We start from the raw sequence: 57,671 nt of genomic DNA, 5'->3' as shown, positions 1-57,671 counted from the left end.
CGTCTGTGTTTAAAAGTGGCTGAGAAATTTCAGCATCTTTTAAATTTGAAACCTGACTGTATAATGTCGGATCCATTTTAGTCAATTCAAAACGTGTGTCTTGTGTATTAGGATTTACTAAAGTACCACCATTTGCTCTAGTTTCTTTTTCATCAGATTCTGTTCTGGCTGCATCAGCAAAAGAAATTTCTTTACTTTCAATCTTTTTTCTAATATTTATGATTCTTTCTTTAGCTTCTTTCAAAGCATCTTCAGAAACAGTTGGCGCTATTAAAATATGACGTAATTCAACTTCTTGCCCTTTAATTTTATCTACCATAATAATATGATATCCAAAATTGGTTTTAAATGGTTCCGAAATTTCTCCTTCTGCCAAACTAAATGCAACATCTTTAAACTCTTTTACGAAAGGAGTTTTTCTTGTCATTTTATAGAAACCTCCACTAGAAGATGATCCCGGGTCTTGTGAATATAAAACTGCTTTGGTAGCAAAACTAGATCCGTCTAATACATCTTTTCTAATACCATTTAATCGGTCAATAACCTTTTGCTCGTCTTCTTTTGAAACTTTTGGTTCTACAACAATTTGTGCTACTTCCATTTCTGCTCCAAAAGTTGGCAATTCATCTTTTGGTATTTTTTTAAAGAAATTACGAACTTCTTCCGGTGTAATCTCAACTGCATCAATAATTTTTTTCTGCATTTCAGAAGCTAGCTTTTGCTCTTTTAAGATATCAGCAAAGTAAGTTTTGAATTCTTCTACAGAGTTTTTCTTATAATAAGCTACAACCTTGTTTATGTCTCCAACTTGCTGCATCATATAGTTTAGACGCTCTTCCATCATTCCTCTTACTTCAGCATCGCTTACAATAATACTATCCTGAATAGCCTGATGCGCATATAATTTATCCTCTAAAAGTTTACCAAGCATTTGGCATCTTGTAATATCTTTTGTAGAACCTCCCTGACTGGTAATTTCTAAATATCCTTTATCAATATCAGAATCTAAAACAATATAATCTCCAACAGTTGCAATAATACCGTCAATTTTTTGCCTCTGCCCAGAAGGAACTTCAACTGGTTTTTCTGCTACAACATCCGGAATAATTTCCTGTGCTGAAATAAATGAGTTGAAAAAAAGTAAAAAACATATTGTTAACCCAAATTTGTAATCAATTGTTTTTAGCTGAATTTTTTTTAATAACATTATTTTAAATTTAATTTGAATGCTTTAGACTTTATTTAAACTACCAATTCATTTATTTCTCTTTCAAAAATTTATTCTGAAACATTAAATAATTAACTTCTAGTTCTTCTAACTTATAACGAACAAAAATAACAATTCAATTACATAATACAACTATCAGCAATACTATTAACAAAAAATTATGGGATAGCTCGTAAATTCAATTAATAAGAAGTTGTTTATCAGCAGAAATACTTCAAAATACAATCTCCAAATAATAAAGCTCATATCGATATAATTGTGGTTTTATTTATGACGGAATTGTTTAAATTTTTTACTCCTAAAATTAAAAGTTTTCAACACTACAACGTTTTCGTTATATAAAAATTTTCCTATAATTCACAAAATAATAAAATTTACATACTTTAGATGAGTAATTAATATTTTATATGTGATAAAATTGAGAATAATTCACTTTTACCATTAATATCCGATACAATTACAACTTTATTAATCTAACCTTAACCAAATCATTATTATGAAAAAACCTTTTGTGAAATTTTATTGCTTTCTTGCAATTACTGCATTGTTTTGCGCTTGTTCTGACAATGAAACATCTGAAAATGGCGCAAGTGCAGCGAGTAAAGAATTCAAAATCATCAATGTAACACATCATGACGGAAAACCTTTTAGTACCGGCGAAACCAAATCATCCCTAACAGGCAAATATGTTGATAATCCTGGTGGAGGCGTTATGATGCAGGCTTTTTATTGGGATGTTCCTGCGGGCGGAAACTGGTGGAATACTGTTACGACTAAATTAACCGACTGGTCTAATGCCGGAATTGGATCTGTATGGCTTCCTCCTGCCTCAAAAGCGCAAAACGGAGCATTTTCTATGGGATATGATCCAACGGATTATTTCGATTTTGGAGATTATAACCAAAATGGAACTATCGAAACCAGATTTGGTTCTAAAACCGAATTGGTAAGCCTGATTACAAAGGCACATACTGAAAACATGAAAGTATATGCTGATATCGTAATTAATCACAATAGCGGTGGCCAATCTGAAGCAAATCCTTTTACGGGAACAAATACCTGGACAAATTTTACCGGAGTTGCTTCTGGAAAATTTAAACGTACTTATAATGATTTTTATAAAAATAGTTATGGCAATAATGATGAAGGAAGTTTTGGTGGATTTCCGGACTTATGCCACGCAGCTCCTAATGTGAAAGATTGGTTGTGGCTGAGAGCTGATGGAGTTGGTAAATATTACAAAAACACAATGAAATTTGATGGCTGGAGATTTGATTACGTTAAGGGTTTTGGTTCTTGGGTTGTTAGGGACTGGAATGCAAATGTAGGTGGGTTTTCTGTAGGTGAATTATGGGATTCTAATGTAAACATATTAAATGACTGGGCGAATAATGCTAATAGTTCTGTATTTGATTTTGCTTGTTACTACAAAATGAATGATGCTTTTGACGGAAATAATCTGGCTCTTTTAAATGACGATATGATGTGGAAAAGAAATCCATATAAAGCGGTAACTTTTGTAACCAATCATGATACGGATGAAATTTCAAATAAATTATTGGCGTATTCTTATATTTTAACGCATGAAGGATATCCAACAATTTTCTATAGAGATTACGAGGAATGGCTGGATAAGAGCAAATTAAACAATCTAATCTGGATTCATAACAACAAAGCAACTGGTACAACTTCAATTTTATATTCTGATAATGATGAATATGTTGCCAGAAGAAATGGATACAACGGAAATCCGGGATTAGTGGTTTATATCAATAATTCATCTTCCTGGCAAGAAAGATGGGTTGAAACTAATTGGGCAAATACTCAAATTAAAGATTTTACCGGAAACTCAACCTGGTATCCAACTACGCAAGCAGACAAATGGGTAAAAATACAATGTCCTCCAAAAGGATATTCAGTTTGGTCAATTAATCAGTAATTTAAAATGACTAATGTAAGGCTGTTATAATAACAGCCTTATTTTTTTCTTTAAAAGAAAGACTTCCCAAATTAAGAAGTGAATATTTTTATTAAGCGGTAATTAATAGTACTTTTGCAACCTATTTATACAAAATATGAGCTTTTTAAAAGAAATACAACGCAGAAGAACATTTGGAATTATATCGCATCCCGATGCCGGTAAAACAACTTTAACTGAGAAATTATTGTTGTTTGGAGGGGCAATTCAGGAAGCTGGTGCTGTAAAAAATAATAAAATTAAAAAAGGAGCAACTAGTGACTTTATGGAAATCGAACGCCAAAGAGGTATTTCGGTTTCAACATCTGTACTTGCTTTTAATTATAAAGACAAAAAAATCAACATTCTTGATACTCCGGGACACAAGGATTTTGCCGAAGATACTTTTAGAACTTTAACGGCTGTTGATAGTGTTATTGTTGTAATTGACGTTGCAAAAGGAGTCGAGGAACAAACGGAGAAATTAGTTGCCGTTTGTAGAATGCGTAACATTCCGATGATTGTTTTCATCAATAAATTAGACCGTGAAGGAAAAGATGCTTTTGACCTAATGGACGAAGTGGAACAAAAATTGGGATTAAAAGTTACTCCTTTGAGTTTTCCTATCGGAATGGGCTATGACTTTCAGGGGATTTATAATTTATGGGAAGAAAATATCAATCTTTTTAGTGGTGACAGCCGTAAAAATATCGAAGAAACGATCGCTTTCTCTGATGTTCAAAACAATCCTGAATTAGATAAAATCGTTGGTCAAAAAGCAGCTGATAAACTTCGTGAAGAATTAGAATTAATCGATGAAGTTTATCCAAAATTTGAGCGTCAGGATTATTTAGACGGAAAAATTCAGCCAGTATTTTTTGGATCGGCATTAAATAACTTTGGAGTTCGTGAATTGCTAGATTGTTTCGTAACAATCGCTCCTTCTCCAAGACCAAAAGATTCCGAAACACGATTAGTTGATCCTAAAGAAGAAAAAATGACAGGTTTTGTATTTAAAATCCATGCTAATATGGATCCAAAACACAGAGACCGTTTGGCTTTCATTAAAATTGTTTCGGGAACTTTCGAAAGAAACAAGCCTTACTATCACGTTCGTCAAAAGAAAAATTTAAAATTTTCGAGTCCGAATGCTTTCTTTGCTGAGAAAAAAGAAATTGTAGACATTTCATATCCAGGTGATATTGTAGGTTTGCACGACACCGGAAATTTTAAAATTGGAGATACTTTAACCGAAGGCGAAATCATGAGTTTTAAAGGAATTCCTAGTTTTTCTCCGGAACACTTTAGATACATCAACAATGCTGATCCAATGAAAGCCAAGCAATTGGACAAAGGGGTTGATCAGTTAATGGATGAAGGTGTGGCACAGTTATTTACTTTAGAGATGAATAATCGTAAAGTTATTGGTACAGTTGGAGCACTTCAATATGAAGTAATTCAGTATCGTTTGGAGCATGAATACGGTGCAAAATGTACGTATGAAAACTTCCCAGTACATAAAGCTTGTTGGGTAAAACCTGATGATGCTAAAAATGATGAGTTTAAAGAATTTAAACGTATCAAACAAAAATTCTTAGCACATGATAAATACGGTCAATTAGTATTTTTAGCCGATTCTGATTTTACAATTCAAATGACTCAAAATAAATATCCAACTGTAAAATTATTCTTTACTTCAGAGTTTGATTAATTTTCATTTCAAAAAAATAACAAAAAAAGCGCTAATTTAAATATTAGCGCTTTTTTTTAATCTGAATTAAATCAACCTTACTAAGTCATTATATTCTAAAATTACTTTTATCCTAATTACGGAATGTCTAAGTTATTACATTAAAATTGCATAAAGAAATATACTCGATAAAGTGAAATAAAAATCGGACAAACTACAGATTTCTATATTTCAATTTTAACAAAAAAAAGCCCCATTACTGGGGCTTTTATAATTATGCTTGTCCCGCAGGACCAAAATTAAGCGGTATTGGCGCTTGTTCAGTGTCTTTGATCTCGCCGTGAGCTACTTCAAAACGATGAATGTTTTCACCAATTGCTTTTAATAATCTTTTAGCATGTTGTGGTGTCAGGACAATTCTTGACTTTACCTTGGCTTTAGGAATACCCGGCATAATGCTCACAAAATCTAAAACAAACTCTGATGATGAGTGATTTATAATCGCAAGATTAGAATAAATTCCTTCTGCGATAGTTTCATCTAACTCGATATTAATTTGCTCTTGTTGTTGTTTCGGATTACTCATAGTTTCCTAATTAATAAATATATTCTTCTTTATTGGCCATCATTTCATTGTAATCGTCTTTAGATCCTACAATAGTGTTATCGTATTCTCTCATACCAGTTCCCGCAGGAATTCTGTGTCCAACAATTACATTTTCTTTTAATCCTTCTAAATCATCTACTTTACCAGCTACAGCAGCTTCGTTAAGTACTTTTGTTGTTTCTTGGAAAGAAGCAGCAGAAATGAATGATTTAGTTTGAAGCGAAGCTCTTGTAATACCTTGTAAAACTGGCGTTGCAGTTGCAGTAATTACGTCTCTTGCTACAACAAGATTTTTATCAGTACGTTTCAACAATGAATTTTCATCACGTAAATCACGAGGAGAAATAATTTGTCCTGGTTTCAATACAGCTGAATCTCCAGCATCTTCAACTACTTTCATACCATATAATTTATCGTTTTGAACAATAAAATCTTTAGTGTGAATTAATTGATCTTCTAAGAATAATGTATCTCCTGGATCCTGAACTCTTACTTTACGCATCATTTGACGGATAACTACCTCAAAGTGCTTATCATTAATTTTTACCCCTTGTAAACGGTATACCTCTTGAATTTCATTTACCAAATACTGTTGAACAGCAGCCGGTCCTTGAATTCTTAAAATATCATCTGGTGTAATTGCACCGTCAGACAATGGTACTCCTGCTCTTACGAAGTCATTTTCCTGAACTAAGATTTGACTAGAAAGTTTAACTAAATACTTTTTAATCTCACCAAATTTAGATTCAATAACAATCTCACGGTTACCTCTTTTAATTTTTCCAAAAGAAACAACACCGTCAATTTCAGAAACAACCGCTGGGTTTGAAGGGTTACGAGCCTCAAGCAACTCAGTAATTCTTGGTAAACCTCCCGTGATATCGCCTGCTTTAGAAGAACGACGTGGAATTTTTACTAATACTTTACCTGCTTTAATTTTCTCACCGTTCTCAACCATAAGGTGGGCTCCTACTGGTAAGTTATACGAACGAATCAATTCACCTTCTTTACCGTAAACCAATAAAGTTGGAATTAATTTTTTATTTCTTGCTTCAGAAATTACTTTTTCCTGGAATCCTGTTTGCTCATCGATTTCAACCATGAACGATTGTCCTTGCTCTAAATCCTCGTAAGCAATCTTACCAGTAAATTCAGAAACAATTACACCATTATATGGATCCCATTTACAGATCACAGATCCTTTAGTAACAGTTTCTCCATCTTTAACAAAGATACTAGAACCGTAAGGAATGTTATGTGTATTTAAGACGATTCCAGTTTTCTCGTCAACTAATTTTAATTCAGTTGAACGTGATACTACGATATCAACCGCATTACCTTCACTATCTTCACCTTTAACAGTTTTTAAATCTTCAATCTCAAGTCTACCGTTGAATCTTGTAACAATACTAGATTCTTCAGAAATACCTCCGGCAACCCCTCCAACGTGGAACGTACGAAGTGTTAACTGTGTACCTGGCTCACCAATAGACTGAGCAGCAATAACTCCAACAGCTTCACCTCTTTGTGTCATTTTACCGGTAGCTAAGTTTCTACCGTAACATTTAGCACAAATACCTTTTAAAGCCTCACAAGTTAATGGAGATCTAACCTCTACTCTTTCAATCGGAGAAGCTTCGATAGTTCTCATGATTGCCTCAGTAATTTGTTGACCTGATTGAACCATTACTTCATTAGTAAGTGGATTTATAACATCTTGCAATGCAACACGTCCTAAAATTCTTTCTCCTAATGATTCAACGATTTCCTCATTTTTCTTCAAAGCAGAAACTTCAACACCTCTTAAAGTTCCACAATCTTCGATGTTAACAATAACATCTTGCGAAACGTCATGAAGCCTTCTTGTTAAGTATCCGGCATCGGCAGTTTTAAGGGCCGTATCCGCAAGTCCTTTACGAGCACCGTGAGTAGAAATGAAATACTCAAGGATCGAAAGACCTTCCTTAAAGTTAGAAAGAATCGGGTTTTCAATAATTTCTCCACCACCAGCAGTAGATTTTTTAGGCTTAGCCATCAAACCACGCATACCAGTTAACTGACGAATCTGTTCCTTAGAACCCCTCGCTCCAGAGTCAAGCATCATATATACAGAGTTGAAACCTTGTTGGTCTTCTCTAATATTTTTCATTGCTAATTCTGTTAACTGAGCATTTGCTGAAGTCCATACGTCAATAACTTGGTTGTAACGTTCGTTATTGGTAATAAGACCCATGTTATAATTCACAGAAATACCTTCAACTTGCTCTCTGGCGTCTGCAATTAATTTTGTTTTTTGTTCTGGGATTCTAATATCACCAAGAGAGAATGATAAACCTCCTCTAAATGCGAATTTATAACCCATATCTTTCATGTTGTCCAAGAAAGCTGCCGTTGTAGGTACATCAGTCACACTTAAAATGTGTCCGATAATATCTCTAAGGTTTTTCTTAGTCAATACATCATTGATATATCCAGCTGCTTCAGGTACTACTTCATTAAATAATACACGCCCTGCAGTTGTTTGAATAATTTTGTACACTAATTCTCCAGCGTCATTAAAATCTTTCGCTCTGATTCTTACACGAGCATTCAATTCTAATCTTCCTTCGTTTAATGCAATGTTTACTTCTTCAGCAGAATAGAAAGTTAAGTCTTGACCTAAAATTACATGTTCTGGTGTCGAGATACGTTCTTTGGTCATATAATATAGACCCAAGACCATATCCTGAGAAGGTACAGTAATTGGAGCACCATTTGCAGGGTTCAAGATATTGTGAGAAGCCAACATTAATAATTGTGCTTCTAAAATAGCCTCTGGTCCCAATGGCAAGTGAACTGCCATCTGATCCCCATCAAAATCGGCGTTGAAAGCCGTACATACTAATGGGTGCAATTGGATTGCTTTTCCTTCAATTAATTTTGGTTGGAAAGCTTGAATACCAAGTCTGTGTAACGTAGGAGCACGGTTAAGCAATACTGGGTGGCCTTTAATTACATTTTCAAGGATATCCCAAACTACAGGCTCTTTTTTGTCAATAATTTTCTTAGCAGATTTTACTGTTTTAACAATACCTCTTTCAATCAATTTACGGATTACGAAAGGTTTGTATAATTCAGATGCCATATCTTTTGGCAATCCACATTCAAATAATTTTAATTCAGGACCAACAACAATTACCGAACGAGCAGAATAATCCACACGTTTTCCAAGTAAGTTTTGACGGAAACGTCCTTGCTTACCTTTTAAGGAATCAGATAATGATTTTAATGGTCTGTTAGATTCTGTTTTAACAGCAGAAGCTTTACGAGTGTTATCAAATAATGAATCTACAGATTCTTGCAACATACGTTTTTCGTTTCTTAAGATAACTTCAGGAGCTTTAATCTCCATTAATCTTTTCAAACGGTTGTTACGGATGATTACACGACGGTATAAGTCATTTAAATCTGAAGTTGCAAAACGACCTCCATCAAGTGGCACAAGAGGACGTAATTCTGGTGGAATAACAGGAACCACTTTCATAATCATCCACTCAGGACGATTTTCGCGGTTTAAGTTAGACTCACGGAATGACTCAACAACTTGCAATCTTTTTAAAGCTTCAGTTTTACGTTGTTTAGATGTCTCGTTGTTAGCGCTATGTCTTAATTCATAAGATAAAGCATCTAAGTCAATACGAGCCAATAAATCCATAATACATTCTGCTCCCATTTTGGCAACAAATTTATTAGGATCCATATCATCTAAATATTGATTTTCTTGTGGAAGAGTATCTAAAATATTCAAATATTCTTCTTCAGTTAAGAAATCTAATCTTTGTAATGATTCTCCATCTGCATTTTTAGCAATACCAGCCTGGATTACTACGTATCTTTCGTAGTAAATGATCATATCTAATTTCTTAGATGGAAGACCAAGGATATAACCAATTTTGTTTGGAAGAGAACGGAAATACCAAATGTGAGCAATTGGCACAACAAGGTTGATGTGTCCTACTCTGTCACGACGTACTTTTTTCTCTGTAACTTCAACACCACAACGGTCACAGATGATACCTTTGTAACGAATTCTTTTATATTTACCACAAGCACATTCAAAATCCTTAACAGGTCCGAAGATTCTTTCGCAGAAAAGTCCGTCACGCTCTGGTTTGTGAGTTCTGTAGTTGATAGTTTCTGGTTTCAACACCTCTCCTCTTGATTCTTTCAAGATAGATTCTGGTGAAGCCAATCCAATTGAGATTTTATTAAATCTTTTAACTGGATTTTTATCTTTATTATTATTTCTATTATTCATCATAGTTTTTACTATTGATTTATTTGCAATTAAAAAATTGATTTTAGATTTCTGAATTTTTCCACTTTAAGCGAAAGCAAATCAGTAAACTACTACCTCGGGTTACTTCTCTAAACTTCAAACCTTAATTATTTTGAAGTGCTAATTATAAAACTCTTAGGGTTTATATAAAAAATCGGAACGGGTTACGGGTATAAATCCTAAAAACTTCTATAAATGAGTAATCAGCCCCGACAAAAATCGGGACTGAAAACTTCCTAATACTTATTATTCTTCTAAACGAATGTCAAGTCCAAGACCTTTCAATTCATGCATTAATACATTGAATGATTCAGGTAATCCTGGCTCTGGCATAGACTCACCCTTAACGATAGCTTCGTAAGTTTTCGCTCTACCAATAACGTCATCCGATTTAACTGTTAAGATCTCACGTAGTGTACTAGATGCTCCATAAGCCTCAAGTGCCCAAACCTCCATCTCTCCAAAACGCTGACCTCCAAATTGAGCTTTACCTCCAAGTGGTTGTTGAGTGATCAACGAGTATGGTCCGATAGAACGTGCGTGCATCTTATCATCAACCATGTGTCCTAATTTAAGCATGTAAATTACACCCACAGTTGCTGCTTGATGGAAACGCTCTCCAGTACCACCATCATAAAGATGTGTATGTCCGAAACGTGGTACTCCAGCTTCATCAGTTAATTCATTAATTTGATCTAAAGAAGCACCATCAAAAATTGGAGTAGCAAATTTTCTACCTAAATTTTGTCCAGCCCATCCAAGAACAGTTTCATAAATCTGACCAATGTTCATACGTGAAGGTACCCCAAGTGGATTCAATACGATATCTACTGGTGTTCCGTCTTCAAGGAAAGGCATATCTTCATGACGAACGATTCTTGCAACAATACCTTTGTTACCGTGACGTCCTGCCATTTTATCCCCTACTTTCAGTTTACGTTTTTTAGCGATATAAATTTTCGCTAATTTCAAGATTCCAGATGGTAATTCATCTCCAACTGTAATAGTGAATTTTTCTCTTCTTAAAGATCCTTGTAAGTCGTTCAGCTTAATTTTATAGTTATGAATCAAATCATTAACCATTTTATTAGTAGTATCATCAGCAACCCATTGACCTTTGCTTAAGTGAGCAAAATCTTCTACTGCGTAAAGCATTTTTTGAGTATATTTTTTACCTTTTGGTAAAACTTCTTCACCCAAATCATTCATTACACCTTGAGATGTTTTTCCGTTAACGATCAAGAATAATTTCTCAACCAATCTGTCTTTTAATTCAACAAATTTAGTTTCAAACTCCATTTCTAAAGCGCCTAAAGCATCTTTATCCTGAGTACGTTTACGTTTATCTTTTACGGCTCTTGCAAATAATTTTTTGTCAAGAACTACACCGTGTAAAGATGGAGAAGCTTTCAATGAAGCATCTTTTACATCACCTGCTTTATCCCCGAAGATTGCACGAAGCAATTTCTCTTCCGGGGTAGGATCTGATTCTCCTTTTGGTGTAATTTTTCCGATCAAAATATCGCCAGGTTTAACCTCTGCTCCAATTCTGATCATACCGTTTTCATCTAAATCTTTAGTAGCTTCTTCAGAAACGTTAGGAATATCGTTTGTTAACTCTTCATTTCCTAACTTAGTATCTCTAACCTCTAATGAATAATCATCAACGTGGATAGAAGTAAAAATATCATCACGAACTACTTTTTCAGAAATTACAATCGCATCCTCAAAGTTATACCCTTTCCATGGCATGAACGCAACTTTTAAGTTTCTACCTAAAGCTAATTCACCATTTTGAGTAGCATATCCTTCTGATAATACTTGTCCAGGAATAACTCTGTCACCTTTTCTTACGATTGGTTTCAAGTTAATACTTGTACCTTGATTGGTTTTTCTAAATTTAATTAAATTGTATGTTTTCTCATCAGCATCAAAACTAACCATTCTCTCGTCTTCTGTACGATCGTATTTAATAGTAATAATATTAGCATCAACATATTCAACAGTTCCATGCCCTTCAGCATTGATTAATACTCTTGAATCTGAAGCTACCTGACGCTCTAAACCTGTACCTACAATTGGTGCTTCAGGACGGATCAAAGGAACTGCCTGACGCATCATGTTTGATCCCATCAACGCACGGTTCGCATCATCATGTTCCAGGAAAGGAATTAATGAAGCAGAAATCGAAGCAATCTGGTTAGGAGCAACGTCTGTATAATGAACTACAGATGGTTCAACAACCGGGAAGTCACCTTCCTCACGAGCAATAACATTGCTAGCTGTAATTTTACCATTTTCATCCATTTCAATGTTTGCCTGAGCAATCATTTTACCTTCTTCTTCTTCAGCACTTAAGTAAATTGGAGTACTTTCTAAATCAACTACACCATTAGTTACTTTACGGTATGGAGTTTCGATGAATCCCATTCCATTAACTTTTGCATAAACACCAAGAGATGAAATCAAACCAATGTTTGGTCCCTCAGGAGTTTCAATCGGACATAAACGACCATAGTGTGTATAGTGAACGTCACGAACCTCGAAACCAGCTCTTTCTCTCGAAAGTCCACCTGGTCCAAGTGCAGAAAGTCTTCTCTTGTGCGTAATCTCAGCTAATGGATTCGTTTGATCCATAAATTGAGATAACTGGTTAGTACCAAAGAAAGAGTTGATAACTGATGATAATGTTTTAGCATTAATCAAATCAATTGGTGTAAACACCTCGTTATCTCTAACGTTCATTCTCTCACGAATAGTTCTAGCCATACGTGCTAAACCAACACCGAATTGTTGAGACAATTGTTCTCCAACTGTTCTAACACGACGGTTTGATAAGTGATCAATATCATCAATCTCTGCTTTAGAGTTGATCAATTCGATCAAATATTTTACAATGGTAATGATATCTTCCTTGGTAAGCACTTGCTTTTCCATTGGGATATCCAAACCAAGTTTTTTGTTCATTCTGTAACGACCAACTTCACCTAAGTTATAACGTTGATCAGAGAAGAACAATTTATCTATAATACCACGAGCAGTTTCCTCATCAGGCGGTTCAGCGTTACGCAACTGACGGTAAATGTGCTCTACAGCTTCTTTTTCAGAGTTTGTTGGATCTTTTTGTAACGTATTGTGGATAATAGCATAATCTGCCTGATTATTATCCTCTTTGTGTAACAAAATAGATTTAACGTTAGAATCGATGATTTCTTCAACATTATCTTTGTCGATAATAGTATCTCTATCAAGGATGATTTCGTTACGTTCGATAGAAACTACCTCACCGGTATCTTCATCAACGAAATCCTCATGCCAAGTGTTCAATACACGCGCAGCAAGTCTTCTTCCAATATATTTCTTAATACCAGTTTTAGAAACTTTAATTTCTTCAGCAAGGTCGAAAATTTCAAGGATATCCTTGTCTCTTTCAAACCCAATTGCACGGAATAAAGTTGTTACCGGTAATTTTTTCTTTCTATCGATATAAGCATACATTACGCTGTTGATATCTGTAGAAAATTCTATCCAAGATCCTTTAAAAGGAATTACTCTGGCAGAATATAGTTTTGTTCCATTTGCATGGAATGACTGTCCAAAGAAAACCCCAGGAGAACGGTGTAATTGTGACACTACTACACGCTCGGCACCATTAATAACAAAGGTACCACTTGGAGTCATATAAGGTATTGTTCCAAGATAAACATCTTGTACAATTGTTTCAAAATCTTCGTGTTCTGGATCAGTACAGTATAGTTTCAACCTTGCTTTTAAAGGCACACTATACGTAAGACCTCTCTCTATACATTCTTGAATTGTATAACGTGGCGGATCAACAAAATAATCTAGGAATTCCAATACAAAGTTGTTTCTTGTATCTGTGATTGGAAAGTTTTCCATGAAGGTGTTGTATAACCCTTCGTTGCCTCTTTCGTCAGATTTAGTTTCTAATTGAAAGAAATCTTTAAAAGATTTAACCTGAACATCTAGGAAATCCGGATAGTCAGGGATATTTTTTGTAGAGGCAAAATTCAATCTTTCAGTCTGATTTGTTATCATCAATGGACAAAATTTTGATTAAAAAAAAGTAATTTTTTGTGTAAACACACACTGTTTAATCTATACTTTCTTATTATAATCAATACATCTTTAAAAATAATCCGGTAAAATTTCGGGCTAATTTTTTTCTTCGTATTGATCAAAAACTTTTTCGTATTTTAAACTATTTGATAATAAAACTTGATCTATTTTATTATACGAAAAATGGTTTAGGCCATTGAGCGTTGACTCAAGACCTAAACCTAGTTCTTAAAACCGAGTGAACTTATTTAAGTTCAACTACAGCTCCAGCTTCTTCTAATGATTTTTTAAGACCTTCAGCCTCTTCTTTAGAAACACCTTCTTTAACGTTACTTGGAGCACCGTCAACTACATCTTTAGCTTCTTTAAGACCTAAACCTGTAAGTTCTTTAACTAATTTTACAACAGCTAATTTAGAAGCACCAGCTTCTTTTAATACAACTGTAAACTCAGTTTGTGCTTCTTCAGCAGCACCTTCTCCACCACCAGCAGCAACTACTACAGCTGCAGCAGCAGGCTCGATACCATACTCGTCTTTTAATATTGTTGCTAATTCGTTAACTTCTTTAACTGTTAAGTTAACTAATTGTTCTGCGAATTGTTTCAAATCTGCCATTTTTTCTATCGTTTAAAATGATTTGTAAAATATAATTTATTTATTGTGCGCTTATTTAAGCTGCAAGGAAATTAAATTCCTTACAATAATTATTATGCTTCCGCTTCTTCTTCGCTACCAGCGAATTTGTTTTGTAAAGCAGAGATAATTCTTTGTGCTGGTGATTGCAATAATCCAATAAGTTCTCCAAGAAGTTCTTCTTTAGATTTAATAGTTGCTAATGCATCTAATTGATTATCTCCAATATAAATTTCATTATTAATGAAAGCACCTTTTAAAACTGGTTTATCAGATTTCTTACGGAAATCTTTGATAATTTTTCCAGGAGCATTAGCTACATCAGAAATAAATATAGCACTATTACCAGTCAATACTGAAGGTAAATCACCATAATCATTAGCAGAAGCTTCCATTGCTTTTGCAAGCAAAGTGTTCTTTACAACTTCTAATTTGATACCAGCTTTAAAGCAAGCTCTACGTAAGTTTGAAGTTGTCTCTGCGTTTAATCCAGAAATATCAGATACATAAATGATATTTGTACCAGCTAACTGCGCAGTTAAATTTTCAATCGCGATTGATTTTTCTTCTCTAGTCATACTAAAAATTTTTAACTACCAATTATACTGCTTTTGGATCCAATGCAATTGCAGGACTCATAGTGCTTGTAAGGTGAATACCTTTAATGTAGGTACCTTTAGCAGCAGTTGGCTTAAGTTTTATTAATGTTTGAATAATTTCGTGTGCGTTGTCAACAATTTGCTCAGCTCCAAAAGAAACTTTACCAATTCCTGCGTGAACGATACCAGTTTTATCAACTTTAAAGTCAATTTTACCAGCTTTAACCTCTGCAACAGCTTTTGCAACATCCATAGTTACAGTACCTGTTTTAGGGTTTGGCATTAAACCTCTAGGTCCTAAAATACGACCTAATGGACCTAATTTACCCATAACAGCCGGCATAGTGATGATAACATCAACATCTGTCCAACCATCTTTAATTTTTTGTAAATAATCATCAAGACCAACATAATCAGCCCCAGCTTCTTTAGCTTCCGCTTCTTTATCTGGAGTAACTAATGCTAATACTTTAACGTCTTTACCTGTTCCGTGAGGTAATGTAACTACACCTCTAACCATTTGATTCGCTTTTCTTGGATCTACACCCAAACGAACTGCGATATCAACAGACTCATCAAATTTTGCAGAAGCAACTACTTTTAATAATGCCGCAGCATCTTTAAGAGAATATAGTTTGTTCTTTTCAATCTTTGAAGCAGCCTCTTTTTGCTTTTTTGTTAATTTTGCCATGTCTTTTTCTTAATTAAAAAGGAGCTTCTCCTGATACAGTTATACCCATAGATCTAGCTGTTCCAGCAACCATACTCATTGCAGCCTCAATAGTGAATGCATTTAAGTCAGGCATTTTGTCATCAGCAATTGCTCTAATTTGTTCCCAAGTAACACTAGCTACTTTTTTACGATTAGGCTCACCAGAACCAGATTTTAGCTTTGCAGCTTCCATTAACTGAACTGCTGCTGGAGGAGTCTTAACAACAAAATCGAATGATTTGTCTTTATACACAGTGATTTGCACTGGGCATATTTTGCCAGGTTTATCCTGAGTTCTAGCATTAAATTGCTTACAAAACTCCATGATGTTTACCCCAGCAGCTCCTAAAGCAGGTCCAACCGGTGGCGACGGATTCGCAGCACCTCCCTTAACTTGTAGTTTAACTACCTTACTAATTTCTTTAGCCATTTTTAAAAAATTTAACACTGCAATCAATGGAAGCGATTACAATGGTTATTATATATGTAACAAAAAATTATACTTTTTCAACTTGCATAAAACTTAATTCTAATGGTGTTTTTCTTCCGAAAATTTTAACCATAACTTCAAGTTTACGCTTTTCTTCATTGATTTTTTCAACTGTTCCGTTAAATCCGTTAAATGGACCGTCGATCACTTTAACAGTTTCTCCTAAGTTGAAAGGAATAGCACGAGTATCTGTATTAACAGCCAACTCATCTACTTTACCTAACATTCTATTTACTTCAGAAAGTCTCAAAGGAACAGGTTCTCCTCCTTTGATCTCACCTAAAAATCCAATAACACTAGTAATAGACTTGATAATATGAGGTATCTCACCAACTAAATTGGCTTCGATCATAACATATCCAGGAAAATAAACTTTATCCTTAGACATTTTCTTTCCCTCTTTTACAGTAACTACTTTTTCTGTAGGCACTAAAACTTGGGAAACATAATCACCCATACCTAATCTGGCAATCTCAGTTTCGATGTAAGCTTTGACTTTGTTTTCCTGTCCGCTTACAGCTCTAACCACATACCATTTTTTTACATTATTATCTGCCATCACAAAAAAATTATCCTTTTAACCAGTTAAAAAATCCAGCCAAAGCTTTTGCAAAAAATTCATCTACTCCCCATGTTGCCAAAGCGAATAGAACTGAAAATACAGCCACAACAATTGTCAATTTCTGAACCTCAGCCCAAGCAGGCCAAGTAACATTTGACTTTAACTCTTCGAAAGCCTCTGATAAATAATTAGTAACTTTTGTCATTTGATATATTTTATATTGCACGGGCGGAGGGATTCGAACCCCCATCAACGGTTTTGGAGACCGCTATTCTACCCTTGAACTACGCCCGTAATTAAAAGCCAGTGATTTCAGTTAAGAAAACAACTGGCTTTTTATAATTTTTATAGGATTATCCTACGATTTCAGTAACCTGACCAGCTCCTACTGTTCTACCACCTTCACGGATAGCGAAACGTAAACCTACGCTCATTGCGATTGGGCTTAATAAAGAAACATTGATAGTTAAGTTATCTCCTGGCATTACCATCTCTACTCCTTCTGGTAAAGTAATAACTCCTGTTACGTCAGTTGTACGTACGTAGAACTGTGGACGGTAGTTATTATGGAATGGAGTATGACGTCCACCTTCTTCTTTTTTCAAGATATAAACCTCAGCTTTGAAAGTAGCGTGTGGTTTTACTGATCCTGGCTTAATGATAACCATTCCTCTTTTGATAGATTCTTTATCAATACCTCTTAACAATAAACCTACGTTATCTCCAGCTTCACCTCTATCAAGGATTTTACGGAACATCTCAACTCCTGTAATAGTAGAAGTTAATTTATCAGCTCCCATACCAATGATTTCAACTGGATCTCCTGTATTAGCAATACCTGTTTCGATACGACCTGTAGCAACAGTTCCACGACCAGTAATTGTAAATACATCTTCAACCGGCATCAAGAATGGTTTAGCTACGTCACGCACTGGCTCTTCGATCCAAGCATCAACAGCTGCCATTAATTCAATGATTTTTGGTACCCAAGCAGGATCATTATTCAATCCTCCTAAAGCAGAACCTTGAACTACAGGACCATTATCTCCATCATATTCGTAGAAAGATAATAAATCTCTAATTTCCATTTCAACAAGCTCTAACAATTCAGCATCATCAACCATATCCACTTTGTTCATGAAAACAACGATTCTTGGAATACCAACCTGACGACCTAAAAGGATGTGCTCACGAGTTTGTGGCATTGGACCATCTGTAGCAGCAACTACTAAGATAGCTCCGTCCATTTGAGCAGCACCAGTAACCATGTTCTTTACGTAATCCGCGTGACCTGGACAGTCAACGTGAGCGTAGTGACGATTAGCTGTTTCATACTCTACGTGTGATGTATTAATAGTAATACCTCTTTCTTTCTCCTCTGGAGCGTTATCGATTTGATCAAACGATTTTGCTTGACAGTAACCAGCATCAGACAATACTTTTGTAATTGCTGCAGTTAATGTAGTTTTTCCGTGATCCACGTGTCCAATTGTACCTATGTTTAAGTGCGGTTTGGAACGATTAAAATTCTCCTTTGCCATTTTACTTAATTTTTAATCTTAGTTATATATTAATTTCAATTTCCTACTTACTTGAGCCAATGTCGGGAATTGAACCCGAGACCTCTTCCTTACCAAGGAAGCACTCTACCCCTGAGCTACACCGGCAGAGTTCTGATTTTAGACTGTAGATTTAAGAATTTAGACTTTAACAATCTAAAACCAACAATCTGAATTCTAAACTTTTTTTTGTGGGGAGAGCAGGATTCGAACCTGCGAAGTTCACACAGCAGATTTACAGTCTGCCCTCGTTGGCCGCTTGAGTATCTCCCCTTTTTTTTTATCAATAATTGCATGAACAATTTCAAATCGCATTTGAAATATTTAGAGCCGGCGGAGGGACTCGAACCCACGACCTGCTGATTACAAATCAGCTGCTCTAGCCAACTGAGCTACGCTGGCAATATCAATAAAAAAGTCCGCTATTTCTAACGGACTGCAAATGTAGCTATTTTATCTTTGTATCAAAACATTTTTTGAAAAAAATTTTCAATTATATGTGTGCTCTTATTTTTTCTTTCCTTTTTACCAGCAAACGTTCTAAAGATTCAGCCGAAAGCTCTACTGCTTCTTCGAATGTTTTGCATTGTTTTTTAACCAAAAATTCGTCTCCAGGAACATTAATCTTAATCTCTACCGCCTTATTCTCCTTATCACTTGTTCTTTCCACTTTTAAAAAAACGTCAGCCGAGACAACTCGATCGTAATATTTTTCTAATTTATCCATTCTCTCCTGAATAAAATCAACCAACTTTCTGTCAACAGTAAAGTTAACGGCATGAACATCTACCTTCATAATACTAATTTTAGGGTTAAACATTTAAGAATTACTATTTATTTCTCGGATGCGCATTAGTATACACTTTCTTAAGCTCCGCTAAACTATTATGAGTATAAACTTGCGTAGACGCTAAACTCGAATGTCCTAATAATTCTTTAACTGAATTTAAATCTGCTCCATTATTTAAAAGATGAGTTGCAAAAGTATGCCGAAGCACATGCGGGCTTTTTTTCACCTTCTCAGAGACTTTACTAAAGTAAGAATTTATTAATCGATACACAAAAGATTCGCTCAATTTTAACCCTTTTTTTGAAATAAAAAAATATTCACCATCAACGATGTTCTCAACTAAAGCCCGCTCGTTTAAATACAATTTAAGCTGATCAACAATAACAGGTAAAAGTGGAATAATGCGTTCTTTATTTCTTTTCCCTAAAACCTTAATAACACTGGAAGACAAATCTACATTGCGCAGCATCAAATTTATCAGCTCTGCCCTCCTCATTCCGGTTGTATAAAACATTTCAACAATAAGCCTATCTCTTATTTCTTCAAATCCTACCGGATTACCTACTTCCTGAATTAAATCTGTAAGTTCTTTTTCTGAAAAAGGAATCTGGACAATTTTGGGAGTTTTTAAAGCTTTATGCTTTAGCATCGGATTTATATCTATTTGCTTTGTCTTTAAAAGAAATTTATAAAAAGACTTTAACGAAGCCATTTTTCTATTGACAGAAACATTAGAAACATTCTGATCAACCAAAGAAACAATCCAGCTTCTGATTTGACTGTAATTTACCTGATCAATATTATCCTGCTCAAAATGAGTTTTATTGAAATCTTCAAAAAACGTCACATCATTTAAATAAGCATTAACAGTATGCGGAGAATATTTTTTTTCGAATTGAAGATAATCACGAAACGCTTCTTTATTTGATTTCATAAGAATACATTCTTTTACTTTACACAAAAATCCAATATTACACCTATATATAATATCTTCAAAATCTTATTTACTTCAAAATTAAGCATAAAAAAACCGTTAGTATCAAAATTTGACAACTAACGGTAATTATTTTTGAAAAGCTTAATACTAACTTTCTAAACCATCTCTCATGTTTTGGATGTAAGCAGCTTTTTGAATTTGAGCTCTTTTGATAACAGAAGGCTTAATAAAAGCAGTACGTGCTCTTAGTTGACGAACAGTTCCTGTTTTATCAAATTTTCTTTTATAGCGCTTTAATGCTCTATCGATATTTTCTCCGTCTTTAATTGGTATAATTAACATAATATAGACACCTCCTCTCGTTAAGGTTGCAAAAGTAATTATTAATTATTAATTATGAGTTATAAATTGTAAATTATTTTAAAAGAAAATAGAACATAGAAAAAAGAGAATCGACTTCTCTGAAAACCGATCACTAAAAAGAGCAAATTAAGAATATTCTTTATTCTTAATTCTTTATTCTTTTAGCAAATTCCTTGAAATTACAAGTTTCTGAATTTCAGTAGTTCCTTCGCCTATAGTACACAATTTAGAATCTCTGTAAAATTTCTCTACCGGAAAATCTTTTGTATATCCATATCCGCCGTGAATCTGAACTGCTTCATTTGCAATTTTCACACAGGCTTCAGAAGCATACATTTTTGCCATTGCTCCAAGCGTTGTAACCGGCTTATGTTTTTGTTTTAAAAAAGCAGCTTTATGCAATAACAATTCTGAAGCTTCGATTTCAGTTGCCATATCGGCTAATTTAAATGAAATCCCCTGAAAACTACTGATTGGCTGCCCAAACTGATGTCTTTCTTTTGAGTATTTCAATGCTGCTTCATAAGCTCCTTTTGAAATCCCCAATGATAAGGCTCCAATTGAAATTCGACCCCCATCTAATATTTTCATAGCCTGAACAAACCCTTGCCCAACTTCACCTAATCTATTTGCATCGGGCACACGACAGTTGTCAAAAACTAATTCGGCAGTTTCACTGGCTCGCATTCCTAATTTATTTTCTTTTTTACCTGAAGTAAATCCGGGCATTCCTTTTTCAAAAACAAAAGCAGTCATTCCTTTAGAATCCCCTTTTTCTCCTGTACGAACAATTACAACGGCAATATCTCCCGAAATTGCATGTGTTATAAAGTTTTTTGCACCATTTACAATCCACGAATCACCATCTTTAACCGCAGTTGTATTCATTCCTCCGGCATCAGACCCTGTATTATGTTCTGTTAAGCCCCAAGCACCAATATATTCTGCAGTTGCCAATTTAGGCAGCCATTTTTTCTTTTGTTCTTCATCTCCGAAAGTCAAAATATGATTGGTACATAATGAATTATGGGCCGCAACAGAAAGTCCGATTGAAGGATCTACTTTAGAAATTTCCTCAACTACAGTAATATATTCATGATAACCTAATCCGGACCCTCCATATTCTTCAGGCACCAAAACACCCATAAAACCCATTTCACCTAATTTTTTAAATAAATCGACAGGAAAAATTTGCGCTTCATCCCATTCCATTATATTAGGTCTAATGTTTTTTTCTGCAAACTCTTTTATAGACTGAGCAATCATTGATTGCGTTTCATTATATTCAAAATTCATTTCGATGTTATTTTTAGAACTCCAAATATAAACTAATTATTTTTGCTTTTTCAACAGGAAAATCTTTAATTTTTGCTAAATCCTCAATATTTTTAAAATTTCCATTCATACTGCGATATGTGATTATCTGTTTTGCCAATGCATATCTGAAATACGGAAACTGCGCCAACTCTTTCAAAGAAGCATCATTTACTGCAATTTTCTTAAAATTTGGGACCGTTACAATTTTAAAATGTGTATTTAATTCGAAAAGAACTTCTGGTGAAAGTCCCCAAACATCTTTCATCTGTTCCATGGAAATAAAACCTCCTAAAATTTCTTTTTGCTTTAATATCCGAAGTGACAAAGCTTCTCCAATGCCAAATATTTTCATTAAATCTTCCTGACTTGCTTCATTAATATCCGATAAAATTATCTTTTCCTTTTTAGGATATTCTTTGTGAACATATTCTACTCTATCTGTTTTAAATGATTTTTTATTCTGAATCCAATCCGGAAATTTAAAGAGTGGTGAAATAACATTTAACAATGAATCTGAAATTTTAGTTATTTCCTGAAATTCTTTGGCTGAATTCACATATTTATTTTCTTTCCGAAAGGCCAACAATCTATCTATTTCCTGAACTGACATTCCGAGTTTATACCCTTTATAATCTGAAATGAAATTTGGATTAAAAGTATAAACTTTAGCCACTACATTATATTTTTCCACTTTTAGTGAATCTATTTCCGATTGTAAAGAAAGCCATTGCTCTTCTTCGGGAGAGAAGGTTTTCTCCTGAATAGAAAAATTGACAAAAAAATAAATCATTTGTAGTATTACAATGATGCCTAAAAGCAAAAAAATCCCTAAACGTTGTTGATTTGTAAACTTAAAATGATGCTGCAGAGCTTTAAAATTAATCATTTGATAACTTTTCAATTTTTTAAAAGTCAAAATTAAGTCAAAAAAGAGCTAAATTATAAGAAAAATACTAAATTTTTATAATTTATAAAAAAATGCATAATGTATTTTTTATCAAAGTAAGTTGACAAAATAGAGTTGTTCGAACTGAATTTCGGATGATCCTGTATTAATTTTAAACATTTTATAACTTAAACTTATATAATTGTTTTTATTTTTTATAAAAAACGATACATTTGGAGCTTAATAACAATAAACCACTATTATAATATGTCAATTTGGAGAGTTAAACCGATATCGGCTTTTGAAGCGGATATGAAAAAAAGTGATTTAAAAAGAGTTCTGGGAAAATGGAGCCTTACAGCCATTGGAGTTGGAGCTATTATTGGTGGAGGAATTTTTGTTCTAACTGGTACCGGTGCATATTATCATGCTGGTCCTGCTTTAGCACTTTCTTTCATTATTGCAGGTGTTGCCTGCGTTTTTGCAGCTCTTTGTTATTCTGAGTTTGCGTCAATTTTACCAGTTGAGGGTTCAGCTTATGCGTATGCTTATGGTACAATTGGAGAAATTTTTGCCTGGATTATTGGTTGGGGGCTAATCCTTGAGTATGCGATGGGATCAATGACCGTAGCTGTTTCATGGTCTGGATATTTCAACAAATTACTTAAAATGTTTCACATTAAACTTCCTGACTGGCTCACAACAGACCCGGCAAGTTATACTGGTGAAGGCTTTTCAATGAATCTACCTGCTTTTTTAATCGTGATTTTAGTTATTTCGTTACTTATTAAAGGTACAAAAAGCGCAGCAAAAGCAAACAATATGATCGTTATTCTTAAAGTTTCTGCTGTTATATTTGTAATCATCGCCGGTCTTTTCTTTATTAATACTGCTAACTGGCATCCATTTATTCCTGAGGCTACTAAAATCATCGAAAAAGAAACTACTCACAATGCATATGGGATAGCGGGAATTGTTTCTGGAGCTGCTGCAATTTTCTTTGCTTATGTAGGTTTTGATGCCGTTTCAACACAAGCCGGTGAAGCTATTAATCCTAAGAAAGATGTACCGTTTGCAATTATTGCTTCGTTATTAATTTGTACTACATTATATATTCTTGTTTCTTTAGTTTTAACAGGAATGATGAATTATCAAGACTTTAATCCACTAGGAAAATATCCGGAAGCTATAAAAGCACCAGTAGCTTACGCATTTGATATTGCGGGGCAACCATGGGCTGGTTTTATTATTACAGTTGCTGCAACTATTGGATTGATTTCTGTATTAATGGTAATGATTATGGGACAATCAAGAATTTTCCTTGGTATGTCTAAAGATGGTTTAATTCCTGCTGTATTCTCTAAAGTAAATCCAATTTCAGGAACACCAAAAACTAATTTAATTATCTTAGGTGGTATTATTGCTGTAGTTGCAGCTTTTACACCAATTAACAGATTAGCAGATATGACAAGTTTTGGTACCTTATTTGCTTTTACAATGGTTTGTATTGCTGTTTGGATTCTAAGAGTAAAACAACCTCAATTAACAAGAACATTTAAAGTTCCAGCTCTTCCAATAATCGCAATTTGTGGTATTTCAATCAATACGTACTTAATGATTAATTTGAGTTTAGATGCTCAATTACTTTCACTAGGATGGTTAGCTATAGGTATTATTGTTTATTTTGCTTACAGTAAAAAACGAGCAAAACTAAACAGACCAGAAGAAATAGAATAAAAAAACACAAAATTGAAAAGCCCCTTATTTATTAAAATAAGGGGCTTTTTTTATATCCAATTTTTAAAATTACAAGTCAAAAACAGAAGTTCGTTTGGCGCGAATTAAATCTTTTAAACGAATCCAAAAGGCTAAAGTCAGATAAATACCAAAACCTAATCCTGCTGTTACAAACGAAATGTAAATAAAAAATAATCGTACGCTCGTAACACGCATTCCGAGTTTATCTGCTAATCGCGATGAAACATGGAATCCATATTTTTCAAAGAAAAATTTAAGTCTTAAAATTGCCGACATGTTTAGATTTTAGATTTTAGATTTTAGATTTTAGATTTTAGATTTTAGATTTTAGATTTTAGATTTTAGATTTTAGATTTTAGATTTATTCCTCGGCTACGCTCGGAATGAATAGTGTGACTTCCCTTAGAAGTATATGCAAAAATACAAAATTATCTCATTGCCACATTTTCTAATTCTCTAATTATTTCTTAATAGCTCCATCCCTACCGCGCATCTCAAACAAGCTTTTTGATTACAGTATTCATTTTTAAGCTGAATCAATGTTTGTGTGTCAAACGCATTTTTAGAAGAAATGCCAAAAGATTCAAACTTTTCGATGATAGAGTTCTTTTCCGGAGAAACTTCATTTAATAATGCTATTAAATCTTCAGAAAACGATTCTCCCATAATGTTCGAATATGCAAACTGAATAGGAATAATGGTATTAATAATTAGTAAATCAATAAATGACTTTGACAACGGTTTTGATTTCTTCGGGCTTTCTTTATCAAACTGATAATGATTTTGCCAATATAAACTCGCTGAAACGTTTAACAACTCATATATGCTTTTGACTGATTTTAAAGCAATAATCTTAGAAAATAAATTTTGATGTTTGTTATACAAACTTGCTAACTGTGAAAACCTGATCGTGGGAAAATTATCAGGACGATGTTTAAAAAACTCCACGGGATCTGTATAAGCCTTATCTAATTGATATTTATACAGAAGATAAAAATATCTAATTTTCAAATCCTTAAAATACACATCTTCTTTCTCAGCATCTAATAAACCTGAAGTTCCTAAAAGTAAAGCCTCTAGATTTTCGACTTCGAAGCTTTCTTTTCGAATAATTGAAAACGGAAGTTTTTTGGCTATTTGCAAAAATGCATTTCCATTTGTATTGAGTCCAAAATTCTTAGCCAAGAGGCAAAACAAAACTGCTTCCCAATCCTGATTTGTTTCTTCGAGTAAATCATAAATAAATTTTGATTTGCGTTCTAATCGCTCAAAAAACAATCGCTCCTGCCAATTCTTAAAAACAAAATCATCTATTTGAGCAATTTGTTTTTCGCAGGATATCCACGATTTTGGGCTCATTAATGATTGATAATTATTTACAGTTTCTGAAGAGACATAATCTTTTAAAACCAAAACAGGAATTTCTCTATTATTTTTTCCAAAAATTTCGGTATCATGTTCCCAAACTACATGCAAAATAACATTTTCATAAGCAGCATCTTTTTCGTGGCCATGAACATACCAATCAGATGATTTTAAATGGATCTCAACATTTCCTGCCCATTTTTGTTTTCCAATTATAATTTGGGCATTAAAAAAATCGGGGCCCGAAAGCTCTAAATAATCACCGGTTTTAATTATAATAATTTGTTCTTTCTGAGTTGTTATTAAATTCAAGGTTTCAAACTTCTTGAATTTCCAGAGATAATGAAGAAAATCTTCTTTCATTTATTGGCTTTTATATTAAATTTATAAAAGCTCAAAATTAAATAAAATAATATTAATCTTACAAAATATATTGTTTATCGCAACATATATAATTTGGCACAGGCCCGAGCATCAGAAAGTGCTTCATGATGGTTTAACTGAATATTCATTTCGCGACAGCAATCACTTAATTTAGTAGGTTTAAGTCCTTTTGCTTTATATATCTTAACTGTACATTCCCATTTCTCAGCAATATTTAAATCTTCATATTGCAAACCACAAAGTGCCATTGTTTTCATCAAAACATTGCGGTCAAAACTTTCGTTATGTGCTACCACTACTCTATTTTTCAATCGCTTTTCAATTTCAGGAAAAACCTGGCGAAATGATTTAGCATTTATTGTATCACGCGGATATATGCCATGAACGCGAATCGTAAACGGATTATATTCATTATTTGGCGGCTTAATCAAAGTCACAAACTCATCTGTAATTATTCCGTTTTCAACAGTAACAATTCCAACAGAGCAAGGATGATAACCTGTGGCAGTTTCAAAATCTATAGCAGTAAAATTCATTATGAAATGAGATAAAAAATCCATAAATCTAATTTATTAAACTAGATTTATGGACAGATAAAGTTATTAAAACGGTCTTATTTTATAGACCCGATAATATCATATTTTGTAATAATGTGATGTTTTCCATTCCCTAAATCAACCAAAACAGCATCATTTTCTTTCGTAAATAACTTAGATACTTCTTCGATCGTAGTTCCTAATTTTACAATTGGAAAAGGTTTTCCCATTACTTCTTTGATCGGTTTTTCGGCAACATTTTTGTCGGCAACATAACTTCTAAATAAATCTGTTTCGTCGACAGAACCAACAAATCCGTTAATATCTACTACCGGAATTTGTGAAATTTTATATTTACGCATACGTTCGATAGCGTGTGAAACCAATTCTTCTGTACGAACAACGATTAATTCTTTATCAATATGGTCCTTGATAACATCTTCGGCTTTTGTCACGTTTTCTTCTAAGAAACCACGCTCACGCATCCAGTCATCATTAAACATTTTACCAACATAACGGCTTCCAGAATCGTGAAAAAGCACCACAACAACATCATCAGGCTTAAAATGTTCTTTAAGCTGTAACAATCCTTTTATACAAGCTCCGGCAGAGTTTCCAACAAAGATGGCTTCTTCCATTGCTATCTTTCTTGTATAAACGGCAGCATCCTTATCTGTTACTTTTGTAAATCCGTCAATTAAAGAAAAGTCAACATTTTTTGGTAAAATATCTTCTCCAATTCCTTCAGTAATATAAGAATAGATTTCGTTTTCATCAAAAATTCCGGTCTCATGATATTTTTTAAAAACCGAACCATATGTATCAATTCCCCAAATTTTAATATTTGGATTTTTCTCTTTCAAATACTTTCCAACACCAGAGATTGTTCCTCCAGTTCCAACTCCAACAACAAAGTGAGTAATTTTTCCATCGGTTTGTTTCCAGATTTCCGGTCCGGTTTGTTCATAATGTGCCAATGAATTCGACATATTATCGTATTGATTTACATACCATGAATTTGGTGTTTCTTCAGCCAATCGTTTTGAAACTGAATAATAAGAACGAGGATCTGTAGGTTCAACATCTGTTGGACAAACTACTACTTTGGCGCCAACAGCACGCAAAATATCCATTTTCTCTTTAGATTGTTTGTCTGATATTACACAAATCAATTTATATCCTTTTATAATGGCTACAAGTGCCAATCCCATTCCGGTATTTCCAGAAGTTCCTTCAATAATAGTTCCCCCAGGTTTTAAACGACCATCAGCTTCAGCATCTTCAATCATTTTTACGGCCATTCTGTCTTTTACAGAATTCCCCGGATTAAAAGTTTCGACTTTTGCCAATACTAACGCATCAATTTCAGCAACAATTTTGTTGAGTTTTACTAATGGTGTATTACCAATTGTTTCTAAAATATTATTTGAAAAGTCCATTTTTCTTGAATTTAAATTATTTGGTTTAAGTAAAGTAAAGAGTATAATTTATTGGAAGAAATTCCAAACTAAACCAAATCGGATAGTGAAATCACGATATGGATTATTAGGCGCTGAATAATAATTGTATCCAGAAAAAGCAGCGTTAAAATGTTCTGCCTTAAAGTAAAATCTTGTTTGTCTTATTCTGAAATTTATGTAGTAATCAAAGTTGGCATAACCTCCAATTTTTTTATCTGTCTGAACAAAAAATTCTCCAACAACAGGATTATAATCATTACCGTAATAACTGGTAAAATAATTAAAAGTTAATCCTGTTTGCATAAACAATGCTTTTTTGAAAAAGTAGCTTGAATAATAAAGTGTATTTCTGGTTACAAAATCAGGCACGTTTAAAATCAAATCAGATTGATCCACTTTTTGATATAAAAATGTATTATCAAAACCAAAAGCTCCAAATTTGAATTCTTTGTTGGCTTTAACAGAAAGATAATTAATTACATTTCCGTATTGAGCCGGGTTTACAATTTGGGTTTGCGCAGCTATTTGAGCATCTGTAGATACATCTTCAAAATATAAATGATCTTTTAATACAGTATATTGAGCTTCGGCATTTAACCAAGGCGTATAAATACTGGCACTTAGTGAATTAATTTTTTCATTTTTAAAATCATTCGACCAGTTATATTGTATAAAACTGCTTTGGTATAAATTATAGTTATTATTTGGCAGTTTATTGATGTTTCGATATCTAAAATCAAATTGAATTTTATCGTTTAAATTGTATCTTAATTTGGCATCTAAATCAGAAAGTGATTCATTTGTAATTGATCTTGAATACAAAAATCGGCCATTCCACTTATTTTTTTGATATTCATATTGTCCACCAACATTATTAAACTGAAGAAATAAATTATCAGGAATTCTGGAACCATCAGCATTTATTATAATTCTATTATATTCATAATTAGATCTGTAATCATCTATAAAAAAATTGAATTTCCCCAGAAGTGAATTTTCGTAAGCAAGTCCTGCTTTGTTGTACAGTTTTTCAAAACGCGTCTGATCATTAATTGCGCTTGCAACATAAGCGTCTCCAAATCTTGCTACCTCTGCACCATCAACAGTAGAAAAAACTGTTGGCTGATTATATTCGAAAAATTTATTTTCGTAATTAAATTGATGCGTTACATATAAATTATTATTTCCTGCTGTTGGATTTACTCTAAAAGCATGATCAAAAAACAATCGTTTTCCTTTTAAAAATGATTTTGCATCGGTTAAATAAACCTGTAATCTTTGACGGTTCTTAAAATCAGCATCTCCGCTTTCAAAATCTTCCGGTGTTGTTATACCGCCATTTTCTTCATTTGAAATATCCTGAAAAGTAACATGAGCATTTAGGATATATCTTTTATCTGTAGTGAAATAACTTGTTGTAAAACGAAAATTTCCGGTACTTACCAATTGATTAATATAATTTCCCTCAGAACGTAAACCTCTGTAGGCAATAGAAAAATTTAGATTTTCGGAAGTATTCAGCGTAATAAACGAATCTACGTTCTGACCTTTATTAATAGTCGTATTAAAAAACAACTCTGTAAAAGGTGTCGCAACCGAATAATATCTAATGTCACTAACTTCAAGATAACTAAAATGTTTTGCTTTAAAACCGATTTCAGGATATGGCGAGAAATCAGTTAAACTGTATTGTAAAGTATTATAAGGTTGTCCAATGTTGGGAAATTCCAAAAGTCCGAAATTGTCCTTGCGAAGATAATTTTGTTTATAAGCACTTTTTAATGTTAAGGAAGTATCAGCATAAGTAGTATCGTGTTCTAAAGTATAAATTTGATACTGTTCGATTTTAGCAATTTTTGCTTGTTTTTTTTTCAGCGTATCGGTAATACTGGTGTATTTTGTATTCATATCTAAATTGCTTTTAGACGCATTTTTTTTTTCTTGAGAAAACAATAAGGCGGGTACGACTAATAGATATAGAAAAAAGAATATTCTCATTTGATAGCTTTATATATAATTATTTTGGCAAAATTTGTCAGGCAAAGGTAAAAGATAAAAACGTATAAATAAAAAAACACTTCAATTTATACCACTGCTTTTTCAATAAGTTAAAGAACGAAAATTTTCGGCAAAAATTTTATAATATTGTGTTTTGAAAATTTAAATAAATGCTTGCAAAAAATTTCTCCGGATTTATTTTAGAAACTGGTACTGATGAAGCTGGCCGTGGTTGTCTGGCTGGTCCGGTAACTGCTGCTGCCATAATTTTACCGGCAGATTTTGAGCATGAATTTTTAAATGACAGTAAACAATTGTCTGAAAAAATAAGGTTTCACTTAAAACCTATTATCGAGAAACATGCCGTTTGCTATTCTGTAACACATCTTCATGCAGAAGAAATCGATGAAATCAATATTCTAAATGCATCAATGAAAGGAATGCAGGAATGTATTTTAAAATTAAACCAGCGTCCGGAATATATTATTGTGGATGGAAACAGATCGCTTAATGCAAAATTAGGTTTAAAGAATACTTTTGGAAAACAATTTTCGAAAGATGAAATAGATTTATTAAAATCTATTCCAAACCAAAGTATTATAAAAGGAGACGCAAAATTCGTGAGTATTGCAGCCGCTTCTATTTTAGCCAAAACCTATCGTGATGAATACATGGATTTAATTCATGAAGAATTCCCGATGTACAACTGGAAACAAAATAAAGGATATCCTACCAGAGAACATCGGGACGCTATTAGAAAATACGGAACTACAAAATACCACCGAATGAGTTTCAGACTTTTGCCGGATCAATTGGAGTTAGAATTCTAACTAGCTTATTTATTTTCGTTTAAAAAAGATATAATCTGATTTTCCCATTCTGAAATATTTTCTGAAGAAGCGCGATCTGCTTTATCAAAATAAAAATGCTGCTGAATTTCGAATCCGCAATAATTAAAAATTCCAGTATCAGATGTTAAAGCCAAAGCTTTATCCAAGCCACTTTCGGCATATTCTGCGTTTGATTTTCCGTGCGAATTGATGATGATTGCTTTCTTGCCAGCCAATAATCCTTTTTGAATTCCCTGATCGTATCTATATGCAAATCCGTAACTAAAAACACGGTCAATATAACCTTTCATTACAGCCGGCATTCCTGTCCACCAGATTGGATAAACAAAAATAATGCGGTCTGCCCAGGTTATAAAATCCTGTTCGATTTTTACATCATTAACAACTTGTCCCATTCTTTGTCCGTTCATATCATCTAAAGAAAGCACCGGATTAAAATTCAATTCATTTAAATCGCGAACAATAACTTCTTGTCCCGATTCTTCAAGGTTTTCGACAATAGTTTGTTTTAAGAAATGATTTAAACTAGCCGGATTTGGATGCGCATAAACAATTAAATTTTTCATGTTTTCTATTTTTTAAAGATTACATGACAAATGTAAAACGCAATGTTTGGGTACAATTGTAAGAAAACGAAAAGCGGCTTAAGTACCTTTTGAACTGCAGATATCGCTTTGAAACTTTAAGAATTTTGTTGGCGAGATGTTCATATAATATTTAAAATCATGAATCAACTGACTTTGATCGTAATAACCGCATTGTTCTACAATCAAAAGCCAATCTTTTTTTTCGTTATTATCTGAAGTTTTCTGAATGAGATCAACCGCTTTCAAAAAACGTTCGTAGCGACTGATTTCTTTAATTGTATAGCCAAAAAATTTCTTTTGATGAAGCTGAATATTTCTTTCCGTTTGATTTATCTGTGAAGCAATTGCTTTTATCGGATTTAAAGATTCTTCTTTAAAATCAGCCAAAAGTGTTGTTGTCGCATTTTGCTCTCCTAAATATGGTTTGCAAAATTCTAAGATATAATCAACACGGTCTTTTGTGTTGGGAATTATTTTTAATTTTTCCCATAAAACATCAAAACAATTTTGAGCTATTAAAGCATCGGGATGAATGGGTAAAGAATGCGTTAAAAGCGCATTTCCGAAGAATCTGTAAAAAGCATCTTCTTTAAAATTTGCCACTAAAATTTCAGAATCAGGTTCTAAAGTATAATCAAATGCCTGTTTTATTGGTCCTAAAACAATGCATTTCTCCACTTGTAAAACGGTATTTTGTTTTGATTTTAAAAAAGATTTTGTACCGAAGTTAAAAACCAAAATAGTCTGAAAACTTGGCAATAATGTTTTTGTTATTGGAAAAACTGTTTTATTTTCTGCGAAGTAAAAATGAGAAAAAACAGTTGAAAATACTGAAGGAACATCAATTCTATAATTGTTATTTTCTTCAGCATTTCCCATATTTTATTTTTTTGAAACTATTTAACAAATTCAGCTTCAAACAATTCAGTCAGATGTTTTACAATTTTAGATTTTACTTCGTCTTCGTCAACTTTTTCTACGCCAAGTTCAACTTGTAAGGAAGTAACACCTTTTCCGCGAATTCCACACGGAATGATATTGTCAAAATACCCTAAATCAACATTTACGTTTAAAGCAAATCCGTGCATTGTAACCCAGCGTGAAGCACGCACGCCAAGCGCACATATTTTGCGTGCAAACGGAGTTCCTACGTCTAGCCAAACTCCGGTTTCGCCTTCGCTTCTGCCACATTTTAAACCATATTCTTCTAAAGTCAGAATGATAGCTTCTTCAAGAAAACGTAAATATTTATGAATATCTGTAAAGAAATTTTCTAAGTCTAAAATAGGATAACCTACAATTTGTCCCGGTCCGTGATAGGTAATATCGCCGCCACGATTGATTTTATAAAAAGTTGCTCCTTTTGCTTCAAGTTGTTTTTCGTTTAACAACAAGTTTTCAAGATCTCCGCTTTTACCCAAAGTATAAACATGCGGATGTTCGACAAACAATAAATAATTTGGAGTTTCTAATTCTAGTTCCTCTCTTCTATTTTTAATTTTTAAGTCGACTATGTCTTTAAAAAGTTCTTCCTGATATTCCCAGGTCGATTTATAATCTTTACTTCCTAAATCTTGAAGTTGAATTTTTTTATTCATTTTAATTATTTTTCAAACTCAACATCAAAGTTAAGTTTGTCAGGATTCTCCATATAATCCGTAAAAGAGTATTGTAATGTAATTGATTTTCTATCGTCGCTAAACAAAGCACTTGGGTTTGATACCTTTTTAATTCGCTTAGGGAAATGATATTTTAAAATATAATTAGAAGATGCAAAAATCATATTTGACATATCTGCAGCACTATCTTTAGCCTTTTCGGCTGATTTTTGTTTGTCGATTATTGCTTTACGCGTAAATTTATTTCCGTCGTAAGTATAACTTAATGTACTATTATTTTTTCCCAAACCACCTGCAAAAGGATTTGAAGCGTTTGAGCCTCCTTCTAATTTTTGAAGTGTACTCATGGCTTGTAAAACATCCTGCAATTCGTTTACGTTTTTAAAATCTTTTGAAAATGCCATCAGAAATTCTTTTTTCTCACCGTTCATTTTCAGGTTCACCGTAAGATCTTCCAGTTTTTTGATTTCGTTTTGAACCTCTGGAGATAATTTTGCGATGCTGTCTTTTTTATCTGCCAATAATTGTTTGAAGGTAAAAGTTGAATCGATATTTTTTTTGGCATCGGCACCCATTTGGCTTCCAAGCTGATCTCCTGCCATTTCCATTAAGGCAGAACCATCCATATCAAGAGCAAATTTTCCGGTTCCGTTATCGCTTACATAAATATTTTCGGTGAAAGTGCAACTTGTTAAGGTTGCTAATAAAAAAGAAAAACTAAGTAATTTATATAATTTCATCGTGGTTAATTTTTTTATCAAATATACGAAGACTATTTTAAAGAATATGGTTTTGCAATTTTGGTTTTTAATCTTCAAATAGTACTTTAAAACCTATTTCCATATCGGTATTCTCTTGCATATTTTCTAAAGGAACATCATAAATAAAACTTTTCCTGTCTGTTGCAATTACTGCATTTTTTAAAGAAACTGTTTTTATTTTTTTCGGAAAATGATATTCCATAGAATATTTACATTCTTTCAGCATATCATCCATTTTTTTCAAAAAAGGATCGTCTTCTTTCTTTTTGTTTTTCTTTTTAGGCTTAGCTGTCTTTTTATTATCCTGGGAAGAAACAATCGTTTTTACAAAAGATTTTCCATCATAAATAAACGATGCTGCATTATTACTCTCCGGTTTTGGTGCTGCACTTAGTGCTCCAAGTCGTTTTTTATCAGAAAGTGCAAGCTTTTCCATAGCTTGTGTTGCAGATGCCATTTTTTGAATGCTGTCTAAATTTTTAAAATCAAATGTCATATTATATTCCATTTGCTTTTGTTCTTCGTTTACTTTTAAATTAATTTTAAAATTTTCAAGCACTTTAAGCATTTCCTTATCAGCAGCCGGAAGTTTTGCAATACTATCTTTTGCTTTGTCAAAAAGTTCTTTAAAATTAAAAGAAGTATCAATAACCTTTTTATTATTTAAGGTATCAGTACTTTTCATTCCCATTTTATACATTGCTGCCATGTCAAAACCGTATGAAAAAGATCCTGAACCATCTTCATTTATTATCATTTTTTCTTTAATCGTACAACTTGATATACATAATGCAACAAGGAAATAAAGTAAATATTTTTTCATATTTCAGATTTAGATTAGTGAGCAGCGAAGATACTTTCTTTTGATAATTATTTGAATTTATTCTAAAACCACTTCCAAATTTGTCATTTCCGGATTTTGCAAACAATCTAAAAGTGGAAATTCGACAGTAAAAGTTTTTTTATCCGGACTAATAATGGCTTTTTCATTTGAAACGGATTTTATTTTTTTCGGAAAATGATAGCGAAGCGTATAAGTTTGCGTCAGTTTTAAAGAAGTATATTTAGAGCCCGTTTTCTTAAATTCATCTTTTGTTTTTTGAAGTTCGACTGGATCTGTAATAGAAACCAGGCGCTTAAAAACTTTTCCATCAAAAGCATATTCTACCTTATAATAATGACTTTCGGCAGTTAAGGCATAATTATACTTTATATCACCTGCATAATTTTCTGTTTTATACAAATCCGGAATTTCCGAAACTTTACCAAAATCAAACGAAAAAACATTTTTAAATTCTTTTTCGAAAGAGCTTTCTTTAATATGCACTTTTACATTAGAATATTTTTGAAATAGCTTTTGCTCTTCGGGTGTATACTTTAAAAAATTCTCTTTGTATTTTTCAATATATTCTTTAAAAACATAGGCTGTATCTTTAAAAGCTTCTTCATGAGAATAACTTTCGCCTGCTAATTGCATATAACTATTTTCATCACGAAGCTGTACTACTTCAATATTTCCACTCCCGTCCGGATTAATTGTGATGGTTTCTGTGACCTGGCAACTTGTTACCAGAAATAGAATTACAAAGGCTTTTATGAATTTCATTTTTTTTGAAAGGTTCTGAGGTTCTGAGATGCTAAGATACTGAGGTTTCTTTTCGATTTTTCTTTTTATCAAATAATATTCAATTGACTGTTTTGTCATTCCGAGGAACGAGGAATCTTCGCAAGAAACTCTGCAAAGATTGGCGATTTTGTTTGTGGAGCTACTTGTGAAGATTCCTCGTTCCTCGGAATGACAAGATTGCGTAGACACTCCAGCAAAAACCTCTCCTAAAAACTAAAACCTCTAATCTAGCCCCGATAGAAGCGGTATCCTTTTTTGCTTTTTCTGCAAAAAAGATACAAGTGTCCCGAAGCTTCGGGAGCGGGACTGAAGATGATTGAAATACGATAAATTTCTGCTGCAAAAAATCTAAAAACTGCATTCTGAAATCTACTTTCTTTTCTTTATCTTTGCACACTTAAAAAAAGAGCACAAAATGGCATTATCAGAACAAGAAATCATCAGAAGAGAAAAACTTCAAAACTTGCGCAACTTAGGAATCAATCCTTATCCGGCTAATCTTTTTCCTGTAAATCACACTTCGAAGCAGATAAAGGAATCGTTTGAAGAAGGTAAGAAGGTTATCGTTGCGGGTCGTTTGATGAGCGTGAGAGATCAGGGAAAAGCTTGTTTTGCTGAATTGCAGGATAGCGAAGGACGTATACAATTGTACGTGAACCGCGATGTTTTGTGTGAAGGTGATGATAAAACTTTATATAACACTGTATTTAAAAAACTGACTGATTTAGGTGACTTTATCGGTATCGAAGGTGAATTGTTTACTACAAAAGTAGGTGCACAATGTGTTCGTGTTGACGGATTTACTTTTTTAAGTAAAACTTTACGTCCGCTTCCTTTACCAAAAGTAGATGAAGAAGGAAACGTTCATGATGCTTTTAATGATCCTGAATTGCGTTACAGAATGCGTTATGTAGATTTAACAGTGAATCCACAAGTTAAAGAAAACTTTATCAAACGTACCAAGTTGTTTAGTGCAATGCGTGGTTATTTTAACGATGCCGGTTATCTTGAGGTTGAAACTCCGGTTTTACAGCCAATTGCTGGTGGAGCTGCTGCGCGTCCGTTTATCACACATCATAATTCGCTTGATATTCCGCTTTACATGCGTATTGCAAACGAATTGTATTTAAAAAGATTAATTGTTGGTGGTTTTGAAGGTGTTTATGAGTTCTCTAAAAACTTTAGAAATGAAGGAATGGACAGAACGCATAATCCTGAATTTACCGCTATGGAAATATATGTAGCCTACAAAGACTACAACTGGATGATGGAATTTGCAGAAGGTCTACTTGAGCATTGTGCGATTGCCGTAAATGGAACTAGTGAAGTTACTTTTGGTGAACACCAAATTAACTTTAAAGCGCCTTACGCTCGTGTTACAATGACAGATTCTATTAAACATTTTACCGGTTTTGATATCTCAGGAAAAAACGAAGAGGAATTGTTTGAAGCTGCAAGAGGAATGGGAATCGACGTGGATAAAACAATGGGGAAAGGAAAATTGATTGATGAAATTTTTGGAGCTAAATGCGAAGGAAATTATATTCAGCCAACTTTCATTACCGATTATCCTAAAGAAATGTCACCTTTATGTAAAGAACACCGCGATAATCCTGAGCTTACAGAACGTTTCGAATTAATGGTTTGTGGTAAAGAAATTGCAAATGCTTATTCTGAATTGAACGACCCAATTGATCAGCGTGAGCGTTTTGAAGATCAAATGCGTTTGTCTGAAAAAGGTGATGATGAAGCAAACGGAATTATCGATGAAGATTTCTTAAGAGCATTAGAATATGGTATGCCTCCAACTTCTGGAATGGGAATTGGTATGGATCGTTTGATTATGTACTTAACAAACAATGCATCGATTCAGGAAGTTTTATTGTTCCCACAAATGCGTCCAGAGAAAAAACAAGCTCAGATTGAACTTTCTGATGAAGAGAAATTTATCGTAGATTTATTAAAAGGAAATGAAAATAAAATGGATCTTCAGCAATTAAAAATTACTGCAAATTTAAGCGGTAAAAAATGGGATGCGTCTATGAAAAATTTATCTAAACACGGTTTGACTAAAGTTGCTGTTGAAGGTGAGTTTAAATTTGTTGAGTTGGTGGAGTAATTTTTTATTGTTTAGTATATTTAAATCTGTCTTCGGGCAGATTTTTTTTGCTTTATATTTGTTAAAGTGATTAACTTCATAAATTTACAGTATGTACGAAATCGATTGGGAACTCACTCATAAATATTTACCCGCAATATTATCCTTTTTGGGGTCTTTCTTAGCAATCTATTGGGCTGGAAGTAAAAAGATAAGAGAAATAAAAGCTGACTTGAGATACAATAGGGAATTTAAACAAATCGATCTTGAATATCGAAGAGCAGAATTCATTTACACTCAAAAGCACAATGGATATGAGAATTTACTAAAAATAATAAGTAAATACTCAGCAGAAACAAGAGATCTGATTTTTGAGGATTTCCTGTTTGTCGTATTTGAATTTAATTTTGAAAAGGATAATTTTTGTGATGGTGATAATGAACAGCGTGATTTATTTCATGAAAAATATCGCGAAAAATTCAGTTCTATTTCAAAAAAATACAATGATTTATATCAATTATTAAACATAGAAATCCAACCTTCAATTTTAAATTCATCAGATGAAGTGCATGACCTAATTGAGAATGTCAAAAATAGTTATAACGTAATTTTTAAAAAGTTCACAGATGATTATCTTCCTAAACTTACAACATTAACTATAGAAGAAATGGAAAAAGATAATCATGAAATAAAAGCCTTTTTTGAAAAATATCAATTATCATTTGATAAACTTAAAATTCAAATGAGGAAGGAAATAAAAGAAGAACAACAAAAAATTAATACTTCTAGAATATAGTAAATACAAACAGTTAGATCTTATTCAATGGATAACTTAATAAAATATCTCAAACAAGAAAATAGTAATTCATTGAACTTATATCAATTCGAACAATATGAATTAGATATTCTTAAAAAAAGCGAAGAAGATATAAAATACGGAAGAGTTATTTCTCAAGAAGACTTAGACAAAGAAGACTTAGAATGGCTTTCTCAAATATAATTTAAAACCCGGCAGGTTTTAAAAACCTGTCGGGTTTACTTTTTAAAACGAATACTTCTCTTTGTTTCCAGAAATATCCAAAACTTCAGTACTTTCTTTAGGGAAATCTCCTTTCCATTTTTCCTGAACGGAAGGATTTGACGGATATTTACCATTTTTCATTTTCATCAAATACAATGCATCTTTACTTTTAAAGATTAAATCCTGAAATTTTTCGGAAGAAGTTGTTGCTACGAAAATTGGAAAGTCAGTTACGGTGAACGAATTAATTAAACTTCCGTCATTATTTAAAATATAACCTGAACAGCCTCCGCTTCCGCAAAAATAAGGATTAGAGAAACCAACAAAATATTCATTTTTCTTATCATTGTTCAAATCAAATGCCTCGTAATAAAAAAAGCGATCTTCTTTTGTCATTGCAGGTAAATCTTTTTTTAGTAAAACTAAAAGCTGTTTTCTAATTAATTTGACCGCTTTATCATCTCTGGGTGGAGCTTCGCTTAAATCTGCAGTTCCGGCTACTGTTTTTGATAAAGTATCCTGAACAATTGTTTTAATGATGTTTGAATCCTTTTTATCCTTATTCTGGCAGGAATATAGGGTTAGAATTGTGATTATTATTAGAATTTGTTTTTTCATAATTTAGATTTTAATTTTTCACACCAGCAATGCAGCCTTATTTTCAATATCATTTTCAGCCAACAACGATTTTATATTATTAAAAGTAACCAAAGCAATCTGCGTTAAAGCTTCGTTGGTAAAAAAGGCCTGGTGCGCCGTTACCAAAACATTCGGAAAGCTCATCAAACGTTGAATCGCATCGTCCTGAATAATATCTGCAGAAAGATCTCTAAAGAATAGTTTTTCTTCCTGTTCGTAAACATCGATTCCCAAATAGCCAATTTTCCCTTCTTTTAAACCTTCAATAACACAGGCCGTTTCTATTAATCCGCCGCGGCTGGTATTGATAATCATTACGCTGTCTTTCATTTCATCAATAGATTTTTTATTGATTATATGTTTAGTCTGCTCATTTAATGGACAATGCAAAGAAATAATATCACTAGTTTTGAAGATTTCTTCGAGAGAAACAAACTCAACTCCGTCTTTTTCCATTTCGGCATTAGTTACAATATCATAAGCCAAAACTTTACAGCCAAAACCCAATGCAATTTTAGCAAAAGCTTTTCCAATATTTCCTGTTCCAATGATTCCGATTGTTTTTCCGAATAAATCAAAACCTAATAATCCGTTTAAGGAGAAATTCTGCTCGCGGACTCTGTTGTAGGCTTTATGTGTTTTTCGGTTTAAAGTTAAAATCATGGCCATGGCATGTTCTGCAACTGCCTGAGGTGAATACGCAGGGACGCGACACACTTTTAAATTGTATTTTTTGGCCGCTTCTAAATCGACATTATTAAAACCGGCGCAACGCAACGCGATAATTTTTACATTTTTTTCTGCCAGCTGCTTAATGACTGCTTCGTTTACAATATCATTTACAAATACACAGACAATTTCAGCTTTTTCAATTAAAACAACAGTTTGGGGATTAAGCTGGGTTTCGTAAAAATCCAATTCAAAACCAAAATCAGTATTATATTTATTAAAAAAGCTCTTATCGTAAGGCTGTGTCGAAAAAAAGGCAATTTTGTTATTCATAAGATTTTGTTTTTGGGTTTTAACTTCTGGTCTTACTAAGGTAAGCAATTATTTTTGAAGTAATTTTCTGATCTCAAATCCATTTATTAATTTGTATAAATAGACATTACCTTCGACTGTAATTTTTCTTAATGCCATGAGTTTTTATTCTCTAAAATTCAAATGATCTGTACTAAAAAGCAAACCAATTCCGCTGTAAGGATCTTTTTTTAAATCATAAAAATTATTTACTCCTGCCAAATCTTTATATAAATCTGAAATTATCGAGGATTTCTGAAATCCATCTATCGTATGATTTATGATAGTATCTGCCAAACACGTTAATTCTTTTGTAGTATTTGTAACACCAATATTATTTCCGGTTTCCCAATCCCAAATAATCCAATCCCAATTGTGTTTTTTATGAATACACTCCATCCATAGATAAGACAGATTTTTAATTTTTATCTTTCCTAATTCTTTCTCTTTCCAATATTCAACACTTTCAATTATAGCTTTAATGGCATCATCTGCGTGATCATAAATAAAATCAGGACTTGAGATTTGAATTATCTTTATAGCATCTGCGATCTTGGTATTGATTGTTTTTGATTCCTTTTCGTTGGGCTTTCTTAAAAAAGCAAACTCAATATCTTGGCGTCCAAAAACAGTTCCTGGTGATTTTACCTGCATTTCTTCGGGAATGCATCTAGTATTAGAATTTTTATCCAAAAACTCCTGCTTAGGATCAAAAGAAAAATTTTTATCTTCATAAAATCCAGAAATATATCTTTCTTCAATTTCTTTTATTATTTGATAAGTCTCATAATTGGTATCTTCTTTTATTTCCTCTTCGTTTTTGAATTTACAGAAATAATCCGGCTGAAGCATCCAATACAAACAAAGTGCTGTTCCTTTATCAAGATGTTTTTGTTTGATAATCCATTCAAAAGGTTCAATTCCGTCATCATAATTCCAATGTTGTACAAATTGATGCAATTCAGCAGCCGTTAATTTTTGATAAGACATTTCGCCATTTACGGCTTTAAGAACACGGTTTTTATTTTTCTTATTAAATAATTCTTCCATATTTTATTCTGGTAATTCTATTTTGAAATTGTCAATGCACTAACAAATTTAAAAACCTATTCTTGTAAAACATCATGATTCACCGGAATTAAAAAAGCATTGAAAATAAAAATACAATATCGCTAATCCATTTTTCGTTTTGTTAAAAACTACAATTCTGATTATTAGATTAAACCTATTCAATTGAATAAAGTCTAATTACTATAACCTCAAAAAAACAAATCATGAAAAAATTATTTATTGCAGCTTTGTTATTCGTTGGAGTAGCAAGTTTTGCACAAGATGCTGATCAAAAAAGAGAAAGATTAACTCCTGAACAACGCAATGAAAAACAATTGCAAAAATTAACTTCTGAATTAAGTTTAGATGCAAATCAACAATCTCAGGTAAAACAATTACTGGCTGAAAGAAGTGCTAAAGCCGAAAAATTTAAAGAAGCCCGTCAGGCAAAAAAAGATAGTGATGTAAAACCAACTGCTGAAGAAAAAGAAGCTTTTAAAAAAGAAATGCTAGCTGAAAAAGAAGCAAACGACGCTAAAATGAAATCTATTTTAACTGCAGATCAGTATACAAAATGGCATGCTTTGCAAGAAAAAAACAAAGAAAAAGCCAGAGAAAAAATGAGAGAATATAAAAAAGAAAACAACTAATTATAGTTTATAAAAAGAGGCAATTAAGCCTCTTTTTTATTTCTTTATCAACTTTATATTTTCATTAATAGTTTTTGTTAAATAAAAGATAAATCTGACAATCGCATTAAACTTAGCAAACTCTTTGAAGTCTAAATGCTATAATCTAAAAAAAACGAATTATGAAAAAATTATTTATTGCGGCTTTATTATTCGTTGGAGTAGTAAGTTTTGCACAAGACATCAATCAGAAATCAGGACGTGATCAAAGAGAAAATTTAACTCCGGAACAACGTAACGAGAAACATTTACAAAAACTGACTTCTGAATTGAGTCTGGATAAAAAACAACAAGATCAGGTAAAACAATTATTGGCTGAAAGAAGTGCCAAAGCAGAAAAGTTTAAAGCTGCCAGAAAAGACAGTAAAACAAAACCTACTGATGCAGAAAGAGAAGCTTTTAAAAAACAAATGGAAACTGAAAAAGCAGCTAACGATGCTAAAATGAAATCTATTTTAAATGCTGATCAATACACAAAATGGACAGCTTTGAAAAAAGACCACAAAGGAAAAGGAGATCATAAAGGTCATAGAGATATGAAATCTCCACAAGAACGCAATCAGGCACATTTGCAAAAATTGACAACAGATTTAAACCTAAACGCAGATCAGCAAAAACAAGTTGGTCAACTTTTATCTGAAAGAAGCACTAAAATGGAAATGCTGAAAAAGAGCCGAAAAGATTCTGATGTAAAACCAACTGATGCTGAAAGAAAAGCTATGAAAAAACAAATGGAAGAAGATCATAAAGCAACTGATGCAAAAATGAAATCTATTTTAACAGCCGACCAATACAAAAAATGGGAAGCAATTAAAAAAGAACACAAAGACAAAATGAAAGATCACAGAAAAGATAAAATGTAAGTGAGATCAAAAAAAAGAGGCTTTTAAAGCCTCTTTTTTGATTTATTAAAATGTCTTTGAAACTTTGTCAATTGCATTTATTGTAAAATCTAAATCTTCATACGTTAATGCATCTGTTATAAACCAGGTTTCGTATGCAGATGGCGCGATATAAACACCTTCGTTTAATAATCCGTGGAAGAATTTCTTAAACGTTTCATTGTCTCCTTTTGCAGCCGTTTGAAAATCGACAACCGGATTTTCATCAAAATGTACCGAAATCATCGAACCTACTCTATTGATGGTGAAAACAATATTATTTGCTTTTAAAACTTTATCTATTCCTGCTTCCAGATAAGCTGTTTTTTCTTCTAAACGGGTAAAAATAGCGCGGTCATTATCTAACGATTGCAACATTGCCAATCCTGCAGCCATTGCTAAAGGATTTCCAGACAATGTTCCTGCCTGATAAACCGGACCAAGTGGCGCCAAATAATTCATGATTTCTTCTCGTGCAGCAAAAGCGCCAACAGGCAAACCTCCACCAATCACTTTTCCGAAAGTAACGATATCAGCATTGATATTATACAATTCCTGAACTCCGCCACGAGCCAAACGGAAACCTGTCATTACCTCATCAAAAATTAATAAAATTCCGTTTGCGGTACACAAATCTCTTAAGCCTTGCAAGAAACCTTTTTGAGGTGGAATACAGCCCATATTTCCGGCAACCGGCTCAATTATAATTGCTGCGATTTCGTTTTTATTGGCTTCGATTAAAGTTTTTACATTCTCTAAATCATTGTATTTTGCCAACAAAGTATCTTTTGCAGTTCCTTCTGTAACGCCCGGACTATTTGGAGATCCAAAAGTTACGGCTCCACTCCCAGCCTGAATCAAAAATGAATCAGAATGTCCGTGGTAACAACCTCCAAATTTGATAATTTTATCTCTTTTGGTAAATCCGCGAGCCAGACGAATAGCACTCATACAAGCTTCTGTACCTGAATTTACAAATCTTATTTTATCAATATTCGGAACCATAGAAACAGCCAAAGCAGCGATTTGAGTTTCTAGTTCTGTCGGCATCCCAAATGAGGTTCCCAGTTTTGCTTTTTCGATTACGGCATCAACAACGGGCTGATACGCGTGACCCAAAACCATTGGTCCCCAAGAATTGATATAATCTATTAATTTATTTCCGTCTTCATCATACAAATAAGCACCTTTGGCACTTTTTACAAAAATAGGAGTTCCTCCAACTGCTTTAAAGGCTCTTACTGGCGAATTTACTCCTCCCGGAATTACTTTTTCTGCTTCAGCAAAAAGCTGACTACTTCTTTTATAGATCATTTTTATTTTAGATTTTTAGATTTTAGATCGTTAGACTTCTTAGATTTTTGAAGCAGACTAATCCAATATCTATTTGTATTTTTTGATTTTATATAATTTATTTCACTTTCAACTTTTGTCCAATTGAAAGTGCGTTGTCTGAAAGATTATTTTTTCTCTTCAAATCATCAACCAATAAATTGAATTTTTTTGAAATCGAATATAATGTATCTCCTTGTTGAACTTCGTATAAATTGGGATCGTCTGAATTTGAATTAGAACTTTTGGTTGAACTCGAATTAGTTTTAGTTGAAGTTGAACTCGCAACTGATTTATCAAAAGGTTTGTAATTTTTTCCCGTTACCTGACAATCGTATTGATGCAGATTATAACGCTCGATATAACTTATTAATTTATCCGGATAATTAGGATCTGTGGCATAACCTGCAGCTCTTAAGCCTTTTGCCCAGGCTTTATAATCGTCTTTTTCGTAAGTAAATAAAGTTGCATATCTGTTTTTTCCAACCAAAAATAAGGCGTGGTCTTTATAAGATTCTGAAGCTTCTGTATATTTCCTGAAACATTCCTGAGAGGAATCATCATCATGCCGAACACTTTCTCCCAACCAGTCTTTATGGCATTTTATTCCGAAATGATTATTGGCTTCCATTGCTAAATCGCCTTTACCGGCTCCCGATTCTAAAATTCCCTGAGCCAGAATAATACTTGCCGGAATGCCATATTTTTGCATATTTCCCATTGCAATATCTTTGTATTGCAAAACATAATCGGTAATTACATTGCTGGTTACAACTGTTTTTGAAGTAGACTGAATAACCTCAGTTGTATTATTTGTAGTTGGATATTTTTTTACAGTTGGTCTTGAATCGGTCGTTTTTTTAGTAGTCGCCACCCTCGGTTTCTGCACTGACGCTGCTTTTTTAGTTGTTGCAATCGCCGGTTTACTCGAAGAACAACTTGCCAAAGCTGCTATTATAAAAAGTATTATAATTTTTTTAAACATTCGTTTTGAGTATTGGTAATTTCTTCTGCTTCAATTTTAAATTCATTCCTTCAATTCCCTGCAATCCGCCTGTGTGAATGAGTAAAATTTTTGAATGCGGAGGAAAATATTTTTTAGAGATTAAATCTATAACGCCAAAAAACATCTTTCCTGTATAAATTGGATCTAAGGGTACTTTATTTTCGTCAAAAAAAGCATTAATAAATTCAATTAATTCTAAATTTATCTTGCCATAACCTCCAAAATGATAGTCAGAAATTAATTCCCAGTTATCTTTTTGTGCAAAAATACGAATTTCATCGATTAAAAAGTTACCTTTTAACGCCGGAAACCCTAAAATTTTCTGATTTGGCAATGCACTATTTATTAGTCCCGAAATAGTTCCGCCTGTTCCAACAGCGCAGCAAACGTAATTAAAAACCGCATCTTCATCTGTCAAAATCTCTTCACAGCCTTTTACAGCCAATTCATTTGTGCCGCCTTCGGGAACTAAATAAAAATCACCAAACTTTTCTTTTAATTTTTCTATAAAAGAAATTTCACTTTTATTTCGATAATCTTCTCTTGAAATAAACTCAAATTTCATTCCGTTTTCCTGAGCAAATTTCAGGGTCGGGTTTTCTTCAATTTTATCAAAAAGTTCATCACCGCGAATAACTCCAATAGTTTTAAAACCCTGCTCTTTTCCCGCATACGCAACCGCAGCGATATGATTCGAAAAAGCACCGCCAAAAGTGAGCAAAGTGGTTTTGTTTTCGGCTTTCGCCTGAAGTAAATTGTATTTTAATTTTCTTAATTTATTCCCTGAAATAAACGGATGATTTAAGTCTTCGCGCTTTATTGTCAAAGAAATATCATTAGGAAAATTGATATTGATATTCTGGTTCAAAATGGATTTATTTTAATTTGATATATTTTAGAAACTGAAAAAAAGATCGGTTTTTCAAATAGTTTAAATCGGTTTCTTTTGCGTAAGCTTCTCTTTCAAAACTAATATTTCGATAAGCCAAATCCTTGTTTTTATACTGAATTAAGCGGAATAAATATTCCAGGAAATACCAGATAAAAAAAGGTAGAATCAGCATTTCTTTTTGTTGTTTCAAATGAATCTTTTCATGGTTCACAAAAATCTTATTTACTTTATCCAAATCATATTTCATCAATACAAACGGAAACACAGCCATTCCGCGATATCCTTTCGGAATTAAATATTTAGCAACAATCAGAAACATTAGCTGTAAAGTTTATAAATTTGTGGATATAAAATTATGAGATTTCATTAAAATCATAATCAATTATTTATTTTTGATTTTTAAAGAAATAAAAATACAACCGAAAGCAGATTTATGAAAGAGCAAAGTAATGAAAATAAATTAATCGAAGGTGAAGATTTTTACTATACGCCCGAAGGTTATAAATGCTTTACCGAAAAACACCATTTAAAACGCGGTTATTGCTGTAAAAGCGGCTGCCGTCATTGTCCGTACGGGTTTGATAAAAATACAGGCAGGATTAGAAAATAATCTAATTAGAAAATGTGCCAATTTGATAATTAGATAATTATTGAAAGTAAATTTTAAATTAAACTAACCTCATTAAAGATAGATATGATTTTCAACTTCAAAAAAATCTAAGAAGTCTAACTATCTAACATCTAAAAATCTAAACAAAAATGAACGTTTTTATAAATAAAAATATACCAGAGGCCGGCATTGTATTACTTCGGGAAAAAGGCATCAAACTTACCATAAATCCAACTGAGAATGTATTATCAAGAGATGAATTCATCAAAATCTGTCAGGAAAATGATGCGCTTCTTAATGTTGGAACCAATAATTTTGATGAAGATTTTTTTCAGCAATGCCCTAATTTAAAAGGTATCGCTTTATTTTCTGTTGGATTTGATGCTGTAAATATTTCATCAGCAAATAGTCGAAAAATACCTGTGGGAAACACGCCTGATGTTTTAAGCAGAGCAACTTCGGATATTGCTTTTTTATTGATGCAAAGCGTTGCCCGAAAGTCATTTTACAATCATAAAAAAATTATAAACGGAGAATGGGGAAGTTTTAATCCTTTGGCAAATTTAGGACAAGAACTCTACGGCAAAACACTCGGGATATTCGGTTTGGGCAGAATTGGTTTTGAAATGGCCCAAAAATGCAAAGCCGCCTTCGGAATGAATATCATTTACCACAATCGTTCTCATAATGAAAATGCCGAAAATGAACTTAATACGGAGTTGGTAGATTTTGAAACTTTACTTGCAAAAAGTGATGTTTTGAGTGTTCATTCTAATTATACAGAAGAAAATAATGAACTTTTTAATAAAAGTGCTTTTGCAAAAATGAAACCTAGTTCTATTTTCATCAACACAGCAAGGGGAAAATTCCATAATGAAGACGATTTGTTTCATGCCCTGACCAATAATATAATCTGGGGCGCGGGACTTGACGTTACTAATCCGGAACCCATGAAAAAAGACAATCCTTTATTATCATTGCCAAATTGTTGTATTTTGCCACATATTGGTTCCGCAACATACGAAGCCAGAAATGCAATGGCAGTTTGCGCCGCACAAAATATAATAGCGCTTTTTGAAAATAAAAAAATGCCGTTTTGTGTTAATGAAGATGTTTATTTTTAATTAGATAATCTAAAAATGTGTCAATTAGATAATTCGAAAATCTAAAATCATCAATCTAAAATCTAAAATTACATATGGATATTCGCTCAAGAAAATTTAGAATTAGGATCTACAAATCCTATCATAGGTCGGATATTCGTTATCCCTAGTTTTTAATTAGAAAATGTGTCAATTTGATGATTAGATAATTATTTTCAGGTTGAATATTGATAGATATTTCGCTCCAATGGAGCTTTATTAATTGACGCATATTGTTTTCTATAAATATTACGCCTTTCCAAGGCTAACTCCAGAGGAGTGAAATATTTATAGAAATACAATTAGCATTCAGAATTTTAGCCCCAGCGGGGCGACATAATAAAACATATAATAATTTCAGATGTTGAATCTTACGTTTTGCAAAAATCTAAAATCAACAATCTAAAACTTTAGTCCAGCGGAGCGACATAATAAAAAAACAAATTAATCTGTTGTTAATCTAACTAAAATATCTTAGCAACTTAGCACCTTTAAAAAAATGACTTTCAAAGAAGAAATACAACAGGGAATTCCAACGATATTACCTCCAAAAAAACAATACGATTTAGCGATTAATCACGCGCCAAAACGAAAAGAAATTCTTTCGGCAGAAGAAAAAAAACTAGCTCTAAAAAATGCATTACGTTATTTTGAAGCCAAACATCACGCTGAATTAATTCAGGAATTCTCAGAAGAATTAGAAAAATACGGACGTATCTATATGTATCGTTTGCGTCCGGATTACAGAATGTATGCGAGACCAATTGACGAATATCCTGGAAAATCATTGCAGGCAAAAGCGATTATGCACATGATTCAGAACAATCTGGATTATGCTGTGGCGCAGCATCCGCATGAATTGATTACGTATGGCGGAAACGGAGCTGTTTTTCAGAACTGGGCGCAATATTTATTAACCATGCAGTATTTGTCTGAAATGACAGATGAGCAGACTTTAACGATGTATTCAGGGCATCCGATGGGATTATTTCCTTCACATGCTGAAGCGCCAAGAGTTGTGGTTACCAACGGAATGGTTATCCCGAATTACTCAAAACCGGACGATTGGGAAAAAATGAATGCTTTGGGCGTTTCGCAATACGGACAAATGACGGCGGGAAGTTATATGTATATTGGCCCACAGGGAATTGTACACGGAACTACAATTACGGTTTTGAATGGTTTCAGAAAAATAAAATTAAATCCTGAAGGAAATCTTTTTGTGACTTCAGGTCTTGGCGGAATGTCTGGCGCGCAGCCAAAAGCCGGAAATATTGCAGGTTGTATTACGGTCTGCGCCGAAGTAAATCCCAAAATCACCAAAATCCGTCACGAACAAGGCTGGATTAATGAAATCGTAACTTCAACAGAAGAATTGGTAAAAAGAGTCAATTCGGCGAAAGCCAATAAAGAAGTGGTTTCGATTGCTTATTTAGGAAATGTAGTTGATGTTTGGGAATGTTTCGACAAAGAAAACATCAAAATTGATTTGGGATCTGATCAGACTTCATTGCATAATCCTTGGGCTGGCGGTTATTATCCTGTTGGAATTTCTTTCGAAGAAGCCAACGAAATGATGGCCAATAATCCTGGTTTATTCAAAGAAAAAGTTCAGGAATCGTTACGTCGTCAAGCGAAAGCAATAAATAAACATACTGCAAAAGGAACGTACTTTTTCGATTATGGAAATGCTTTTTTATTAGAAGCTTCACGCGCCGGTGCTGATGTAATGGCAGAAAACAACATCGATTTTAAATATCCAAGTTATGTGCAGGATATTATGGGACCAATGTGTTTTGATTATGGTTTTGGGCCTTTTAGATGGGTTTGTACCTCCGGAAAACCGGAAGATTTACAAAAAACAGATACTATTGCAAGTCAGGTTTTAGAAGAATTAGCGAAAACTTCTCCAAATGAAATTCAGCAGCAAATGCAGGATAATATCAAATGGATCAAAGGCGCACAGGAAAATAAACTGGTTGTGGGTTCTCAAGCCAGAATTCTGTATGCTGATGCCGAAGGTAGAATTAAAATTGCCGAAGCTTTTAATCAGGCAATTGCAAAAGGCGAAATTGGAACTGTTGTTTTAGGTCGTGATCATCACGACGTTTCGGGAACGGATTCTCCTTACAGAGAGACTTCTAACATTTATGACGGCTCTCGTTTTACGGCTGATATGGCAATTCAAAATGTGATTGGCGACAGCTTTAGAGGTGCAACCTGGGTATCGATTCATAACGGTGGCGGAGTTGGCTGGGGAGAGGTTATAAACGGCGGATTTGGTATGGTTCTTGATGGTTCTAAAGAGGCTTCAAAGCGTTTAGCATCAATGCTTTTCTGGGATGTTAACAACGGAATTTCAAGACGAAGCTGGGCAAGAAATGACGAAGCTATTTTTGCTATAAAAAGAGCGATGGAAGTTCAGCCTTTATTAAAAGTAACTTTGCCTAATATAGTCGACGAAAGTTTATTTTAGATTGACGTTATTTGCTTAAATTGAGAACAAATAAATTTTTATAAATATGAAAACATTCAAATTAGTACCCGTTTTTTTGCTTTTAATATTAGCCTCTTGCAGCACTGTTAGTGTTTATTCTGATTACGACAAAAACGTAGATTTTGCGCCTTATAAAACGTATGCTTTTTTTAAGCCGGGAATTGACAAGGTTGAAATTTCTGATTTGGATAAAAGACGAATTCTTCATGCAATAGATACTGAAATGCAGGCAAAAGGTTTTACCAAAAGCGAAAATCCTGATTTATTAGTAAATATTTTTACTAAATCAAGAGAGCAAGTAAATGTAAACCAATTTAGCGCTGGCTGGGGTTACGGCTGGGGCTGGGGTTGGAATCCTTACATGATGTATGGAGGAAACCAAACTACAGTTTCTACCTCTACAGAAGGAACTTTATACATCGATTTAATCGATGCCAAAAAGAAAGAAATGATCTGGCAAGGTGAAGGAATTGGAACCTTAACTAAAAACATTGATAAAAAAGATGCCAGAATACAAGAAATTGTAAGCAAGGTTTTGGCTCAATATCCACCTGTTAAGAAGTAAGTTTTTCAGTCACAGTTGATCAGTTTTTGTAAAAACTAAAAACAGAGATTGAGTATTTCAAAAAATAATTAATACATTTGTTATTCAGACAACAAAAAAATGACAAACTTTAGTAACATTATTATCGCTATTATCAGCATTATTGCAATTCAGCAATGATGGCGAGGTGTTATATAAAAAAGTAAACAAATACAATTTATGAAACCTCCCAATCGGGAGGTTTTTTTATTTAATGATTTTTTGCCACAGATTTCACTGATTCTCACAGATTAATCTTTTAAATCATTTAATCTGTGGCAAAATAAAAAAACAAGACAACATGACTTTATTTAACGAAGTAATCAACGCAAAAAAACAGCTCGAAAATGTAGTTGCCGCTACTCCGCTCACACAAAATTTAAATCTTTCAGATGAATTTAAATCAACTATTTTATTAAAAAGAGAAGATTTGCAAATTGTTCGTTCGTATAAAATTCGGGGTGCTTATAACAAAATTTCTTCGTTGAAAGATTCCGAAAAAGCAACAGGAATTGTTTGTGCCAGTGCCGGAAATCATGCACAGGGTGTTGCTTATTCTTGTAATTTACTGGAGATAAAAGGCAAAATCTATATGCCAAAAACCACTCCGAAACAAAAAGTAAAACAAGTACAATTATTCGGAAAATCGTTTGTTGAAATTGTACTTACAGGAGATACTTTTGATGATGCTTACGCTTCGGCAACGGCAGATGCTATTAAAAATCATAAAACTTTCATTCATCCTTTTGATGATTTAAAAGTTATTGCAGGGCAAGGAACTGTTGGGTTAGAAATCTTGGATAGCTATAAAGAACATATTGATTATGTTTTTGTGCCAATTGGCGGTGGCGGACTTGCGTCAGGATTATCTGAAGTTTTTAAACATTTAAGTCCGAATACAAAAATTATCGGGGTTGAACCAAAAGGTGCACCCTCGATGAAAACTTCTATCGATCAAAATAAAAACACCGCTTTAGCCACAATAGATAAATTTGTTGATGGTGCTGCCGTAAAACAAGTTGGCGACATGACCTTTGATATCTGCAGAAATAATTTAGACGATATTATTTTGGTTCCCGAAGGAAAAGTCTGCACGACAATTTTGCGTTTGTATAATGAAGAAGCAATGGTTGTTGAACCGGCAGGAGCATTGACAATTGCTGCTTTAGATTTTTATAAAGACAAAATAAAAGGCAAAAAAGTAGTTTGCGTCGTTAGCGGAAGTAATAATGATATTGAGAGAACTGCTGAAATAAAAGAACGTTCTTTACTTTACGAAGGTTTAATGCACTATTTTATGATTCAGTTTCCGCAGCGTCCGGGTGCATTGAAAGAATTTGTAAACAACATTTTAGGTCCAGATGATGACATTACTTATTTTCAATTTCATAAAAAAAACAATCGTGAAGTAGGCTCTGTAGTCGTTGGATTAGAACTGAAAAAGAAAAAAGACATTATGAATATTAAATTAAATATGACCAAAAACGGATTTGAGTTTCAATATTTAAATGACAATCAGGATTTGTTTACACAATTAATTGGGTAAAAAACAAAAGGCTGCCTGAAATAAATATCAGACAGCCTTTAAACTCAATATAAAATTACTAATTGAATCCAGAAATTTAAAAATTATTGTTTTACAACTTTTTTAGAATAAGAACCTTTACTGTCAGTAACTTTCACAATGTAAAGTCCTTTTGGTAATTTTGAAATTTCAATTTCAGCATCACTTCCATTTACAAAATCAACAGTTCTTTTTAAAAGATTTTGACCGGTAACCGAGTAAATCTCAACACCGCCAGAACCCGAATTTGGTGTATTTATTTTTAAATAATCATTGGTTGAATTGATATAAATTGAAAGATCTGATTGAGAATTAAGTTCTTCTGCAACAACTTTTTTAGCTGTAGATTCAACCTGTACAAGCTGCCATTGCTGGTTTAATCCGCCTGTATAACTCCACACCTGAATATTGGCTCCGTTTGCAGTTGAAACATTTTCGACATCAAGAGATTTTCCACTATTTAAATTGATGATTTTATAATAACCTCCTCCAAGACTTGTAACTGTCCATTTGAATTCGTTAGAAGCAGAAAATGTTTTTTGCTGTACTTTTAGTCCATCTGCCGTTCCGTTGTTTTCAACCGCAAGATACATTCCTGTCGATTTTACAATGATGTAATAGTTTCCACTTCCGTCAGAAACAAATTTCCAACGCTGATTATTTCCTCCGCCATTTGTAATATCATATTGCTGAATACGGCTTCCGCTTGTTGTGGCATTATCTGCAACATCCAAACCTTTGTTACTATTTCTTGAAATAATATTGTAATATCCCGGAAAACTTTCAACCGGAGGATTACCTGATCCCCAATTGAATGTTACAGCAGATGTTGCAGGTACAGAATAATTAAATGCCGATGATCCTGAAACCACTTTGATTGTATTTGCTGATCCGCTTGAATTATAGACAACAAGCGAAATCGAACCATCAGGATTTTTAAATCCAGCAGAAAAAATACTTCCGTTTGTACTTGAAGAATTAATTCGTAAAGCGCCCGGTTTTACAAATTTTGAAATTTGACCAATAATATAATACGCTACATTTTTAGTATAACTTGTACTATTGTTTACCGTAATTGCACCTAAACACGTGTTACATCCGCCCGGAGTTCGCGGTCCCAAACCAGAGTTATTTGCTGCATTCCATTCCAGAACCGTTTTTGCCCAGTTATTTGTACTACCAATCACTACATTTTGCATGTGCCAGCCAAAATCTCCGCTAAAACTTCCTCCTGATCCTGTGTATTGTTCTGTAAAATATACATTTTTATTGGTTGCATTTCGTACTGTTGACATTGCTGAAATATTTCCTAAATATAAATGAAACGCCGCGCCATCAACATAACCACTGTTATTTAAAACATCAATAGGATAAGCTGTATTATCACAATTATGATCAAAAGCAATGATTTTTATGTTTCCGTAACCAGCTGCTGCCATTTGCGGACCAAGTTGTTGATTAATAAAATTCTTTTGTTCAGTAGAATTCATCAGCATACTTGGTTCGTTATGCGGATTTTCAGGTTCATTTTGAGGTGTGATTCCCCAAATTGAAATTCCCTGCGCCTGCATTTCATCAAAGTATTTTACGAAATATCTGGCATACGCGGCATAATATTGTGTTTGTAAACTTCCGCCAACCCATGAATTATTTGTTTTCATCCAACGGGGAGCCGACCACGGAGTTGCTAATATTTTAATGTTCGGATTAATTAATTTTATCTTTTTTATAATGGGAATTAAATAGGTTAAATCCGGTCCGTTAAGACTAAAATTATTCATATTAACATCGCCCGAAGTTTCGTTATAACTATAAGAAGAACTGCTTAAATCTGAAGCTCCAATACTAATACGAACTACACTTGCGTTTAATCCTGTAGTAGGATTGTATAAATCATTTAATAATTGATTTTGCTGAGTGACCGCCATTCCGCTAATCACTTCACAGCTTCCTTCAGTAAGTGTGTAGCCAAACCCATCCATAGTTTGATAGGTTGTTGATGGATTTACAGTAACCGTCGAAGGATTTGAGCCTGAATTGGTTCCAAAGTTTACGGTACTTTGTTGCTGTAATAATTTCGTTTGATCGCCTGAGGTTATCCACGGCGTAACTGTTTGTGCAGTCGTCTTACTAATTAGTGAAGTCATAATAATGCAAAACATTAGCATAAAATTCATTCGGTTTTGTGGTTTTTGGGTAATTTTGTTCATAGTTTTGAGGTTTTAGATAATTAAATTTTTCTTATTTTTTAAGATTAATTTTATTAATTCACATCAATATTATGATATTTTTAATTAAAATGATATTTTTCCTACATTACAAATACACATCATTTTGAAATTTAAACCTTACAAAAACTTATCTATATTTTTCACAAATTATTGATTTTAAATACTTTAATTTAATTAAAAAACATAAAAACCTTACTTTTAGAATTCAAATAATCATAAAATGATAAAATCAACGCAAAAACTCTATATTTCCTTATCTGCCAATCATATTTTATTATATAAATGATAAATATCAGAAATTATAAATCGGCAGATATCGTATTTTTGCAATTCATTTTATAATAGAAAACATGACAACTCTTAAAGATATTTCAAACATAGAAGACATAAAATTAATGGTCGATTCTTTTTATGATAACATTAGAAAGGATGAACTTTTGGGGCCAATTTTTAATGATAAATTACAAGATCGCTGGCCTGTGCATTTGCAAAAAATGTATGGTTTTTGGCAAACAATTTTATTTGATGTCCGCGCTTATTCAGGAACTCCTTTCCCGCCACATAAGCAATTACCGGTAGACAAAACACATTTTGACCGCTGGATTCAACTTTTTAATACTACAATTGATTCTCAATTTTCAGGACCAATTACAGAAGAAGCCAAAATGAGAGCAGCAAATATGGCTTATATGTTCAATCACAAAATCGAGTATTTCAGAAATGCCGAAAATGAGTTAAAAAAGTAAATAACCAATTAGATTTGGATTACCGTTTTTATTAAATAAATTTGATCAGCAAAATTGCTATTAAAAACCAAATCAAAACAAATCCAATCTTTAATCATGAAAAAGACAATTCTGTTTTTTATAATCTGCTTTTCCTTTTTAAATCATCTAAATGCACAAACAGCCCCAATTTTTAATTTGTACAAAGGCACTGTCGACGCAAAAAATCCCGTAACATTTTATATTAAAACAGAAGAAAACCCATGCACGGCAGATCTCATGTATACCGCCATGTATCGTTATGACAAATCAGGAAGCTGGATTCAGTTAAACATTACACAAAATGTAAAAATCGAAAATCAATTCGTTTTCGTAGAACACGGTTTTAGCGGTGTAATGATTTTAAAGAAAACCGGAAACACTTTTACTGGTTTATGGATTAGTCCCGACACAAAAAAACAATTGAAAATTGATGTAAAAGAAGCTTCGATGACAAAAAAGGAAATCGAAAAATATGAAAAGACACTGGAGAAAGTGAATTATGAAAATAATGACTGCTAATTTCCTTTGTCTTCAAAATCTATAAAAACGCAATAAAAGTTACTTTCGAATAAAAATATTGTGATGAACAGCAAAAATTAGCGAGCTAAATTCGTAATTTTACATTCTTAATCTACAACGTTTTCGAAAATGAATGCATCTATAGAAACAAATCCGTTATTAGAAAGATTGCCAAAACATTTAAAGCAATTCATCAAACCGCAGGATTATAGCGATTATACGCCAATTAATCAGGCAGTTTGGCGCTATGTAATGCGCAAAAACGTAGATTATTTATCGAAAGTTGCACATCATTCTTATTTGGATGGTTTGAAAAAAACCGGAATCGAAATTGATTCTATTCCAAGCATGTACGGCATGAACAGAATCCTGACCGAAATTGGCTGGGCTGCAGTTGCTGTTGATGGATTTATTCCACCAAATGCATTTATGGAATTTCAGGCTTACAACGTTTTGGTTATTGCTTCAGATATTCGTCAATTAGAACATATAGAATATACACCTGCACCAGATATTATTCACGAAGGTGCCGGCCACGCGCCTATTATTGCAAATCCTGAATATGCAGAATATTTGCGTCGTTTTGGGGAAATTGGATGCAAAGCCATTTCATCTCACAAAGATTATCAAATGTATGAAGCCATTCGTTTGCTTTCTATTTTGAAAGAAGCCGAAGATACGCCTCAGGAAAAAATAGATGAAGCTGAAAAAGCGGTTTCCGATTTGCAAAATAATATGGGCGAATTGTCTGAAATGGCTCAAATTAGAAACCTTCATTGGTGGACAGTAGAATATGGTTTGATTGGAACTGTCGAAAATCCAAAAATATATGGCGCCGGATTACTCTCTTCTATTGGTGAAAGTGCCTGGTGCATGACGGATAACGTAAAGAAAATCCCTTATGATATTTCGGCTGCGAATCAAAATTTTGATATTACACAGTTACAGCCTCAACTTTATGTAACTCCGAATTTCTCTTATTTGAGTTTGATTCTCGAAGAATTTGCCAATAAAATGGCTTTAAGAACCGGAGGACTTTCTGGAATTAAAAAACTAATTCACTCAAATGCTTTAGGAACTATTGAATTAAGTACAGGTTTACAAATTTCGGGTGTTTTTACCAATGTTCTGGAAGAAGAAGGAAAACCGGTTTACATTCAAACTACGGGAAAAACTGCTTTATCTTACCGTGAAAAAGAATTAGTTGGCCACGGAACTTTAACGCATCCTGACGGATTTGGAAGTCCGATTGGAAAACTAAAAGGATTCAATTTAGCAATTGAAGACATGAGTCCGAAGGATTTACAAGCGTATAGTATTGTTGAAAATGAAACTGTAAAACTAGAATTTGAAGGCAATATAATTGTTGAAGGTGAAATCATTACAGGTTCCAGAAATTTACACGGAGAAATTATCCTGATCAGTTTTAGAAATTGTACCGTTACGCATGGCGAA

52 protein-coding genes and 4 tRNA genes (2 of these 56 cut by a window edge) are annotated in these 57,671 nt (G+C 33.3%); 17 read left to right on the top strand and 39 right to left on the bottom strand.

Features of this window, described 5'->3' with window-relative positions; translation table 11 throughout:
- Positions 1–1,207: the 5' portion of a peptidylprolyl isomerase gene (locus tag BUE22_RS18575; RefSeq protein ID WP_073397293.1), read on the bottom strand. It extends 224 nt beyond the left edge of the window; 1,207 of the gene's 1,431 nt are visible here — the first part of the coding sequence; the start codon lies at positions 1,205–1,207; its stop codon lies off the left edge, out of view.
- Between the two features lie 517 nt (positions 1,208–1,724).
- On the opposite strand from BUE22_RS18575, the gene BUE22_RS18570 reads away from it, so the two are divergent.
- Positions 1,725–3,167, top strand: a complete 1,443-nt coding sequence (locus BUE22_RS18570; RefSeq protein ID WP_073397292.1) for an alpha-amylase — start codon at positions 1,725–1,727, stop codon at positions 3,165–3,167.
- A gap of 136 nt (positions 3,168–3,303) precedes the next feature.
- Positions 3,304–4,896 carry a peptide chain release factor 3 gene (locus BUE22_RS18565; RefSeq protein ID WP_073397291.1) on the top strand — a complete coding sequence of 531 codons (1,593 nt, stop codon included), beginning with the start codon at positions 3,304–3,306 and terminating at the stop codon, positions 4,894–4,896.
- Between the two features lie 253 nt (positions 4,897–5,149).
- On the opposite strand, the gene BUE22_RS18560 is transcribed toward BUE22_RS18565, so the two are convergent.
- From BUE22_RS18560 to BUE22_RS18470, 19 genes are all read right to left on the bottom strand, one after another.
- Positions 5,150–5,461 carry a DUF3467 domain-containing protein gene (locus tag BUE22_RS18560; RefSeq protein WP_026985797.1) on the bottom strand — a complete coding sequence of 104 codons (312 nt, stop codon included), beginning with the start codon at positions 5,459–5,461 and terminating at the stop codon, positions 5,150–5,152.
- Between the two features lie 10 nt (positions 5,462–5,471).
- Positions 5,472–9,782: a DNA-directed RNA polymerase subunit beta' gene (gene rpoC, locus BUE22_RS18555; RefSeq protein ID WP_073397289.1), complete on the bottom strand. Its 4,311-nt coding sequence runs from the start codon at positions 9,780–9,782 to the stop codon at positions 5,472–5,474.
- 264 nt (positions 9,783–10,046) lie between these two features.
- On the bottom strand, positions 10,047–13,859 hold the full coding sequence (gene rpoB / locus BUE22_RS18550) for a DNA-directed RNA polymerase subunit beta (protein ID WP_073397287.1): 3,813 nt from the start codon (positions 13,857–13,859) through the stop codon (positions 10,047–10,049).
- Positions 13,860–14,124: 265 nt separating this feature from the next.
- Complete coding sequence (rplL, locus tag BUE22_RS18545) at positions 14,125–14,496, bottom strand: 50S ribosomal protein L7/L12 (RefSeq protein ID WP_007807437.1); 372 nt, start codon at positions 14,494–14,496, stop codon at positions 14,125–14,127.
- A gap of 92 nt (positions 14,497–14,588) precedes the next feature.
- Positions 14,589–15,092 carry a 50S ribosomal protein L10 gene (rplJ, locus tag BUE22_RS18540; protein ID WP_042564008.1) on the bottom strand — a complete coding sequence of 168 codons (504 nt, stop codon included), beginning with the start codon at positions 15,090–15,092 and terminating at the stop codon, positions 14,589–14,591.
- 22 nt (positions 15,093–15,114) lie between these two features.
- Positions 15,115–15,804: a 50S ribosomal protein L1 gene (rplA, locus tag BUE22_RS18535; protein WP_017496725.1), complete on the bottom strand. Its 690-nt coding sequence runs from the start codon at positions 15,802–15,804 to the stop codon at positions 15,115–15,117.
- A gap of 13 nt (positions 15,805–15,817) precedes the next feature.
- On the bottom strand, positions 15,818–16,255 hold the full coding sequence (gene rplK, locus BUE22_RS18530; RefSeq protein WP_029273445.1) for a 50S ribosomal protein L11: 438 nt from the start codon (positions 16,253–16,255) through the stop codon (positions 15,818–15,820).
- 67 nt (positions 16,256–16,322) lie between these two features.
- A complete protein-coding gene (gene nusG / locus BUE22_RS18525; RefSeq protein ID WP_029273444.1) occupies positions 16,323–16,874 on the bottom strand; it encodes a transcription termination/antitermination protein NusG in 552 nt (183 codons plus the stop codon).
- A gap of 10 nt (positions 16,875–16,884) precedes the next feature.
- A complete protein-coding gene (gene secE, locus BUE22_RS18520; protein ID WP_041517377.1) occupies positions 16,885–17,082 on the bottom strand; it encodes a preprotein translocase subunit SecE in 198 nt (65 codons plus the stop codon).
- A gap of 18 nt (positions 17,083–17,100) precedes the next feature.
- Positions 17,101–17,171, bottom strand: a tRNA-Trp gene (locus BUE22_RS18515).
- A gap of 59 nt (positions 17,172–17,230) precedes the next feature.
- On the bottom strand, positions 17,231–18,418 hold the full coding sequence (tuf, locus tag BUE22_RS18510; RefSeq protein ID WP_042564007.1) for an elongation factor Tu: 1,188 nt from the start codon (positions 18,416–18,418) through the stop codon (positions 17,231–17,233).
- 54 nt (positions 18,419–18,472) lie between these two features.
- Positions 18,473–18,544, bottom strand: a tRNA-Thr gene (locus BUE22_RS18505).
- 84 nt (positions 18,545–18,628) lie between these two features.
- A tRNA-Tyr gene (locus tag BUE22_RS18500) sits at positions 18,629–18,709 on the bottom strand.
- 55 nt (positions 18,710–18,764) lie between these two features.
- A tRNA-Thr gene (locus tag BUE22_RS18495) sits at positions 18,765–18,838 on the bottom strand.
- A gap of 91 nt (positions 18,839–18,929) precedes the next feature.
- The gene (gene hpf / locus BUE22_RS18490) at positions 18,930–19,232 is read right to left on the bottom strand and encodes a ribosome hibernation-promoting factor, HPF/YfiA family (RefSeq protein ID WP_042564006.1); all 303 of its coding nucleotides are present in this window, start codon (positions 19,230–19,232) and stop codon (positions 18,930–18,932) included.
- Between the two features lie 34 nt (positions 19,233–19,266).
- Positions 19,267–20,160, bottom strand: a complete 894-nt coding sequence (locus BUE22_RS18485) for a tyrosine-type recombinase/integrase (protein ID WP_073397285.1) — start codon at positions 20,158–20,160, stop codon at positions 19,267–19,269.
- Positions 20,161–20,310: 150 nt separating this feature from the next.
- Complete coding sequence (gene rpsU, locus BUE22_RS18480) at positions 20,311–20,505, bottom strand: 30S ribosomal protein S21 (protein WP_026985791.1); 195 nt, start codon at positions 20,503–20,505, stop codon at positions 20,311–20,313.
- 174 nt (positions 20,506–20,679) lie between these two features.
- Entirely contained in the window at positions 20,680–21,822 is a 1,143-nt protein-coding gene (locus BUE22_RS18475; RefSeq protein ID WP_073397284.1) for an acyl-CoA dehydrogenase family protein, read from the bottom strand.
- A 13-nt stretch (positions 21,823–21,835) separates the two neighbouring features.
- A complete protein-coding gene (locus BUE22_RS18470; protein WP_073397370.1) occupies positions 21,836–22,729 on the bottom strand; it encodes a ComEA family DNA-binding protein in 894 nt (297 codons plus the stop codon).
- 267 nt (positions 22,730–22,996) lie between these two features.
- On the opposite strand from BUE22_RS18470, the gene BUE22_RS18465 reads away from it, so the two are divergent.
- Positions 22,997–24,466 carry an APC family permease gene (locus BUE22_RS18465; RefSeq protein ID WP_042564003.1) on the top strand — a complete coding sequence of 490 codons (1,470 nt, stop codon included), beginning with the start codon at positions 22,997–22,999 and terminating at the stop codon, positions 24,464–24,466.
- 69 nt (positions 24,467–24,535) lie between these two features.
- Here the strand turns inward: BUE22_RS18465 and BUE22_RS18460 are convergent, their stop codons facing one another.
- The 5 genes from BUE22_RS18460 to BUE22_RS18440 all read right to left on the bottom strand — a co-directional run bounded on the left by BUE22_RS18460 (position 24,536) and on the right by BUE22_RS18440 (position 30,230).
- The gene (locus BUE22_RS18460) at positions 24,536–24,763 is read right to left on the bottom strand and encodes a PspC family transcriptional regulator (protein WP_042564002.1); all 228 of its coding nucleotides are present in this window, start codon (positions 24,761–24,763) and stop codon (positions 24,536–24,538) included.
- A 180-nt stretch (positions 24,764–24,943) separates the two neighbouring features.
- On the bottom strand, positions 24,944–26,215 hold the full coding sequence (locus BUE22_RS18455; protein WP_073397282.1) for a DUF2851 family protein: 1,272 nt from the start codon (positions 26,213–26,215) through the stop codon (positions 24,944–24,946).
- Between the two features lie 74 nt (positions 26,216–26,289).
- Complete coding sequence (locus BUE22_RS18450; protein WP_073397280.1) at positions 26,290–26,772, bottom strand: 3'-5' exonuclease; 483 nt, start codon at positions 26,770–26,772, stop codon at positions 26,290–26,292.
- Positions 26,773–26,849: 77 nt separating this feature from the next.
- Positions 26,850–28,211, bottom strand: a complete 1,362-nt coding sequence (locus tag BUE22_RS18445) for a pyridoxal-phosphate dependent enzyme (RefSeq protein ID WP_073397278.1) — start codon at positions 28,209–28,211, stop codon at positions 26,850–26,852.
- Positions 28,212–28,259: 48 nt separating this feature from the next.
- On the bottom strand, positions 28,260–30,230 hold the full coding sequence (locus tag BUE22_RS18440; RefSeq protein WP_073397276.1) for a putative porin: 1,971 nt from the start codon (positions 30,228–30,230) through the stop codon (positions 28,260–28,262).
- A 170-nt stretch (positions 30,231–30,400) separates the two neighbouring features.
- Here BUE22_RS18440 and BUE22_RS18435 point away from each other — a divergent pair, with 170 nt between their 5' ends.
- Positions 30,401–31,060: a ribonuclease HII gene (locus BUE22_RS18435; protein ID WP_073397273.1), complete on the top strand. Its 660-nt coding sequence runs from the start codon at positions 30,401–30,403 to the stop codon at positions 31,058–31,060.
- Positions 31,061–31,065: 5 nt separating this feature from the next.
- On the opposite strand, the gene BUE22_RS18430 is transcribed toward BUE22_RS18435, so the two are convergent.
- From BUE22_RS18430 to BUE22_RS18405, 6 genes are all read right to left on the bottom strand, one after another.
- Positions 31,066–31,647 carry an NAD(P)H-dependent oxidoreductase gene (locus BUE22_RS18430; RefSeq protein ID WP_073397271.1) on the bottom strand — a complete coding sequence of 194 codons (582 nt, stop codon included), beginning with the start codon at positions 31,645–31,647 and terminating at the stop codon, positions 31,066–31,068.
- A gap of 78 nt (positions 31,648–31,725) precedes the next feature.
- Positions 31,726–32,547, bottom strand: a complete 822-nt coding sequence (locus BUE22_RS18425) for a helix-turn-helix transcriptional regulator (RefSeq protein ID WP_073397269.1) — start codon at positions 32,545–32,547, stop codon at positions 31,726–31,728.
- 17 nt (positions 32,548–32,564) lie between these two features.
- Positions 32,565–33,266 (bottom strand): lipoyl(octanoyl) transferase LipB, encoded by a 702-nt coding sequence (gene lipB / locus BUE22_RS18420; protein WP_073397267.1) that lies wholly within the window; start codon positions 33,264–33,266, stop codon positions 32,565–32,567.
- Positions 33,267–33,271: 5 nt separating this feature from the next.
- Positions 33,272–34,027 carry a hypothetical protein gene (locus tag BUE22_RS18415; RefSeq protein ID WP_073397265.1) on the bottom strand — a complete coding sequence of 252 codons (756 nt, stop codon included), beginning with the start codon at positions 34,025–34,027 and terminating at the stop codon, positions 33,272–33,274.
- Positions 34,028–34,094: 67 nt separating this feature from the next.
- A complete protein-coding gene (locus BUE22_RS18410) occupies positions 34,095–34,871 on the bottom strand; it encodes a hypothetical protein (protein WP_073397264.1) in 777 nt (258 codons plus the stop codon).
- A 57-nt stretch (positions 34,872–34,928) separates the two neighbouring features.
- On the bottom strand, positions 34,929–35,654 hold the full coding sequence (locus BUE22_RS18405) for a hypothetical protein (RefSeq protein ID WP_073397366.1): 726 nt from the start codon (positions 35,652–35,654) through the stop codon (positions 34,929–34,931).
- A 436-nt stretch (positions 35,655–36,090) separates the two neighbouring features.
- Here BUE22_RS18405 and lysS point away from each other — a divergent pair, with 436 nt between their 5' ends.
- The 3 genes from lysS (at position 36,091) to BUE22_RS23855 (ending at position 38,773) form a co-directional block, all read left to right on the top strand.
- The gene (gene lysS, locus BUE22_RS18395) at positions 36,091–37,794 is read left to right on the top strand and encodes a lysine--tRNA ligase (protein WP_073397260.1); all 1,704 of its coding nucleotides are present in this window, start codon (positions 36,091–36,093) and stop codon (positions 37,792–37,794) included.
- A gap of 91 nt (positions 37,795–37,885) precedes the next feature.
- Positions 37,886–38,569 (top strand): hypothetical protein, encoded by a 684-nt coding sequence (locus BUE22_RS18390; RefSeq protein WP_073397258.1) that lies wholly within the window; start codon positions 37,886–37,888, stop codon positions 38,567–38,569.
- 27 nt (positions 38,570–38,596) lie between these two features.
- Complete coding sequence (locus tag BUE22_RS23855) at positions 38,597–38,773, top strand: hypothetical protein (RefSeq protein WP_165768487.1); 177 nt, start codon at positions 38,597–38,599, stop codon at positions 38,771–38,773.
- A gap of 42 nt (positions 38,774–38,815) precedes the next feature.
- On the opposite strand, the gene BUE22_RS18385 is transcribed toward BUE22_RS23855, so the two are convergent.
- From BUE22_RS18385 to BUE22_RS18375, 3 genes are all read right to left on the bottom strand, one after another.
- Positions 38,816–39,412: a hypothetical protein gene (locus BUE22_RS18385; protein WP_073397256.1), complete on the bottom strand. Its 597-nt coding sequence runs from the start codon at positions 39,410–39,412 to the stop codon at positions 38,816–38,818.
- 18 nt (positions 39,413–39,430) lie between these two features.
- Positions 39,431–40,435 (bottom strand): 2-hydroxyacid dehydrogenase, encoded by a 1,005-nt coding sequence (locus BUE22_RS18380; protein WP_073397364.1) that lies wholly within the window; start codon positions 40,433–40,435, stop codon positions 39,431–39,433.
- A 144-nt stretch (positions 40,436–40,579) separates the two neighbouring features.
- Positions 40,580–41,503 carry a DUF4274 domain-containing protein gene (locus BUE22_RS18375; RefSeq protein WP_073397254.1) on the bottom strand — a complete coding sequence of 308 codons (924 nt, stop codon included), beginning with the start codon at positions 41,501–41,503 and terminating at the stop codon, positions 40,580–40,582.
- A gap of 224 nt (positions 41,504–41,727) precedes the next feature.
- Between BUE22_RS18375 and BUE22_RS18370 the strand changes: the two genes are divergently transcribed.
- Both BUE22_RS18370 and BUE22_RS23945 read left to right on the top strand, forming a co-directional pair.
- Positions 41,728–42,153 (top strand): SPFH domain-containing protein, encoded by a 426-nt coding sequence (locus tag BUE22_RS18370; RefSeq protein WP_073397253.1) that lies wholly within the window; start codon positions 41,728–41,730, stop codon positions 42,151–42,153.
- 161 nt (positions 42,154–42,314) lie between these two features.
- Complete coding sequence (locus BUE22_RS23945; protein ID WP_243396828.1) at positions 42,315–43,055, top strand: hypothetical protein; 741 nt, start codon at positions 42,315–42,317, stop codon at positions 43,053–43,055.
- A 45-nt stretch (positions 43,056–43,100) separates the two neighbouring features.
- Here the strand turns inward: BUE22_RS23945 and hemL are convergent, their stop codons facing one another.
- The 4 genes from hemL to BUE22_RS18345 all read right to left on the bottom strand — a co-directional run bounded on the left by hemL (position 43,101) and on the right by BUE22_RS18345 (position 46,622).
- A complete protein-coding gene (gene hemL / locus BUE22_RS18360; protein ID WP_073397251.1) occupies positions 43,101–44,387 on the bottom strand; it encodes a glutamate-1-semialdehyde 2,1-aminomutase in 1,287 nt (428 codons plus the stop codon).
- A 97-nt stretch (positions 44,388–44,484) separates the two neighbouring features.
- A complete protein-coding gene (locus BUE22_RS18355) occupies positions 44,485–45,390 on the bottom strand; it encodes a glucosaminidase domain-containing protein (RefSeq protein ID WP_073397250.1) in 906 nt (301 codons plus the stop codon).
- Positions 45,383–46,279: a 1-aminocyclopropane-1-carboxylate deaminase/D-cysteine desulfhydrase gene (locus BUE22_RS18350; RefSeq protein ID WP_089075976.1), complete on the bottom strand. Its 897-nt coding sequence runs from the start codon at positions 46,277–46,279 to the stop codon at positions 45,383–45,385. Before BUE22_RS18350 ends, BUE22_RS18355 begins: the two co-directional genes overlap by 8 nt.
- 7 nt (positions 46,280–46,286) lie before the next feature.
- Complete coding sequence (locus BUE22_RS18345; protein ID WP_073397247.1) at positions 46,287–46,622, bottom strand: hypothetical protein; 336 nt, start codon at positions 46,620–46,622, stop codon at positions 46,287–46,289.
- Positions 46,623–46,736: 114 nt separating this feature from the next.
- On the opposite strand from BUE22_RS18345, the gene BUE22_RS23760 reads away from it, so the two are divergent.
- The 5 genes from BUE22_RS23760 (at position 46,737) to ilvA (ending at position 52,681) form a co-directional block, all read left to right on the top strand.
- Positions 46,737–46,913 (top strand): C1orf53 family protein, encoded by a 177-nt coding sequence (locus tag BUE22_RS23760; protein ID WP_159438487.1) that lies wholly within the window; start codon positions 46,737–46,739, stop codon positions 46,911–46,913.
- 149 nt (positions 46,914–47,062) lie between these two features.
- Positions 47,063–48,037 (top strand): 2-hydroxyacid dehydrogenase, encoded by a 975-nt coding sequence (locus tag BUE22_RS18340; RefSeq protein WP_073397245.1) that lies wholly within the window; start codon positions 47,063–47,065, stop codon positions 48,035–48,037.
- Positions 48,038–48,554: 517 nt separating this feature from the next.
- A complete protein-coding gene (locus tag BUE22_RS18335) occupies positions 48,555–50,531 on the top strand; it encodes a urocanate hydratase (RefSeq protein ID WP_042563978.1) in 1,977 nt (658 codons plus the stop codon).
- A 46-nt stretch (positions 50,532–50,577) separates the two neighbouring features.
- Entirely contained in the window at positions 50,578–51,117 is a 540-nt protein-coding gene (locus BUE22_RS18330; protein WP_042564075.1) for a DUF4136 domain-containing protein, read from the top strand.
- 319 nt (positions 51,118–51,436) lie between these two features.
- Positions 51,437–52,681: a threonine ammonia-lyase IlvA gene (gene ilvA, locus BUE22_RS18325; protein ID WP_073397244.1), complete on the top strand. Its 1,245-nt coding sequence runs from the start codon at positions 51,437–51,439 to the stop codon at positions 52,679–52,681.
- A gap of 83 nt (positions 52,682–52,764) precedes the next feature.
- Here ilvA and BUE22_RS18320 read toward each other — a convergent pair whose 3' ends face one another.
- Entirely contained in the window at positions 52,765–54,909 is a 2,145-nt protein-coding gene (locus BUE22_RS18320) for an RICIN domain-containing protein (protein ID WP_073397242.1), read from the bottom strand.
- Between the two features lie 371 nt (positions 54,910–55,280).
- Between BUE22_RS18320 and BUE22_RS18315 the strand changes: the two genes are divergently transcribed.
- The 3 genes from BUE22_RS18315 to BUE22_RS18305 form a co-directional block, all read left to right on the top strand.
- Positions 55,281–55,676 (top strand): group III truncated hemoglobin, encoded by a 396-nt coding sequence (locus BUE22_RS18315; protein WP_042563975.1) that lies wholly within the window; start codon positions 55,281–55,283, stop codon positions 55,674–55,676.
- Between the two features lie 96 nt (positions 55,677–55,772).
- Positions 55,773–56,216, top strand: a complete 444-nt coding sequence (locus BUE22_RS18310; protein WP_073397363.1) for a hypothetical protein — start codon at positions 55,773–55,775, stop codon at positions 56,214–56,216.
- Between the two features lie 129 nt (positions 56,217–56,345).
- On the top strand, positions 56,346–57,671 hold the 5' portion of the coding sequence (locus tag BUE22_RS18305) for an aromatic amino acid hydroxylase (RefSeq protein ID WP_073397241.1). It continues 441 nt past the right edge of the window; the window shows 1,326 of its 1,767 coding nt (coding positions 1–1,326); the start codon lies at positions 56,346–56,348; its stop codon lies beyond the right edge, outside the window.

This window comes from Flavobacterium pectinovorum (assembly GCF_900142715.1).
GTDB lineage: Bacteria > Bacteroidota > Bacteroidia > Flavobacteriales > Flavobacteriaceae > Flavobacterium > Flavobacterium pectinovorum.
Note: the sequence above shows the minus strand (reverse complement) of the source record. Positions and strands in the feature narration are given on the sequence as shown.

Bases quoted from the DNA above. Each gene is read 5' to 3' on its own strand.
- BUE22_RS23945 (WP_243396828.1), top strand. From the start codon at position 42,315: ATGAAAAAATTATTTATTGCGGCTTTATTATTCGTTGGAGTAGTAAGT.
- BUE22_RS18355 (WP_073397250.1), bottom strand. From the start codon at position 45,390: ATGTTTAAAAAAATTATAATACTTTTTATAATAGCAGCTTTGGCAAGT.
- BUE22_RS18475 (WP_073397284.1), bottom strand. From the start codon at position 21,822: ATGAATTTTGAATATAATGAAACGCAATCAATGATTGCTCAGTCTATA.
- BUE22_RS23855 (WP_165768487.1), top strand. From the start codon at position 38,597: ATGGATAACTTAATAAAATATCTCAAACAAGAAAATAGTAATTCATTG.
- hemL (WP_073397251.1), bottom strand. From the start codon at position 44,387: ATGATCTATAAAAGAAGTAGTCAGCTTTTTGCTGAAGCAGAAAAAGTA.
- BUE22_RS18425 (WP_073397269.1), bottom strand. From the start codon at position 32,547: ATGGGAAATGCTGAAGAAAATAACAATTATAGAATTGATGTTCCTTCA.
- BUE22_RS18340 (WP_073397245.1), top strand. From the start codon at position 47,063: ATGAACGTTTTTATAAATAAAAATATACCAGAGGCCGGCATTGTATTA.
- secE (WP_041517377.1), bottom strand. From the start codon at position 17,082: ATGACAAAAGTTACTAATTATTTATCAGAGGCTTTCGAAGAGTTAAAG.
- lipB (WP_073397267.1), bottom strand. From the start codon at position 33,266: ATGAATAAAAAAATTCAACTTCAAGATTTAGGAAGTAAAGATTATAAA.
- ilvA (WP_073397244.1), top strand. From the start codon at position 51,437: ATGACTTTATTTAACGAAGTAATCAACGCAAAAAAACAGCTCGAAAAT.
- BUE22_RS18345 (WP_073397247.1), bottom strand. From the start codon at position 46,622: ATGTTTCTGATTGTTGCTAAATATTTAATTCCGAAAGGATATCGCGGA.
- rpsU (WP_026985791.1), bottom strand. From the start codon at position 20,505: ATGTTAATTATACCAATTAAAGACGGAGAAAATATCGATAGAGCATTA.
- nusG (WP_029273444.1), bottom strand. From the start codon at position 16,874: ATGGCAGATAATAATGTAAAAAAATGGTATGTGGTTAGAGCTGTAAGC.
- BUE22_RS23760 (WP_159438487.1), top strand. From the start codon at position 46,737: ATGAAAGAGCAAAGTAATGAAAATAAATTAATCGAAGGTGAAGATTTT.
- hpf (WP_042564006.1), bottom strand. From the start codon at position 19,232: ATGAAGGTAGATGTTCATGCCGTTAACTTTACTGTTGACAGAAAGTTG.
- BUE22_RS18415 (WP_073397265.1), bottom strand. From the start codon at position 34,027: ATGAAATTATATAAATTACTTAGTTTTTCTTTTTTATTAGCAACCTTA.
- BUE22_RS18390 (WP_073397258.1), top strand. From the start codon at position 37,886: ATGTACGAAATCGATTGGGAACTCACTCATAAATATTTACCCGCAATA.
- rpoC (WP_073397289.1), bottom strand. From the start codon at position 9,782: ATGATGAATAATAGAAATAATAATAAAGATAAAAATCCAGTTAAAAGA.
- BUE22_RS18570 (WP_073397292.1), top strand. From the start codon at position 1,725: ATGAAAAAACCTTTTGTGAAATTTTATTGCTTTCTTGCAATTACTGCA.
- BUE22_RS18435 (WP_073397273.1), top strand. From the start codon at position 30,401: ATGCTTGCAAAAAATTTCTCCGGATTTATTTTAGAAACTGGTACTGAT.
- rplA (WP_017496725.1), bottom strand. From the start codon at position 15,804: ATGGCAAAATTAACAAAAAAGCAAAAAGAGGCTGCTTCAAAGATTGAA.
- rplK (WP_029273445.1), bottom strand. From the start codon at position 16,255: ATGGCTAAAGAAATTAGTAAGGTAGTTAAACTACAAGTTAAGGGAGGT.
- BUE22_RS18565 (WP_073397291.1), top strand. From the start codon at position 3,304: ATGAGCTTTTTAAAAGAAATACAACGCAGAAGAACATTTGGAATTATA.
- BUE22_RS18460 (WP_042564002.1), bottom strand. From the start codon at position 24,763: ATGTCGGCAATTTTAAGACTTAAATTTTTCTTTGAAAAATATGGATTC.
- BUE22_RS18410 (WP_073397264.1), bottom strand. From the start codon at position 34,871: ATGAAAAAATATTTACTTTATTTCCTTGTTGCATTATGTATATCAAGT.
- BUE22_RS18370 (WP_073397253.1), top strand. From the start codon at position 41,728: ATGAAAAAATTATTTATTGCAGCTTTGTTATTCGTTGGAGTAGCAAGT.
- BUE22_RS18430 (WP_073397271.1), bottom strand. From the start codon at position 31,647: ATGAAAAATTTAATTGTTTATGCGCATCCAAATCCGGCTAGTTTAAAT.
- BUE22_RS18320 (WP_073397242.1), bottom strand. From the start codon at position 54,909: ATGAACAAAATTACCCAAAAACCACAAAACCGAATGAATTTTATGCTA.
- BUE22_RS18560 (WP_026985797.1), bottom strand. From the start codon at position 5,461: ATGAGTAATCCGAAACAACAACAAGAGCAAATTAATATCGAGTTAGAT.
- rpoB (WP_073397287.1), bottom strand. From the start codon at position 13,859: ATGATAACAAATCAGACTGAAAGATTGAATTTTGCCTCTACAAAAAAT.
- BUE22_RS18335 (WP_042563978.1), top strand. From the start codon at position 48,555: ATGACTTTCAAAGAAGAAATACAACAGGGAATTCCAACGATATTACCT.
- BUE22_RS18375 (WP_073397254.1), bottom strand. From the start codon at position 41,503: ATGGAAGAATTATTTAATAAGAAAAATAAAAACCGTGTTCTTAAAGCC.
- BUE22_RS18380 (WP_073397364.1), bottom strand. From the start codon at position 40,435: ATGAATAACAAAATTGCCTTTTTTTCGACACAGCCTTACGATAAGAGC.
- BUE22_RS18455 (WP_073397282.1), bottom strand. From the start codon at position 26,215: ATGAAAGAAGATTTTCTTCATTATCTCTGGAAATTCAAGAAGTTTGAA.
- BUE22_RS18445 (WP_073397278.1), bottom strand. From the start codon at position 28,211: ATGGACTTTTCAAATAATATTTTAGAAACAATTGGTAATACACCATTA.
- BUE22_RS18450 (WP_073397280.1), bottom strand. From the start codon at position 26,772: ATGAATTTTACTGCTATAGATTTTGAAACTGCCACAGGTTATCATCCT.
- BUE22_RS18465 (WP_042564003.1), top strand. From the start codon at position 22,997: ATGTCAATTTGGAGAGTTAAACCGATATCGGCTTTTGAAGCGGATATG.
- BUE22_RS18385 (WP_073397256.1), bottom strand. From the start codon at position 39,412: ATGAAAAAACAAATTCTAATAATAATCACAATTCTAACCCTATATTCC.
- BUE22_RS18440 (WP_073397276.1), bottom strand. From the start codon at position 30,230: ATGAGAATATTCTTTTTTCTATATCTATTAGTCGTACCCGCCTTATTG.
- rplL (WP_007807437.1), bottom strand. From the start codon at position 14,496: ATGGCAGATTTGAAACAATTCGCAGAACAATTAGTTAACTTAACAGTT.
- BUE22_RS18405 (WP_073397366.1), bottom strand. From the start codon at position 35,654: ATGAAATTCATAAAAGCCTTTGTAATTCTATTTCTGGTAACAAGTTGC.
- BUE22_RS18310 (WP_073397363.1), top strand. From the start codon at position 55,773: ATGAAAAAGACAATTCTGTTTTTTATAATCTGCTTTTCCTTTTTAAAT.
- BUE22_RS18470 (WP_073397370.1), bottom strand. From the start codon at position 22,729: ATGATTAATTTTAAAGCTCTGCAGCATCATTTTAAGTTTACAAATCAA.
- tuf (WP_042564007.1), bottom strand. From the start codon at position 18,418: ATGGCAAAGGAGAATTTTAATCGTTCCAAACCGCACTTAAACATAGGT.
- BUE22_RS18315 (WP_042563975.1), top strand. From the start codon at position 55,281: ATGACAACTCTTAAAGATATTTCAAACATAGAAGACATAAAATTAATG.
- rplJ (WP_042564008.1), bottom strand. From the start codon at position 15,092: ATGACTAGAGAAGAAAAATCAATCGCGATTGAAAATTTAACTGCGCAG.
- lysS (WP_073397260.1), top strand. From the start codon at position 36,091: ATGGCATTATCAGAACAAGAAATCATCAGAAGAGAAAAACTTCAAAAC.
- BUE22_RS18330 (WP_042564075.1), top strand. From the start codon at position 50,578: ATGAAAACATTCAAATTAGTACCCGTTTTTTTGCTTTTAATATTAGCC.
- BUE22_RS18485 (WP_073397285.1), bottom strand. From the start codon at position 20,160: ATGAAATCAAATAAAGAAGCGTTTCGTGATTATCTTCAATTCGAAAAA.